Origin of the sequence: Pseudooceanicola sp., from assembly GCF_041987405.1 — a bacterium.
Taxonomy (GTDB): domain Bacteria; phylum Pseudomonadota; class Alphaproteobacteria; order Rhodobacterales; family Rhodobacteraceae; genus Pseudooceanicola.
Window position 1 is genome coordinate 111,476 of the sequence record NZ_JBHIWR010000005.1, and the last position, 55,324, is coordinate 166,799.

The following is a 55,324-nucleotide window of genomic DNA, read 5'->3' on the forward strand; positions in this document are numbered from 1 at the left end:
AGCCGCGCTTCTCGGCCCAACGGACATACATCCGCTGCAGCATGTTGGCCCAGTCGCAGGCCTCCGTCCCGCCCGCACCGGCGTTGATTTCAAGGAAGGTGTCGTTGCCGTCCGCCTCGCCGTTTAGCAGGGCTTCCAACTCCTTCTCCGCCGCCCGGTCCTTGAGCGCCTTCAGGGCGGCTTCGGCGTCGGCGACGACCTCGTCATCCTCTTCCATCTCGCCCAGTTCGATCAGTTCGACATTGTCCGACAGGTCCTGCTGGATCGCGTCATGCACGGCCATGGCATCGACCAGGGCTTGGCGGTCACGCATCAGCGCCTGCGCCTTGGCCGGATCATCCCAGAGGTTGGGGTCCTCGACCCGGGCGTTGAATTCCTCCAGCCGGTGCTGCGCCGTCTCCCAGTCCATGCGCTGGCGCAGAAGCTCCAGCGAGGTTTCGATGTCCGAGACGAGGTTCTGGGTCTCTGCGCGCATGATGGGTCCGTTCGGGTTGAGAGTGCCGCGTGATAACGTGGCGAGGGTTTGGGGGCAAGGTGGGGGGAGATGGGTGGGAACCACCCATCCTACGTAGGATGGGTGCTCTGCACCCATCTTCCGCCGGTGATCAATACAACCCGCCCGACGACATCGTCCCGAAGCTGGCCTTCGGCCCGACCACCGCCTTCTTGCCGGTGGAGGTGGTGACCTCACGTCCCCCCTGCCGGACTTCCTCGAACAGCGGCAGGTCCGATCCCATGCCGAAGCCGCCGTCGAAGCTGATACCGAAAATCGGCTCTTCGCCATCGCGGAAATACTCCGCAACCACGTATTCGCCGGTGGCATCGTCCGGCAGGCGGGCGCCGGTGAACCGGTCGATCTTGATGAAATGCCCGCCCGGAGGCAGCTTGAACTTGCCGCCGCCGAACTTCTGCACTGCCTCGCTCATGAAGCGCTGGAAAACCGGGCCGCAGAAGCCGCCGCCGGAGGCGCCACGGCCAAGCGGCTTGGGATCGTCGTAGCCGATATAGCAGCCCGCCACGACGTTGGAGGTGAAGCCGATGAACCAGACGTCCTTGGCATCGTTGGTCGTGCCGGTCTTGCCCGCCGTGGGCACCGGCAGGTTGACCGCGCGCGAGGCGGTGCCGCGCTGCACCACGCCCTGCAGCATGGAGGTCAGCTGATAGGCGGTGATCGCGTTCATCACCCGGTCCCGGTTGGACAGGATGCGCGGGCTGCGCGAACGGGGGATGCTGGGATCGGCGCAATCGGTACAGACCCGCTGGTCATGGCGATAGATCGTCTTGCCGTAGCGGTCCTGCACACGGTCGACCAGGGTCGGTTCCACGCGCTCGCCACCATTGGCGAACATCGCATAGGCCGACACCATCTTGTAAAGCGTCGTCTCCTCGGACCCGAGCGCATTGGCCAGGAACTGACCCATGTTGTCGTAGACCCCGAATTTCTCCGCATAGGCGGCCACCACATCCATGCCGACCTCCTGCGCGAGGCGGATGGTCATCAGGTTCCGCGACCGTTCGATCCCGGTGCGCAGGGGGGTGGGGCCGTAGAATTCGTGGCTCGCGTTCTGCGGCCGCCAGACACCCTGGGGCGTGTCGATCTCGATCGGGGCGTCGATGATGATCGTGGCCGGGGTATAGCCGCTGTCCAGCGCGGAGGCATAGACGAAGGGCTTGAAGCTGGACCCGGGCTGCCGCTTGGCCTGCGTCGCGCGGTTGAAGACCGAGGTCTGGTAGGAGAAACCGCCCTGCATCGCGATCACGCGGCCGGTGTTGACGTCCATCGCCATGAAGCCGCCCTGCACCTTGGGCACCTGCCGCAGGGTCCAGCGGATGAAACTGTCACCCTCGGTCATGCGGCGGACATGCACCACATCGCCGACGGCGAAGTTGTCCTGGAAGTTTCCGCGCAGCCAGCCGATGTCCTTGCGCGGGATCACGAAAGGCTCCGCCTCGGTCTCCTCGACGCCTTCGATGCCGACGCGCAGCTGCTGATCCTCCACGGCCAGGACAACGGCCGGATGCCAGGGCGCGTCCAGCGTGATATCGCGGGCCACGTTCACATCGGACAGGGCGGCGCGCCAGTCGGCCTCCGTGCTCAGCGCGGCGGGGTCGATCTTTTCACCGGTGCCGTGCCAGATTCCCAGGCCGCGATCATATTGTTCCAGCTGCGTCTGCAGCGAATGCGCCGCCACAACCTGCATTTCCGGGTCGATGGTCGCGCGGACGGTATAGCCGCCGGTGAAGAATTCCTCGTCACCGAAGTCACGCGACAGCTGGCGCCGGATTTCGTCGGTGAAATAGTCGCGCGGCGGGCGTTCATCGCGATAGCTGTCAAAGTCGCCGTTCTGCACGGTGCGCAGGGGCTTTTCGACCTCCTCCGCAAAGACGGCGGCGGTGATATAGCCGTTCTCCATCATCTCGCGCAGCACGTAGTTGCGGCGCTGCGTCACCCGCTCCTTGGCGTGGACGGGGTGATAGCGGCCCGGGGCCTGGGGCATGGCGGCCAGCATCGCCGCCTCGTGCGGCTCAAGCTCCGACAGGGCCTTGTTGAAGTAGGTCTGCGCGGCGGCGGCCACGCCATAGGAGTTCTGGCCCAGGAAAATCTCGTTCAGGTACAGCTCGAGGATCTTTTCCTTGGGCAGCGTCTCTTCCAGCCGGGCGGCAAGGATGATTTCCTTGATCTTGCGTTCAATGCGCCGCTCGCCACCCAGAAGGAAGTTCTTCATGACCTGCTGCGTGATGGTCGAGGCGCCGCGCACGTTCTGACCGCGCGACTGCACCGCCTCCACCGCGGCGGCGGCGATGCCGCGGGTGTCATATCCGGCATGGGTGTAGAAGTTCTTGTCCTCGGCCGAGATGAAGGCGTGCTTCACCATCTCCGGAATTTCATCCGCCGGGGCAAAGAGGCGGCGCTCCACGGCAAATTCGTCGATGATCCGGCCCTGGGCGGAATAGATCCGGCTGATCGTCTTGGGCTGGTAGGTGGCAAGGCTCTCGTGGCTGGGCAGGTCCTGGCCGTAGACCCAGAAGATCGCACCAATGCTGAGCGCCACGACACCGATGCCGAGCGTGACGAGGCTGAATATTGCCCCGAAGAACGAAAAAATGAATCTGAGCATGTCGGTCCCGTGTCGATCCCGCCTCATATAAGCGCGCAGAGGCGCGGGGTCAAAACACGTTCGCGCAAGGGGTGGCGGGAAATTGCGGGTTCCGAACAGCGGTTCGGCGTTCCGCCCGGTGGCCGTGCGGCCGCCCTACTGCCGCACCAGCGGTTTCAGCGCCGCATCGGCCTTGGCCCAGTCCAGGATCGCCTGCCGGATCGCCCCCGCCATGCGGGTCAGGAACTCCGGGTCGCGCAGGTTCTTGCGGTCGCGGTCGGAGGACAAGTACCCGACTTCAACCAGGACCGAAGGAATATCCGCCGCCTTCAGCACCGAGAAATCTCCGGCCCGCAGCGGGCGGGAGTTGAGCGGCACGCCCGCCTCGCCAATCGCCCGCGACAGAGCCCGGGAAAAGGCGGCGGTGCGTGGCGTCGTCTCCTGCCGTGCGAGGTCCAGCAGGACGCCAGCCACCACGTCATCCTTGCCGGTCAGGTCCACGCCCGACAGCAGGTCGTCGCGATCATGCCGCTCCGCCAGCTTTTCCGAGGCCGTGTCACTGGCCTTGTCCGACAGGGTGTAGATCGTCGCTCCATGCGCCCGGCCCGACAGCAGCACATCCGCATGGAGCGAGATGAAGAGGTCCGCCCCCACCTCGTGCGCGATGGAGACGCGGCGTTCCAGCGGAACGAAACGGTCGTCGTCGCGGGTCAGGATCACCCGGGTCTCGCCCTCGCGGATCAGCTCCTCTCGCAGGGTCCGGGCCAGGGTCAGCATCAGGGTCTTTTCCGTCAGCCCGTCCCGCACGGCCCCGGGGTCGATGCCGCCATGGCCAGGGTCGATCACCACGGTCAGCACGCCGTCATCGGGGGGCCGCGCGGCGGTCAGCGCCGGGGCGGGCAGATCCCAGCCGGGGGTGCGCGGGGCCCCGGCCCCGGCGGCAAAGGTAGCGGCATCGACCGGGGCGAACCGGGCGGTGATCCGGGCCGTGCCCCTCGTGTCGTCCACCCGCATGGCGGAGCGTGTCATCGCCATCGGCGCGGCCAGCGTCATCACCATGCGCGACCAGCCGGGACGATAGGCGCCATAGCGCAGTTCGGTCACCAGATCGGTCTGCACCAGGTCCTCGGGGCGCAGGCCGGTCCAGTCGATTTCGCGGAAATCCATGACGACGCGGGGCGGATCGGCCAGGGTGAAGACGCGCCAGGGCACCGGCTGCGACAGGGCCAGCTCCAACGCGAGCGCGCCGGAGGTTTCGGTCAGCGCGCTCTCCTCCGGCGCCACCCGTGCGAGGGCGACCAGGCCCTGGGCGCGCACCAGCGCAGGCAGGGTCAGCAGCGCGATCAGCGCCGCGATCAGGATGTGGGGTGCTCTGCTCATCTCTCGCCCCGGATTGATTGCGGATAATCTAGGCGAAGCCGGGCGGTTTGAAAATGCTCAGCCGGTCAGCCCGGCCTCATAGCGGATCGGTGTGCCATGGGGCGTGGCGCGGGCGGCGCGGCGCCAGGTTTCCGCCATCTCGCGGATCACCGCGGCCTCGGCCATGCCACGTTCGGTCAGCACCGCCTCCAACGTGTCAAGCCAAGTGAGGTAGTAATCCTCCGCATGGTCTTCGGGCGTGGCGGCATCCGGCAGTGGGGCGGCGCTGCCGATCCGGGCGGAAAAGGCCGTGACCCAGTCGCCCCAGGTGAAATGCCCCCCCTCGTTCAGGTGCACCGTCAGGGCAAAGAGCTTGGCCTGCCAGGGGGCGAAGAAATGCGGATTGTCGCCCTCAAGGCCAGGAATGTTGAGGCCGGGGATCATGTCAGCGGGCATCGAGATAGGGTTCCCACAGGTCGACGGAAACGGTGTCTTCGACCCCTGCCCCGTCGCCAAAGAGCTCGCGGGCGGCAAAGGTGACATTGTAGAGCCATTGTGCCGTGTCGTGATCGCCCGTGGCGGAGGTGTCGGGAAAGACGTGATAGCCATGCACGGCGCTGACAACCCCGGTGCGATCGCGGCAATAGGTCGGCATTCGAATATGGCCGCGCGGTTGCAGGTTGCGGGTATGGACCCGGTCGCCGGGGGCGAAGGCGGGGCGCTGGCCGCCGGGGTCACGATCATAGGGCGTGCCATTGGCCAGGCTGGCGGGCACACGGTCGGCGCTCAGCGCCCGCACGCCATCCGGCAGGGGTTGGGTCATCCGCCCGGTCGCGATCTCCTCCGCCGTGGCGAGGCCGTTGTTGCGCAACAGGTCTTCCAACCCGGCGATCCACAGGGCGTAATAGCTCAGCCGGTAATACTCCGCCGGATCGCGGTTTTCCCGGGCGTGGCGGGATTCGTCGATGGTCCACTGCCCTGCCCCGCCCGCAGCAATCGTCAGGGCCATGGCGCGGCGCTCCCATGCGGCGTGGAAGAGCGGCTCATCCACCTCGGGTCTGACCGGGCCGAAGCCGTGCCGCCCGCCTGCATCCTGCGGCCCGTTCATGAGGGCGCCCCGACCAGCGCCGTGCCGATCATCGCATCCCGCGACACCAGCGGCTCCAGCTGCGCGGCCGTCCATCCCTCTGTGCCCTCGGGGCGCATCGGGATGACCAGATACCGCATCTCCGCCGTGCTGTCCCAGACGCGAATGGCCGTGCCCTCGGGCAGGGTCACGCCGAACTCGGACAGAACCGCGCGCGGTTCCGACACAGCGCGGGAGCGGTAGGGCATGGATTTGTACCAGACCGGCGGCAGGCCCAACACCGACCACGGATAGCAGGAGCAAAGGGTGCAGACGACCATGTTGTGCTGTTCGGCCGTGTTGAAGACGGCGGTCAGATGCTCCCCCTGCCGCCCGGCAAACCCCATGCCGTGGATCGCGGCGGTGGCATCCTCTTCCAGCGCCCGGGCGAAGTCGGGATCGGTCCAGGCCCGGGCCACGACCTTGGCCCCGTTGCGCGGGCCGACATGGTTTTCATAGGTGTCGAGGATCACATCCAGCGCCGCCGGGTCGATCAACCCCTTGTCCGTCAACAGCTTTTCCAAGGCCATGACGCGCGAGGTCATGTCGTCCAGCTCGCTGTGGTCGTGATCGTGATGGTCGTGGGGCATGGCTTTCTCCGTCGTGTCAGAGGGAACCATGGGGGCGGCGGCAAGGCAAGGTGTGATGATGGGGCTCCATCCGGAGGACGGGACCCCCGGCCGTTTCCGGCCAACATCGGTTCGTGATTTGCGCTAAGGGCAGCGCCGACCCGAGGGGTGGCGCATAAGCGCCGCCCCATGGGGGCGGGTCGGCGCTGCCCGGCGGTGCCGCCGGGCGGGACGTAAATCATAGCGATGGCACTACAAAGACCAGGCTTGCAGACCGTTTCAAAGGCCCCTCAACCTCACTCCGCCGCGATGATCGCCGCGCCGTCGTCGGGCCGGTAGTTCAGGATCGGGGCCAGCCAGCGCTCCGCCTCGGCCATGTCCATGCCCTTGCGCGCCGCATAGTCCGCAACCTGGTCCCGCTCCACCTTGGCGACGCCAAAGTAATAGGCCTCCGGATGGCCGATATAGAGCCCGCTGACCGAAGAGCCTGGCCACATCGCCATGCTGTCCGTCAGCTCCACCCCGGTGGTCGCCTTGGCGTCGAGCAGGTCAAAGAGGGTCCGTTTCTCCGTATGGTCAGGCTGCGCGGGATACCCCGGCGCCGGGCGGATGCCGCGATAGGGCTCGCCGATCAGCTCCTGTGGCGAGAAGCCCTCCTCCGACGCATAGCCCCAGAAGTCGCGGCGCACGCGCTGGTGCAGCATCTCGGCCATGGCCTCGGCAAAGCGGTCGGCCAGGGCCTTGACCATGATCGCCGAATAATCGTCGCCCTCTACCTCGAAACGCTCGGCGACGGCGATCTCCTCCGGACCGGCGGTGACGACAAAGCCGCCGACCCAGTCCTTGACCCCCTCGGGCGCGACGAAATCGGCCAGGGCGAGGTTGGGGCGGTCCTTACGCTTGGAGGTCTGCTGACGCAGCGTGTGCAGCACCTGCAACGGCTGCGTCCGGCTGTCGTCGGCAAAGAGTTGAATATCGTCCTGCGCCCGATTGGCCGGCCAGAAGCCCACCACGGCACGCGGACCGAACCACTTTTCGCCGATGATCCGCTGCAGCATGGACTGCGCATCGGCAAAGAGATTGCGCGCCGCCTCGCCGTAGGTCTCATCCTCCAGAATGCGGGGATAGACGCCCTTCAGCTCCCAGGTCTGGAAAAACGGGGTCCAGTCGATGTAGCGCGCGATTTCCGCCAGGTCCCACTCCTCGACAACCCGCGGACCGGTGAAGCGCGGCGCGGGCACCTTGTAGTCCGTCCAGTCGATCTTCATCGCATTGGCGCGAGCGGCCTCCAGCGGCAGGCGCTGCTTGGCGCGTTCGGCGCGTTCGTGACGCTCCGCCACTTCGTTGTATTCGGCGCGGATGCCTTCGATATAGGGCTCTTTCTGCGTCTTGCTCAGCAGGGCCGACACCACACCGACCGCGCGGCTGGCGTCGGTGACATAGATCGCCTGGCTGCGGGCATAGCGCGGCGAGATCTTGACCGCCGTATGCACCTTGGAGGTCGTCGCCCCGCCGATCAGCAGCGGCACGTCGAACCCTTCGCGCTCCAGCTCGCTCGCCACATGGGCCATTTCGTCCAGCGAGGGGGTGATCAACCCCGAGAGGCCGATGATATCGACCTCCTGCGCCCGGGCCTCTTCCAGGATCTTCTGCGGCGAGACCATGACGCCCAGGTCGATGATCTCGTAATTGTTGCAGGCCAGGACGACGCCGACGATGTTCTTGCCGATGTCATGCACATCGCCCTTCACCGTCGCCATGAGGACACGTCCCGCGCTTTCGCGTTTGCCCTCCTTCTCGGCCTCCATATAGGGCAGCAGGACACCCACGGCCTGTTTCATCACGCGGGCGGATTTGACCACCTGGGGCAGGAACATCTTGCCCGCGCCAAAGAGATCGCCAACCACGTTCATCCCGGCCATCAGCGGCCCCTCGATCACGTCGAGCGGTTTTTCGGCGGCCTGGCGCGCGGCCTCGGTATCCTCTTCGACAAATTCGGTGATGCCGTTGACCAGCGCATGTTCCAGCCGCTTTTCCACCGGCCAGTCACGCCATTTCAGATCGCGTTTCTTCTCTTCGCGCTTGTCGCCCTTGTAGCGTTCGGCGATCTCCAGCAGGTTTTCCGTCGCATTGCCGCCATTGGCGGGGGTGCGGTTCAGGACCACGTCCTCGCAGGCTTCGCGCAGTTCCGCGTCGATCTGGTCGTAGACGGCCAGCTGACCGGCGTTGACGATCCCCATGTCCATGCCGACCTTGATGGCGTGGTAAAGGAAGACCGCATGCATTGCCTCGCGCACGGGTTCGTTGCCGCGGAAGCTGAAGGACAGGTTCGAAACCCCGCCGGAGATATGGCAGTGCGGCAGGTTTTCCCGGATCCACTTCGTCGCCTCGATGAAGTCGACGCCGTAGTTGTCGTGCTCCTCGATCCCGGTGGCGACGGCAAAGACGTTCGGATCAAAGATGATGTCCTCGGGCGGGAAACCGACCTTTTCGGTCAGCACCTTGTAGGCCCGTTCGCAGATCTCGATCTTGCGCTGGAAACTGTCGGCCTGCCCGTCCTCGTCAAAGGCCATGACCACGACGGCCGCCCCATAGGCGAGGCAGAGCGAGGCGTGGTGGATGAACGCCTCCTCACCTTCCTTCAGCGAGATGGAGTTCACCACCGGCTTGCCCTGCACGCATTTCAGCCCGGCCTCGATCACCTCCCATTTGGAGCTGTCGATCATGATGGGCACGCGCGCGATATCGGGCTCGGCGGCGACGAGGTTGAGGAAGTCGATCATCGCCTGTTTGCTGTCGATCAGACCCTCGTCCATGTTGACGTCGATGATCTGCGCACCGTTCTCCACCTGGTCGCGGGCGACCTCCAGCGCGGTGGCATAGTCCCGGTTGGTGATCAGTTTGCGGAACTTGGCGGAGCCGGTGACGTTCGTCCGCTCGCCCACGTTCACGAAGGGGATGTCCCTGGTCAGGACAAAGGGTTCCAGGCCGGAAAGGCGCAGCAGCGGATCAGACATGGGCCAGCCCCCGGGCCTTGCGCGGCGCGTAGCCCGCGACACGGTCGGCGATGGCGCGGATATGGTCGGGCGTCGTGCCGCAACAGCCGCCCGCGATATTGATCAGCCCCTCCTTGGCAAAGACCTCCACCAGCGCGGCGGTCTGGTCCGGCGTCTCGTCGTATTCGCCAAAGGCATTTGGCAGGCCGGCGTTCGGATAGGCGCAGATCATCGTCTCGGCCACGCCCGAAAGCTCGGTCAGATGCGGGCGCATCGCGTCCGCGCCCAGGGCACAGTTCAGCCCTACGGTGAAAGGCCGCGCATGGCGCACCGAATGCCAGAATGCGGTCGGCGTCTGGCCCGAGAGCGTCCGCCCCGAGGCATCGGTGATCGTGCCCGAGATCATGAGCGGCAGGCGCTTGCCCGCCCGGGCGAAACTTTCGAAGGCGGCAAAGATCGCCGCCTTGGCATTCAGCGTGTCAAAGATTGTCTCGATCAGGATCAGGTCCGACCCGCCTTCGATCAGCCCGTCGATCTGCTGCCCATAGGCGAGGCGCAGGTCATCGAAACTGACCGCGCGATAGCCGGGGTCGTTCACATCCGGGCTGATGGAGGCCGTCCGGTTTGTCGGCCCGACCGCGCCCGCGACATAGCGGGGCCTGCCGTCCTGCGCCTGCGCCCGATCCGCCGCGCGCCGCGCCACCCTGGCGCCCGCCACGTTCAGATCATGCACCGCGCTTTCCAGCCCGTAATCCGCCTGGGCGATGGTGGTGGAGGAAAAAGTGTTGGTCTCCAGAATATCCGCCCCGGCGAGGGCAAATTCCAGTTGCAGATCCTCCACCGCCTGGGGCTGGGTCAGCACCAGCAGGTCGTTGTTGCCCTTCTGCGGGTGGTCGGAATGATGCCGGCAGCCGGGGCCGTGGATATGGCCGTTCGCGGTGAAATCCTCCTCGCTCAGGTTCAGCGTCTGGATCATCGTCCCCATGGCGCCGTCGAGGATCAGGATCCTCTCGCGCGCGGCGCGGGTGATGTCGGCAAGGCTTTCGATGGCGGGCAGCTTGAAATTGATCATGACGGTCCTGTTTTGTCGGACCCTGCAGTAGAGGAGCTGCTTCCGGGTAGCAAATTCATATCCTGCGACAGGATTATGAATTTCGCTCATGTTGAGGAGGGGGGGCCGGTATTGCCCGAATGGCGATCCCTTGAGGACTCGAACCCCAAACCTGCTGATTAGAAGTCAGCTGCTCTATCCAGTTGAGCTAAGGGACCGCTGATCGGGGTTTTGTGGCATTTGCCGGGGTTTGGCAAGCGGCGCGGCCGACGGGGGCGCTGCCCCCGGACCCCCGAGGTATTGGTGACCAGACGAAGCGCCGCGCTCAGTGCGTCCAGACCTGGCGGCGGTTGGTGGCGAAGTTGTCGCCATAGCCGCCGGGGCGGACGTTGGGCTTGCGGCTCTGGGGGTCGATCACCACCGCGTCGATGCCGTGATCCTTGGCGTAGTCCAGCGCCGCTTCCTTGGTCGGAAAGCGCAGTCGGACCTGGGCCTGGGTGTCCTCGTTCGAGGTCCAGCCCATCAGCGGGTCGACCTCGCGCGCTGTCTCGGACACATAGTCCAGCACCCAGTCGCGCGTCTTGGCCGTGCCGGACTGCATGGCGTTGCGGGCGGGGCGGTAGATACGTGCGGACATGGGGTTCTCCGGTTCTGACGATCTGCTTATGGGATATCCGGCTTTTACAGGCAAGGGGGAAGGGCACAGCAGCGGCCGCGAGACCTTCTCCTGACAGGCTTTGTCAGCAGCCGGGGTTGAACGGGAACAAAATGAGATCAAATCTGTGGCAACCGGAGAATCGCCCATGACCCTCACCACAACCACCGCCATGCCCGAAACCATGGACCAGGTCCGTTCCCGCCCCAAGCTGGAGGGGGGACGGAAACTGGTCATGAAGACCGACTTTTCCCCCGCGGGCGACCAGCCCACGGCGATCACGGAACTGGCGGGCGGCATCAATGGCGGCGAACGGGATCAGGTGCTTCTGGGGGCCACGGGGACGGGCAAGACCTTTACCATGGCCAAGGTGATCGAGGAGACGCAGCGCCCCGCCATCATCCTCGCCCCGAACAAGACGCTGGCGGCGCAACTCTACGGTGAATTCAAGGGGTTCTTCCCGGACAACGCGGTTGAGTATTTCGTAAGCTATTACGATTACTACCAGCCCGAGGCCTATGTGCCGCGCTCTGACACCTATATCGAGAAGGAAAGCCAGATCAACGAACAGATCGACCGGATGCGCCACTCGGCCACCCGGGCGCTCTTGGAACGGGATGACGTGGTGATCGTCGCCTCGGTCTCCTGCATCTACGGCATCGGCTCGGTCGAGACCTACGGTGCGATGACGCAGGATCTGAAGGCCGGGGGCAGTTATGACCAGCGGCAGGTGATTGCGGACCTCGTGGCGCAGCAATACCGGCGCAATGACCAGGCGTTCCAGCGCGGGTCGTTCCGGGTGCGCGGGGATTCGCTGGAAATCTGGCCCGCCCACCTGGAGGACCGCGCCTGGCGGCTCTCGTTCTTCGGCGAGGAACTGGAGGGCATTCAGGAATTCGACCCGCTCACCGGGCAGAAGACCGACACCTTCGACCAGATCCGGGTCTATGCGAACAGCCACTATGTGACGCCCAAGCCGACGATGCAGCAGGCCGTGGTGAACATCAAAAAGGAGCTGAAGCAGCGCCTGGATCAGCTGGTCGGCGAGGGCAAGCTGCTGGAGGCGCAGCGGCTGGAGCAGCGCACCAACTTCGATCTGGAGATGTTGGAGGCCACCGGCGTCTGCAACGGGATCGAGAACTACTCGCGCTACCTCACGGGCCGCGCGCCCGGCGAACCGCCCCCCACCCTCTTCGAGTTCATCCCCGACAATGCCATTGTTTTCGCGGATGAATCCCATGTCAGCATCCCCCAGATCGGCGGCATGTACCGGGGCGACTACCGGCGCAAGTTCACCCTGGCCGAACATGGCTTCCGCCTGCCGTCCTGCATGGACAACCGCCCGCTCAAGTTCGAGGAATGGGACGCGATGCGGCCGCAGTCGATCTACGTCTCCGCCACCCCCGGCAATTGGGAGATGGAGCAGACCGGCGGCGTCTTCACCGAACAGGTCATCCGGCCCACGGGGCTGCTGGATCCGCAGGTCGAAATCCGGCCCGTCGAGATGCAGGTGGACGATCTGCTGGACGAGGTTCGCCGCGTCACGGAGCGTGGCTATCGCACCCTGGTCACCACGCTGACCAAACGGATGGCAGAGGATCTGACCGAATATCTGCATGAACAGGGGATCAAGGTCCGCTACATGCATTCCGACATCGACACGATCGAACGTATTGAAATCCTTCGGGATCTGCGGCTCGGGGCCTTTGATGTGCTGGTCGGGATCAACCTGCTGCGCGAGGGGCTGGATATTCCGGAATGCGGCCTCGTCGCGATCCTGGATGCGGACAAGGAGGGCTTCCTGCGCTCCGAAACCTCGCTGATCCAGACCATCGGCCGCGCCGCGCGGAACGCCGATGGGCGGGTCATCATGTATGCCGACCGGGTGACCGGCTCGATGGAGCGCGCCCTGGCCGAGACGGAGCGGCGGCGCGAAAAGCAGATCGCCTACAACGAAGAGCACGGGATCACGCCGGAGACGGTGAAGAAGAACGTCGATGACATCCTCGCCGGGCTCTACCAGGGCGACGTGGACATGAACCGCGTCACCGCCCAGGTCGAAAAACCCATGGCAGGCGCAAACCTGCAGGCCCATCTCGACGGACTGCGCGACCAGATGCGCAAGGCGGCGGAGAACCTCGAATTCGAAGAGGCCGCTCGCCTGCGCGACGAGATCAAGCGGCTGGAGGCCGTGGACCTCGCCGTCGCCGACGACCCGATGGCGCGGCAACAGGCGGTGGAGAAAGCGGCGGAGGCGGCCGTGGGGTCTCGCGGGCGGTCGACGGCGGGACGTCCGGGCCAGCGCGGGGGGAATGTGCAAAGGCGGAAGAAGGGGCGGTAGAGGGCATTTTCAATTCAACACAGAGTTTCCGGCACTTGCGCCTCGCTCTCTTGATTTAGTCGACACGGGCACGCATGTTAACTTCGGTTAATAAATCGTTAATGCGAGTCCGAAATGCGCCTCAGGTCTATTTGCGCCTTTTCATGTGCCATACTTGGCGCAATTGGGAGCGCCCCAGCCTTTGCGCAGACCGCGACTCCACCAATTCAGACTGTACAAGCCTGCGACCCAAATTACGCCGGAGCCTGCGTTCCGATCGCGTCCGACGTCGATTGCGCGGGCGGCTCCGGTAACGGCCCTGCTTATGTGCGTGGCCCTGTCAGGGTCGTAGGACGTGATATTTACGGCCTGGACAGAGACAAAAACGGGATTGGTTGCGAGTAAAGTTCTGCGGACCGGAGTGGAAATACCTCCAGTTCTGATCAACTACATTCCTCAACACGCCGCAACGGACCCGGGCCGGGACCCGGGACATAGATCTTTGCGACATGCTGGTGGACCACGGAAGAAGATAGGGTAATCCGCATCCTCTCGCGCGCGTGATTGCGGTTGACCCGCCAGCCCCGCCACCCCAACCCTCAATCGAAATCAAAGATCTCCGACAGGATCGACTTGCGCTTCTTGTACTTCGGACGCTTGTAGTAGCCGCCGTCCTGGTACTTGCGCCGCCCCTCCTCGCGGTAGCGCGGCTCTTCGTAATAGCTGTCCCGCGCCGGTTCGCGGACGGGGCGGTTCTGACGGGGGACGCTGGCTGTCTCGGCGTTCTGGCGGTCGATGATCTTGTCCAGTTCCCCCCGGTCCAGCCAGACGCCCCGGCATTTCGGGCAATAGTCGATCTCGACCCCCTGCCGCGCCGTCATCATCAGATCTGCTCCGTCCACAGGACATTTCATCAACCGTCTCCTTTTCTGTTTGGGACTATGTGGGGTCGCGGTCGGTGTGGGGCAAGTTCTGGCGAGGGCGTTGGCGTGGGTCGGTTTTCCGGGGCTCCTCTGCCATCGGCTGGCAGCGATCTGCGGCACGACGATCCTGAGTCCCGCCCTCAGCAAGTGGACCTGACCTGCAGGCGCGGCAAGACGTGAAAGAGTTAACTTCCCCGCACACCCCATTAACCAAACCCCTCGAAACACACCGCTTTTATCCTTTCGGCTAGGTCACAGCCCCGGGCCCTCGGGGTATATCCGGGCCATCGGCGGCAGAAGGTCGTCCCCTCCTCAACAATTCAGACAACGGTGTGGGCCGGCATGGCCCGCCCCGGTCCGCATTGCCCGCCCCTGCCTCAAGCAAAGGCCCGGCGCGATGCGACTTCTTTTGACCGACACCACCTGGAACATGGCCATTCTGGCGCGCGAACTGCGCGGCGCGGGCTTCTTCGTGACCGAGGCGCCGGATGCGGCGGATCTGATGGAATATGTCCTGAACGGGCAACAGGATGCGATCCTGATCGACCCGGATCTGCCCGATGGCGAGGCGCTGGAGCTGATCGGCCGGATCCGCGCGGTGAAGGGCCATATCCCGATCTGCCTCTTTGCCCGCAAGGTGGACAATGACCTGACCACCCGCGCCCTGGCGCGTGGCGCGGATGACGTGATCCGCTGGCCCGACCACGGTATCGGCGACATCATGGCGCGGCTGCGCGCCTATATCCGCCGCGCCGCAGGCTTTGCCACGTCGGAGGTCGAGTTCGGCGGGCTCTATGTGGATCTGGAGCGGCAGCAGGTGCGCTATGGCGACATGCCGGTGCATCTGACCCGCCTGGAATATGAGCTGGTGGAGACGATGGCACTGCGCCGGGGCGCGCTGATCACGCGGGAGGAGATCATGCTGCAGCTCTACGCCTGGCAGGACGAGCCGGATGTGAAGATCATCGACGTCTACATCTGCCGCATCCGCGCCAAGCTGGCGGCGGCCGGGGCGCTGGAGGATGTGATCGCCACCTCCTTTTCCCAGGGCTACCGCCTCTGCACCCTTCCCATGGACGTCCACAGCCTGGCCGCCTGAGCGGCCTCGCTGTCCCTCCGAAGACGCCCGCCGGTCTCTCTCTCCCGGCGGGCGTCTTTTTGGTGGGCGGATCGCAATCGCCGTAGGGCGGGGGTCCCCCGCCGGTGTCCAAACCCCGCAAACAGCGCCCGCCGCCCCGTCACCTTGTGATCCCCGACCGCCCCGACTAGCGTCACGCCATGACCGACCCGATCCGACCGACCGATGACGAGGCCCGCCGCCTGGCGCGTGACCTGCTGGATGCGGCGACCTTCGCCGCGCTTGGCGTGATTGATCCCGAAACCGGCGCGCCCTTTCTCAGCCGCGTCGCGCTGGCCTGCGATGCCGAGGGCACGCCGGTCAGTCTGATCTCCTCGCTTTCGGCCCATGCGACGGCGCTGCGCGCCAATCCCGAGGCCTCGCTTCTGGTCGGAGAGCCGGAGGACCGGGGTGATCCGCTGACCCATCCCCGGCTGACGGTGCAGGCCCGGGCGGTGAGTATCGCGCGCGACGATCCCGCCTTTGCCGCCCTGCGCGACCATTACCTGGCGCTGCGTCCGAAATCGAAGCTCTACATCGACTTCGGCGATTTCTACTTCATCCGGTTCGAGGTGCAGCGCGGCTTTCTCAACGGCGGCTTCGGCAAGGCCTTTCGCCTGACGCCCGGGGATCTGACCCGCTGATCATAGCGGGTTGTCCATCCGGACCTTGGCCTGAATGGTGCCCTTGACCTCGGTCTCCCATCTCAGGGTGATGCGGTCGCGCGCCGATCCCTGCTCCGTCCGGACATGCGGCATGCCGAATTTCTTGACGTTGCCTGCAGTGGTGACGCCGTTCTTCACGATCACCGACTCCACTGTCTGCGCCCAGCCGCCAAAGGGCAGTTGCGGGCCGCAGTCGACGGTCCAGGTCAGCGCCGGGCTGCTCTGGCCATGCTCCAGGAACACTGGGTTCACCGTCGTCTCGTCGACCTGGTTATAGGCATTGTCGGCAAAGGTGATGTTCTTCATCCGGCTCATGTCCATCGCGGCGAAGGAGGTGTCGATCCGCTCCACCCGGTCGGTATGGCCGCCGACGATACGGAAGAGGTTCCCGGTCACCGAGAGGCCATTGACGAAGTGACCCGGCCCATGGGGGCGCAGCGTCAGGAAGGTGAACCAGGGCGCAACATGGCTGGCCAGGAAGATATTGCCGGAGATATTCATGGCGGAGAAGGACAGTTCCGACCCGAATTCCGGCGCGGGGTCGTGTTCATTGGCCCATTCGATATGGCAGTTGTCGACGTAATTGCCGGTGAATGTCATGCGGGCCGAGATCTCCGTCAGGATCACCCCGGCGGTGCGGATCGCATTGGTCGCCCCGTCGCCCTGGAAGAAATGGTTACCGGTGAACAGCGAATTGGCCCCGCCGACCACGGCGAAATGGCGCAGATGCTGGGCGCGGTTGTCGCGGATCTTGATGTCGTTGGCATTGGTGTTGAACCCGATGGAGACCCGGTCCTGCCCCAGCTTGGCGGCCTCATCCGACAGAAACTGACAACGGTCGATCAGCAGGCCCTGACAGCCCGTCCCGTGCGAGGTGATGCCGCGATCCCGGGGCCGGGTGATGAAGCAGTCACGCAGGTGAAAGACCACACCGGTCGGGGGCAGCAGGATGGCGGAACAATCGCCCCAGCACTGGAACTCGATATTCGACAGGGCCATCTTGTCGACCCGGGAAAAGCCGCTGAAATCCAACAGATATTTAAACCTCTGAAAGGTGAAATTCTGCGTCCCCGCCGCATCGTAGAGCGGCTTGGAGAGCGTCACCTCCTGCGCGCCGATATTGGTGTCGCGGACATAGACCTCGCGCCCCACCCCATGGGCGGTGACCAGGGAGCCGACGGGAATATTGGCGACATTGGTGACATTGGTCAGCTTGTAGGCATTGCCCGGCGTATAGGTCGCCTGGGAGGTGACGGTGGTCGTGTCCCAGGCCGGGCCGTCGATGCATTCAAACTGGCCGTTATGGATCAGGCGCCGGGTCTGATAGCTCTGCTTGTTGGCCACCGCGGCCTGCATGTCGATCGGGGCGGTCACCCCGATGCGCCGCCCGCCCAGGTCGAGGCTTTCGTGATCGGTGTTGTTCAGCAGCGCCTGAAAGGCCTTGCGAAAGGCCAGCTCCTCGTCCCCGAAGGCGTCGATATAGGCGGGCAGGTCGAAATCCTTGGTCAGCGAGAGGATCTTGTCCGTCGGCATGGTCACCGTACCCTCGAACCGGATGCGGTTGCGGATCACGATGCTCTCGGCCAGGTGATAGACCCCGCCCGGCACCATGACCATCCGCCCGTTGGCGGCGTCATCGGCGGCGGCAAAGGCAGCGTGGTCATCAGTGACACCGTCGCCTCGGGCACCGAAATCGCGCACGTCGACCCAGGACATCATGTCCCGCAGGAAGACCGATGTGATGTCCTCGATCACGATGTCGTCGATGCGCACCGTGCCGCCATTGGCCCCGGTCAGGTCCAGCCCGAAATAGCCGTACTCCGGCGCCTGCCCCCAGGGCATGTCCACGCCGGGGCGGTACCCGGTGCCGACGATGGCCTGGATCTCCACCACCTCGCCATAGCTCTGCAGGGTCACCGAGGGCCCGGTTTCGGTCAGCCCGCCGACATGGGTGTCATTGTCCCTCCCGGCCCAGCCCGCGATCCGGACCGAGGGCAGCGCGCCGCTGACCGCCTTGACCCGCGCGGTCACGCGCAGGTAGCAGCCGGGCAGGATCGGCGTCTGCCCCATATAGCGCAGTTTCTGTGTCGTCGATGATTTCAGGATTTCCAGACATCCCGAAAAATCCTGATCCGCCGGGACATAGGCCGCATTGGCGGAGCCGTCGTAGGTGTCCGATCCGGCCGTCCCGTCGCCGCTGGACCAGACCTCCAGCCCCTCCGAAAATGCCGTCGGCATGAACTGGATGCCCTCGGTGATCGCCTTGTTCATCGTCTTCCCCTTCTGTCCCGGTTGCTGGCGGGGGCCATGGCCCGCGCGGGTTGGGGAGAAAGCTATGAACAGATGATTAACGAAGCCTTTGGCCACCGCGCGGTGGCCTGCGCCGCGTCGGATCAGACCGACATGGGCGGCCCTTTGACATAGCGCACGCCGTTGATCTTCCAGCCGTTTTCGGTCCGGATCACCTCGTAGTCAAAGAGATGCGGCAGGCCGTTGCCGTCAAAGACCGTCAGCCGCTGGATCAGCCGCCCGCCCTCCTCTCGCAGCTCCTGCAGGGTCACCTCGCCGGGCTCGCGGATCTGCGGATACCCCTGTTCGACCATGCGGCCGAACCGATCGGGCGTCTGGAAATAGCCCTGAATCATCGGGCTGGCATGGGAAAAGGCGCGGGGCAGGTCATCGGCGCGGAAGGCCTGGAACTGGTCGCGGATCACCGATCCGGGGCCGTCCTGGGCCTGCAGCGGGCCCGCCAACAGGATGGTCAGGACAAGTAGCAAGATTGCACGCATGGCGCCCTCCTCTGGTCATGATACCAGAGATACGGGCGAGGACGCCCTTCAGTTTCTTTTTGCCACAAATATCTCCGCCGGAGGCCACGGCCCGCAGGGGCGTCCCCTAGCGCAGCAACTGGCGAAAGGCGTGGCGCAGCCGCGGGACGGCATCCTCTTCGTAGGGTCTGCCATGGGCCATGATGACCTTCTCCGGCCCCTGCCCGATCATCCACTCGATATGCGCGCGCACCTCGGGCTTCGCCTTGCGAAAGGTCGCTGCGATATCCGGGGGCGTGCGCCCGTCTGGTGTCACGATGCCGGCCAGCCGGGTGACCGCCGACATCCACCAAGGCAGGTGTTCGGGGGCGAAATTCTCGATCAGGTCAGTGAGGATCAGGGTCCGGCTCGCCCCGTGAAAGAAGACGACCTCGGAATGCACCGGGCTGCCGGTGACATGGCGGAAGGGGATCTCGTCCGACCAGTCCGGGGCGGCGTCGTTGGTCACCTCCGTATCGATGCGGATCGGGACGTCATGCTTTTTGGCCCGCGCGGCGACGCCGGGGGCGGCCCATGTCGGCGCCTCCGGCCAGCCCTCCTGCCACTGGTACACGCTGGCGTAATGGATCCAGTTCGGCGCGACGAGGTGGCGGACGGGGCCGAGCGCGGCGATCTCCGCCTGCAGGGCCTCGTCCAGCGCGATCGGGGAATGCAGCCAGAGCCCGCCGTCGCGCAGGCGCACCACGGTCATACGGGTCGGAAAGGGCATGCCGTAGAAGCGGATGTTCGGACCGTCGACGATCCAGATGTCCGGACCGAAGGGTTTCAGCTGGCCGAGCGGTTCATATCCCGTCCGGCCCGCCATCTCAGCCCAACTCGCCCGCGAGGCCCTTGTCGATCAGGGCCACGGTGTTTTCCACCCCGTAAAGCGCGATGAACCCGCCAAAGCGCGGCCCCTGCGAGGCGCCCAGAAGCACCTCGTAGAGCGCCTTGAACCAGTTGCGCATCGGGTCGAACCGGTCGCGGCCCACGTCGAAGACCACCTGTTGCAGGGCGTCGCCATCGACCGCGCCGTCATAGGCCTTCAGCGCGTCGCGCAGCGCCTCCAGAGCCTCGCGTTCCTGATCGGTCGGGGCGCGGAAGACCTTCTCCGGCTTCACGAAGTCGTTGTAATAGCGCACCGCGTAACCGGCTGCGGCGTCCAGCTGCGGGTTCGCCTCCGGTGTCGCTTCGGGCGCGTAGCGGCGGATGAAGCCCCAGAGGGTTTCGGTGTCTTCGGCCCCGGCCACGGAGGCGAGGTTAAGCAGCATCGAGAAGGGCACGACCATGTCCGACGCGGGCACATCGCCGTTGTGGATGTGGAAGACCGGGTTCGCCACCTGCTGTTCCACCGTCTGGTCCGGGTAGGCGCGCAGTTGCTGGTGGTATTCGTCCATCGCCTTGGGGATGACGTCGAAATACAGCCGCTTGGCCGTCTTGGGCTTGGCGAACATGAAGTAGGACAGGCTCTCGGTCGAGGCGTAGGTCAGCCATTCGTCGATGGAGATGCCGTTGCCCGAAGACTTGGAGATCTTCTGCCCCTTGTCGTCCAGGAACAGCTCATAGGTGAAATGCTCGGGCTTTTGCCCGCCGAGGATCTCGCAGATGCGGTCGTAGATCGGCGTGTTGGTGGAATGGTCCTTGCCGTACATCTCGAAATCGACATCCAGCGCGGCCCAACGGGCGCCGAAATCCGGCTTCCACTGCAGCTTCACGTTGCCCCCGGTGACGGGCAGCGTCCACTCGCGGCCGTCCTCGTCGTCGAAGGTGATGGTGTAGTCGTCCTTGTTCACCGATTTCATCGGGACATAGAGCACCCGCCCCGTTTCCGGGTGGATCGGCAGGAAGATGGAATAGGTCTGCTGGCGCTCCTCACGCAGCGACTTGAGCATGACCTTCATGACGTCGTCATAGCGCTCGACTGCCCGCTTCAACACCTCGTCGAACTGGCCGGACTTGTAGAATTCGGTGGCCGAATAGAACTCATACTCGAACCCGAAGGTGTCGAGGAACCGGCGCAGCATGGCGTTGTTGTGGTGGCCAAAGCTCTCGTGCGTTTCGAACGGGTCGTAGACGGAGGTCAGCGGCTTCTGGATGTCTTCGCGCAGCCGCTCCTGGTTCGGCACGTTGCCGGGGATCTTGCGCATGCCGTCCATGTCGTCGGAAAAACAGATTAGACGGGTCGGGATGTCGGAGATCACTTCGAAGGCGCGGCGGATCATGGTGGTCCGCAGCACCTCGCCGAAGGTGCCGATATGGGGCAGGCCCGACGGCCCATAGCCGGTTTCGAACAGCACATAGCCCTTTTCGGGCGGCTTATTCTCGTACCGTTTGAGCAGCACGCGCGCCTCTTCGAAGGGCCAGGCCTTGGACGTCATCCCCGCGTCGCGCAGATCGCTCATCTTGCTCTCCATCTCCATCATGCCGGAATGCTGTCCGGTCAAGGTCACCTCCTTATTGCCCAGCCTGCCAAGGGTCAATATTCTGCACCGCAACACTCACACCCGGAGGATCGTGATGAGCGACTCAATTCCGCACCCGCTGACACCGCAGGATTGCCTTGTCATGCTGATGATCGCCGTGTCCGCCTCGGACCAGACCATCCGCACATCGGAGCTGATCAAGATCGAGAACCAGGTGAACACCCTGCCGATCTTCGGCGCCTTCGACATCGACCGGATCACGGTGCTGTCCAAGACGGTCTATGACCTGTTCGCGGTGGAGGACGGACTGGATGCGCTGTTTGGCCTGGTGCGGGACAACATGCCGGACAAGCTGAATGAAACCGCCTATGCGCTGGCCTGCGATGTGGCGGCGGCGGACGGGGCGATCCGCGAGGGCGAGCTGCGCCTGCTGGAGGAGATCCGGGACGAGTTGAACATCGACCGCCTGCATGCCGGCGCGATCGAACGCGGCGCCCGGGCGCGGCACATGACGATCTGAGGGGGACTGGGTAGAAATTCTTCTGCTCGACACCGATCATTGGTTCGGCCCGGCGGCACGCCGGGCTGCGCCGACCCGCCCCCGTCGCACCTGAGGTGCGCCAACAATGCTGGCACGCCTTTGGCGTGACGGGCGGCGCATTTGCGCCACCCCGCGGGTCAGCGCTGCCCTCCACAAGGACCAGCTACCCTCGCATGCAGATCAGAACTGCCCCCTACCCCCCACGCGAAAACCCGCCGCCCCGCGCCGCTACACGCGCCTGTGAATTGTGCGGCGCAACGCCACCCGCCACCTTGGCCTCAATCAAAAACAAAAGGATGAGGCCAATGTCGAAATCGCTGTTTATCGCCCTGGGCGTGGCGCTGCTTTGCGCGCTGCCAATCGTCGGGACGGTCCAATCCACGGACACGCCGGGGCACAGGACCGCCCGTCAGGAGGCGCCGAAGGGATCAATCGGCGTGTATAAGGCTCCACCGTTGCAACAGCGCGTGCTGCAGAAGCTTTGACCGGCGGTTCCAGGTCCGTCCCCCCGAGGGGCGTTCGCGTTCCGCCTTGCTCAGCGCGTCGCGCCGGTCGGTGTCGGCGGTGAGGATGGCAAAGGCCAGATCCGTACCGTCCGGCATCCGCGCATAGCCCGCAAGGGTGCTGACGAAATTCAGGGTGCCGGTCTTGGCGACCACCTCCAGCGGGTGGCTGCGCATCACCGTGTACTCCTCGTTCCGCATCGGGATGGATTTCAGCAGCGGGCGCAACCCGTTGCGGGCCAGCGGGTTGTTCATTGCGCGGATCAGATCGCCGGCGGAGGTGCGCGAGGCATCGCCCAGACCGGAGTGATCGACCATGGCGGTGTCACGCAGGCCGAATCGCTCGCGTGCCCAGTCGCTCATCGAGCGGGCGGAGCGGGCCAGGGTCTGGGGGCTGCCCAGGCGGCGGACGGTGGCGGCCATGCCGACCATCTCGGCCGTGATGTTGGTGGAGTAGAGGAGCATGTCCTCCAGGATGCCCGACAACGGCGGGCTGTTCCGGGCGGCGATCAGCGTGGCGCCGGGCATTTGGGCGGTGATCTGCGGGTCCTTCAGCACGATGCCATGGGCGCGCATCATCGTGTGAAAGACCTCGCCCGCGTACAGTTCGGGCTTGCGCACGGGCAGCCAGCGCGAGCCCCCCTTGCCCAGCGCCGACAGCGCCACGGTCCAGTCATCGCGCCCGCCCTGATCGGCATAGGTATAGACCGGTGCCGCCCGGTTCACGATCTGCATCCGCGCCATCGACACGGCGGGCCGGTAGCGGTCCGACCTTGCATCCATGGTGACGCCCCAATTGCCGCCCTCGCGCTTCCATTCGAAATGGACGCGGTTGTAGTTCAGCGCGAGGCCCGAGATCGCCGGATTGTAACCGACGTGATCCGGTTGCAGCCGGTCGATGACCGGCTCGTATTGCAGCGCCCCGCCCCAGACCAGGAACTTGCCGCGCACCTCCCGCAGGCCGGTGTCCTTCACCTTGCTCGCCAGATCGGCGAGATCGTTCGTCTGCAACGTCGGATCGCCGCCCCCGGCGAGGATCAGATCGCCCTTGAGCACACCGTTCTCCACCGGCCCGGTGCCGAAAACGCGGGTTTCGAACCGGTGATCGGGCCCAAGAATATCCAGCGCATAAAGGGCCGTCAGGCTTTTGGCGACGCTGGCGGGCGGCAGAGCGCGGGTCGGATCGCGCGCCTCCAGCGGGCGGCCGGAGTTGAGGTCGAATACGGAAAAGCTGATCTCGCCGCTCAGATTGGCGCGCTCCAGCAGCGTGTCGGAGGTGACCGCCAGGGGCTTCGCCGATCCGGGGCGGGCCTGGGGGCGCAGGGATGTCCGGGGAATATCCGCCAGACCGGCGGATGGCAGGGCCAGGGCCGCGGCGGCCAGGGTCAGAAATCTGCGTCGCTCGAAATGCCGTGTCATGGCGCAAGGTTAAGCAGGCTTGCGCCGCGCCCTCAAGTGGGATCAGGCGTCTTTGTCCCGCGTCGGCGCGCTCTGGCCCCAGTCGCCCCGTTTGCGCAGCATTGTTGACGAGAGCGAGACCATGGGAACGTTGACGAAGCACCAGGCCGGCGGCGTGCTGCGCCCCAGCAGGCGCGAGGCCCCGGCGGGCAGGCGGGCATGGGCGTAGACCCGCGCCGCGCGCGACACCCGGGCCGAAATCCGGTCGCCCGGGCGGGCCAGAACGCCCACCGGCACGTTGTCCATGATCCAGCGCCAGTCCTGCCATTGATCGAACTGCGCCAGGTTGTCCGCCCCCATCAGCCAGACAAAGCGCACCCCGGGATAGCGGCGGCGCAGCGCGCGCAGGGTTTCGGCGGTATAGCGGGTGCCCAGCTGCGCCTCGATCCCGGTGATTGTCACGCGGGGGTGCTGCATCTCGGCCCTGGCGCGGGCGATGCGGGTGGCCAGGGGGGCCGGCGGATTGGGTTTGAGCGGATTTCCCGGGCTGACCAGCCACCAGACGTGGGTCAGGCCGAAACGGCGCATTGCCTCAAGGGTGATATGGACATGGCCATCGTGGGCGGGGTCGAAGGACCCCCCCAGAAGACCGATCACCATGCCGGGCGTGCCCATGGGAAAGTCGTGACGCATTCCATGGCCTTACCCGAGTTTTCAGCCGGACCCAAGAGGGGGCGCCTGCCCCCCGCGGCGCCCCGTGCGATCCGGCTCCGGCCCGCTGAGGAACATACCCGCAGCGGTCAGCGCCGGAACATGGTCGCAGACCACCTTGACCATGACGAGGAACGGCACCGCCATCAGCGCCCCCGCCACGCCCCAGAGCCAGGCCCAGAAGATCACCGCGACAAAGACCGCGGCGGCATTCAGGCTCAGGTGTCGCCCGACCAGCACCGGCGTCACCACCTGCCCCTCCAGCGAGGTCAGCAGAAGGTAGACCAGGGGCGGGACGATCATCTGCCCGGTCGTGTCGAAGGTGATGAGGGAGGTCGCCGTGATCGCCGCCACGCCGATCATCGCCCCGAGATAGGGCATGAAGTTCAGCGCGAAGGCCGCCACGCCCCAGACATAGGGATAGGGCATGCCCAGCAGCCAGAGCGCCGCCGCCACCGACACGCCAAGCCCCGCGTTGATCACCGTGATCGCGCCCAGGTAGCGCGAGATCTGCCGTTCGACATCCCGGCTGATCCGCAGGGCGCGTTTCTTGTCCTGGAACCTTGGGAAACTGCGCACCAGCTTCTGCTGGAACATATCGCCCGAGGCCAGCAGGAACATCGCGAGGATCAGCGCGATGACCAGCGTCGTTCCCACACCGGCCAACGAGGACAGCGCCGTTTCGACGATGTTCGGGCCGTCGATGAGGATACGTTCCTTTTCCTCGCCGTCACCCCCGCTGGCAAGCTCCTGCACCTGCTCTTCGGCCTCCTGCATCTGCGCCATCCTGTGCCGCAGATGGACCAGTTTGCTCTCTGCCGCCGCGCGCATTTCGGGGACGGACTCGACGAGGGAGGAGGCCGGCCCGCTCATCAGGTAGAGACCCGTGGCCGAGCCGCCCCCGATCGTGACGATCACGGCGACGGCGGCAATGCTGGTCGGCAGGCCGGACCGGGTCAGCCAGCGCACCAGCGGCGACAGCGTCAGCGTGAAGAGAACACCCAGAACGAGCGGGAAGATCACGACCTTCGCCGCCCATATCGACCAGAAGACCATCAGGATCAGGATCGCCAGCAGAAGGTACTGGATCCGGTCCAGCACCTCAATCCCGGGCAGGGTGGCCCGGGGGGCGTCATCCGGTCCGTCGCCGGGTCGGGTCACCTGTCGCTCCACGATGTCTGATCCGATCACTTCGTCTGTCGTCGAAAGGACAAACGACCCGGCCCGCCCCGTGGTTCCCCGGCCCGTCGCGCAGGGCTGCGGATTTTTTATGCCGACCCGATTGTCCCCGCGGGTCCGGACGCGTATCTGAGGGCAAGTCTGCAAGCGGAGGAACGCAATGGCCGCCTATCAATACGTCTACCACATGTCCGGAGTGTCCAAGACCTATCCGGGCGGCAAGAAGTGTTTCGAGAACATCAACCTGAACTTCCTGCCCGGCGTGAAGATCGGTGTCGTCGGGGTCAACGGCGCGGGTAAATCCACGCTGCTCAAGATCATGGCGGGATGGGACAAGGATTTCTCCGGCGAGGCCTGGCATGCCGAGGGCGCCAGGGTCGGCTATCTGCCGCAGGAGCCGGAGCTGGACCCCGCACTGGACGTGCGCGGCAACGTCATGCTGGGCGTGGCCGCGAAGAAGGCCAAGCTGGACCGGTTCAACGAGCTGGCGATGAACTATTCCGACGAAACTGCGGACGAGATGGCGCAGCTGCAGGACGAGATCGACAGCCAGAACCTCTGGGACCTCGACGCGCAGATCGACATCTCGATGGAGGCGCTGCGCTGCCCGCCGGACGATGCCGATGTCTCCACCCTGTCGGGCGGTGAAAAGCGCCGGGTCGCGCTGTGCAAGCTGCTGCTGGAACAGCCGGAGATGCTGCTGCTCGACGAACCGACCAACCACCTGGACGCGGAGACGATCGCCTGGCTGCAGCAGCACCTGATCGACTACAAGGGCACGATCCTGATCGTCACCCACGACCGCTATTTCCTGGACGACATCACCGGCTGGATCCTCGAATTGGACCGCGGCCGCGGCATCCCCTACGAGGGCAACTATTCGTCGTGGCTGGAGCAGAAGGCCAAGCGGCTGGAGCATGAGGCCAAGGAAGACAAGGCCAAGCAGAAGACGCTGGCACGCGAACTGGAATGGATGCGGCAGGGCGCCAAGGCCCGGCAGGCGAAATCCAAGGCGCGTATCCAGGCCTATGAGGATCTGGCGAACCAGTCCGAGCGCGAGAAGATCACCCGGGCACAGATCGTCATTCCGGCGGGCCAGCGGCTGGGCGGCAAGGTGATCGAGGTCGAGGGCCTGAAGAAGCACATGGGCGACAAGCTGTTGATCGAGGATCTGTCGTTCTCGCTGCCGCCGGGCGGCATCGTGGGCGTGATTGGGCCGAACGGCGCGGGCAAATCGACGCTCTTCAAGATGCTGACGGGGCAGGAAAAACCCGACGAAGGCTCGATCGAGCTGGGCGATACGGTGGAGCTGAGCTACGTCGACCAATCGCGCGACGACCTGGCCGATGGCGACACTGTCTGGGAGGCGATCACCGGCGGGGCGGAGATCATCCAGCTGGGCGACGCCCAGGTGAACTCCCGCGCCTATTGCTCGTCCTTCAACTTCAAGGGCGGCGATCAGCAGAAGAAGGTGAACCTGCTGTCGGGTGGTGAGCGGAACCGGGTCCATATGGCACGGCTGCTGAAATCGGGGGGCAATGTCCTGCTGCTCGACGAACCAACGAACGACCTGGATGTGGAGACGCTGCGGGCACTGGAAGACGCGCTGACCGAGTTCGCGGGCTGTGCCGTGGTGATCTCCCACGACCGCTTCTTCCTCGACCGGATCTGTACACATATCCTGGCGTTCGAAGGCGACGCGCATGTGGAGTGGTTCGAGGGGAACTTCGAGGATTACGAAGAAGACAAGAAGCGGCGGCTGGGGCCGGATGCCGTCGAACCAAAACGGTTGAAACACAAGAAATTCGTCCGCTAGGACGGGTTTCTTGGGGTTCGCGGCGCGGTTCGACGCGTGCGCGGCAGCGGTTTGCGGATGCAGACCGCGGGAGCGGCACCCGGTTGAGCATCGCGATGGTGCGTCGGCGTAAAAGATGGGTCGGGACGACCCATCCTACGCACAAGCGCATCATGTGCCTCACGCGTAGGATGGGTGCTCCGCACCCATCATGAGCCGTCGTCGCCCCCCTATTCCCCAAACTGCCCGTCCGGCACATGCCCCGCCCATTCCGGCGCAACCCAGCCCTCCCTGATGTCCCGATGAATCGAAGAATACGGCCAGTCGCAGGCCCGCGCCGCGAGCCCGTGTTTGACCGGATTTCCCCAACAGTATCTTATGTGGGCGTCGTAATCCGCATCATCCCGGATCGCGTGTTCCCAGAAGCGCCGCTGCCAGAGGCCCCGTTCCCCCTTGCGCTGGAGCGAGGCACGACGCTGCCCCCGGGGCAAAGCGGCGCTGAAACGGGCCTTGATTAGGCGCCATCGGGTTGAGAAATCCGTGTCCCCCTCCGGCAGTGTCCAGATACAGTGGAGGTGGTCCGGAAGAATGACGATGGCGTCCACATGGGCGGGACGCTCCGACAAAGTCTGGAAGAAGGCGTGGCGCAACTGGTCGACCCGCGACGTGAGGGCGGTCGATCTCCTGTCCTGCAGGGCAAGCGTGAAAAAGTAGGTCCCGCCCGGATGGCGCAGGCGTCGATAGGCTGTCATGCCGGATCGTGGCCTGATCACGGTTAACATCCCGTTGACGGTGGATTTGGGGAGATGGGTGCAGAGCACCCATCCTACGGGTCAACGAAACACCTGAACAACCCGGTGTCACCCCTCCCCGCACCCCCCTCCCGCGCCCCGGGCAGAGGGGCCACAGGGTGGCGCGAACTTGCCGCCTTTCCGCGAATCACCTTCACGGATGACGCGAAATATGCGACACAGAAAGAGCTATACGACCTCTACCGACTACCTGTTTCCCTACCCGGTAACAGTCCTCGCTAGATTTAGGACAGCCGGGCCGTCGCACTTCCGCGGGCGGCAACAGAAACAGGAGACCACGGATATGGCCACTGGCACCGTGAAATGGTTCAACACCACCAAAGGCTACGGCTTCATCGAGCCCGAAGGCGGCAGCAAGGACGTTTTCGTCCATATCTCCGCTGTCGAGCGTTCGGGCCTGACCGGCCTGCAGGACGGCGCGAAGGTCAGCTTTGACCTCGAAGCCGGGCGCGACGGCCGCGAAAGCGCGACCAACCTCGCCCTGCTCTAAGCCCAGGCTTAGCGAATTCGGACGCCCGCGGACCCCCGCGGGCGTTTTTCTTGCGCGCCTCACCGGAAAGTGAACGGATAGCGTGACCCGGGCGACACAAGCGGGGGTCGGGCGGGAAAAGGTCAGGGTTTCCTGCCGTTACAATTCCTTCGGCGCGTGGCAAGATTTTCGCAACATCGCAATACGAGGTTGCCCGCATGATCACCCGCCGCTCCTTCCTGACAACCGCCGCAGCGGCGACCGCCCTGCCCCTGCCCGCGCTGGCTTATACGCCGCCGAAACACCTGCTGCCGACGCGGGTCCGGATCGCCGCGCGGTTCCAGCCGGGGGAGATCGTGATCCTGCCGCGCAGCTTCTTCCTCTATCACGTCACCGGCCCGAAAGAGGCGCTGCGCTATGGTATCGCGGTCGCGCGCCCGGGGCTGGGCTACACCGGCACCGCGACGATCAAGCGCAAGGTGGAATGGCCGACCTGGCGCCCGACGGACGAGATGATCGCGCGGGACCCGGGGGCCTATGGCAAGTACAAGGACAACCAGGACCGGATGCCGGGCGGGCCGGGCAATCCGCTCGGGGCGCGGGCGATGTACCTCTACGAGGGGAACAAGGACACCTATGTCCGCATCCACGGCACGATCGAACCGCGGTCCATCGGGCACATGGCCTCTTCGGGCTGCTTCCGGATGTTGAACGACCATGTGATCGACCTCTATAAAAAGGTGCCGATCGGAACGAAGGTCACAGTCCTGCAGACGTGACCCTTAGAGATCCTGCGCCCAGTCGATGATCGCGGTCGAGGGCATGGCGCCGGACTTGCGCTTTTTCTCCTGACCGCCGGCGAAGGCGATCATCGTTGGGATGCCGCGGATGCCGTAGGTCTGGACGGACTTCGGATTGTCCTGCGTGTTCAGCTTGACCAGCCGTGCCTTGCCCGCAAGCGCCTGTGCCGCCTTGGAAAACTCCGGCGCCATACTCCGGCAGGGGCCGCACCAGGGGGCCCAGAAATCCACCACAACGGGGAGGTCATCGGTGCGGGCGGCTTTCTGCAGGGTCTTCAGATCGACCTCCGCCGCCTTGCCGCCGATCAGCCTTGCGCCGCAGGTACCGCATTTCGGCCCCGACATGAGCTTGTCTTCGGGGACGCGGTTCACCTGTCCGCAGTTAAAACACGTCAGTTTCTTGCCGCTCATGACGGGTCCTCCATTCACATTCGGCAAAGTATATATGTTCGCGACACAGCCCTGTGAAGGGGGCAATGCGGGCTGGCGAATCCCGTGTCGCGGCCTATGCTCGGCCCCGCTGCCCCGGTCGGATATTCATGCGTAACCTCTTCATCCTGGTATTTCTGGCGCTCGCCGCCTGTTCCACACTTCCGCCGCCCCAGAAGGTCGAGGGCGTCAACCCGGTGGTGCACGACGGCAAGGCCGAGCGCGGGGTGGGCACGGCCATCGTTCTGATCCCCGGCGCGATGGCCTCGATCGAGCTTTTTGCGCCAGTGCTGGAGTGGGACATTCCCGACAGCGCGGTCATGGCCTACCGGTTTCCGGGTGTGGACGGGCTGGAGCTGAACCACCGGGTGGACATCGTGGATTCCGGCGCGCTGATCGCAGGGCATCTGAACGACATCGGGGCGGAGCGGGTCTATCTGATCGGCTATTCCACCGGCGGGCCGATCGCACTGGAAGCCGCGCGACGGGTCACCGGGGCGGAGGTGCAGGTGGCGCTGCTGTCGTCTGCCAGCGACAGCCCCGCGGCGCTGATCGCCTCCGCCCGGGGGGCGGTGGATGTGGTCAAGGCGCTGTTCCGCAGCAAAGAGGGGCTGGATGAGGCCCTGTTGGAGAACTACCGCACGCTGCTTTACGGGCGGCGGCATTTCTCGGAAGCGGAACTGGCGGAGCAGAGCCGCCGCCTGGCCGCGCTGCAGCGGGGCTATATCACCACGCCGCCGCGCAAGATGACGCTGGCCCATACGACGGACCTGATGACCTGGTACCTCGACGCGCCGGAGGATGTGCACGATCTGCGCATCGGGGTCTTCCATGGCTCGGAGGATTCGGTTTTTTCCGAGAGGCTGACCTGGCGCTACGCCAAACGGTTGCAGGCGGAGACCTTCCGAAGCTATCAGGGCCAAGGTCATCTGCTGTTCGTCACCGAACCGCGGATCTGGGACGACATCCGCGCCTTTTTCGGGCTGTAGCCGGGGATTTTATGGAACACTACGACGTGATCGTGATCGGCGGCGGCCCTGCCGGTGGATCGGCGGCCCATGTGGCCGCGCAGGCGGGTCTGCGGGTGGCGCTGGTGGATCGCCATGCCTTCCCGCGCGAAAAGCTTTGCGGCGGCGGGTTCACCGGGCGCAGCTATCGCTATTACGAGGAGATCTTCGGCGCACCGATTCCGGCGGACATCATCCTGACCAAGACCTCGGTCGAATTTCATGCCCACGGGCAGGAGCTGGCTCGGATCGACGATATCCCGCCCATTCACATGACAATGCGGCGCGACATGGACAACTCCATCGTTGCTCATGCGCTGGCCAGCGGGGCGGAGGATTACTGCGGCGCCGGGGTCGATGAGATCGACCTGGAGACGCGGCGCGTGGTGCTGAAGGACGGGCGGGAGCTGGGCTATGCCGTGCTGATCGGGGCGGATGGCGCGAATTCCGGCGTGGCGCGGGCGCTTTATGGGCAGGCCTTCGATCACGACCGCATCGGCTTTGGTCTGGAGATCGAGGCCCCGACCCCGGCGGCGGATGCCCCGGTGCGGATCGACTTTGGCGCGGCGGAATGGGGCTATGGCTGGAACTTTCCCAAGGCCGGATCGGCGACCATCGGGATCGGCGGTGTGCATTCGAAGAACCCCGAGATGAAGGCCGCGATGGAGCGGTATTGCGAGATCTTCGAGGTCGCCGGACAGCACAAGGTCAAGGGCGCCTTCCTGCCCTTCGGCGACGTGCGGCGCTGGCCCGGGCGGCGCGAGGTGCTGCTGGCGGGCGATGCGGCGGGTCTGGTCGACCCGATCACCGGCGAGGGGATCGCCTATGCGATGCAATCGGGCGCCATGGCCGGCGCGGCAGCGGTGGAGGCCGTGCGGGCCAACCATCCGGCCCGTGCGCTGACGCTCTACAAGATGAAGCTCCGGCCCATTCACCGGGCGATGTTCCATGCCCGATGGATCCGGCAGATCATCTTTGGGCGGGCGTTCCGCAATACCTTTGTCCGGGCGTTCCGGGGGTCGGGCACGGTGCGGTATCAGTACCTGCGGCTCATGGCCGGGGAGATCGAATACCCGGCGCTGGCCTGGGCGACCTTCAAGAAGGTGCCGGGGTTTGTCGTGCGGAGCGTGACCGGGCGGTGAGATTTGTTCGGTTCCGGGGGATGACCCCCTCTCCCTAGCCCTCTCCCCCGAGGGGAGAGGGGACCTGTTGTGCTGGTGGCATCGGGAGCGACCAGTCGGCAGAGCAGCCGTCAGCCTCGGGCTTGACCCGAGGACCTCCGGTCGTCGTGTGTCGTTGGGGGTGCCTGTAGGGACACGAGGCGCTGCCCCCTCTCCCTAACCCTCTCCCCCGGGGGGAGAGGGGACTTGTCGCGCCAAGGCTTGCAACCGCGTAGGGCGGGGTTCACCCCGCCACCGGCCCTAATCCCCGACCCGCTCGATCAGTTCCTCGACCCTCGGGCCAACCTGCTCGACGATGCGCGCGACGCCCTCCGCGGCGGGGTGGATCCCGTCGGGCTGCATGAACCTGAGGGATTCCGACGGATCGCCGTTCTCCCCCATCAGACCCGCGAAGAAGTTCGGCTCATACAGCGCGCCATAGCTCTCCGCCAGCTCGGGGTACATGGCGTCAAAGGCCTGTTTGTAGTCGGCGCCGTAATTCTGCGCGGCGGAGAGGCCGATCACCAGCATCTCGACCCCCTTGGCCTGACCGGCGGCGAGAATGCCGTCGAGGTTGCGGCGGCTCTCCACCGGGTCGAGGCCGCGCAGCACGTCATTGCCGCCCAGGGCGACGATCATCGCGTCGATCTCGGGCCTCAGGGACCAGTCGACGCGCGCCAGGCCGCCGCGGGTGGTGTCGCCGGAGACACCGCCGTTGACCAGGGTGACCTCATGGCCACGATCCCGCAGCCACGCCTCCAGTTGCGGCACGAAGCCTTCCTCAGCGGGCAGGCCGTAGCCCTGGGTCAGGCTGTCGCCGAAGGCGAGGATCGTGGTCTCCGCCTGCACCGGCAGGGCAACCAGACCGGCAACAATCACCGAAACCGCCTTGCCCCTGAGGGCGCGGCCCCCATATGTCACCAGACGCCGCAATGCAGAGAGTTTGCCCATGACCGATCCCGTCCTCACCCTAGACGACACGCGGCTGACGCTGGACGGCAATGCCGGTCCGGTGGAGATCCTGCGGGGCATCACGCTGAAGGTGAAACGGGGCGAAACGCTCGGGCTGATCGGGCCTTCGGGGTCGGGCAAGTCATCTCTCCTCATGCTCATGGGCGGTCTGGAACGCGCCACGGGGGGCCGGATCAGCGCCTTGGGTCAGGATCTGACCACGATGGACGAAGACGCGCTGGCCCGGTTCCGCAGGGATCATATGGGGGTGGTGTTCCAATCCTTCCACCTTATTCCGACGATGACGGCGCTGGAAAACGTCGCGACCCCGCTGGAGCTGGCCGGGGTGGCGGACGCCTTTGACCGCGCGGCGGAGGAGCTGAAGGCCGTCGGGCTGGCCTCCCGCGCGGATCACTACCCGGCGCAGATGTCGGGCGGGGAACAGCAGCGGGTGGCGCTGGCCCGGGCCTCGGCGCCCAGGCCGGATATCCTGCTGGCGGATGAGCCGACGGGCAACCTGGACGGGCCGAACGGTCAGGCGATCATGGATCTGCTCTTCGGTCTGCGTGACCGGCACGGGGCGACGCTGGTGCTGGTGACCCATGCGCCGGACCTGGCGGCGCGGTGTGACCGGGTGGTGCGGCTGCGCGACGGGTCGCTGGATCTGGACGAGGCCGCAGCGTGAGCCTGTCAACTGATGCACGGCTGGCGGCCCGGTTTGCCGCCCGGGAGCTGCGCGGCGGTCTGGCGGGGTTCCGTATCCTGCTGGCCTGTCTGGCGCTTGGCGTGGCGGCGATTGCCGGGGTCGGATCGGTGCGGTCGGCCATCGAGGCGGGGCTGGCGGAGGAAGGCACCGCGCTGCTTGGCGGCGATGCGGAGGTCTCCTTCACCTACCGCTTTGCCAATGAGGACGAACGCGCCTGGATGGAGGACACTGCCCTCGCGGTGTCGGAGATCGCCGATTTCCGGTCGATGGCCGTGGTGGAGCGGGACGGGGTAACCGAACGCGCCCTCACCCAGATCAAGGCGGTCGACGCGGCCTATCCGCTGGTCGGCACGGTTGATCTGGCGGGGGGCATGACGCTCTCGGAGGCCTTTGCCTGCACGCCCGCGCCCTGTCTGGTGGCCGAGGCGCTGCTGACCGACCGTCTGGGGCTGGAGCCGGGCGATCGGGTCAAGCTGGGCGCCAAGGACTACACCCTCGCCGCCGTGCTGGAGCGCGAACCGGACAGCGCCACGGCGGGCTTTGCCTTCGGGCCCCGGATCATCGTGCAGCGCGCGGATCTGGAGGGGTCAGAGCTGCTGCAACCGGGCACGCTGTTCGACAGCCATTACCGGATGCTGCTGCCCGAGGATGTGCCGCTGGATCAGGTCAAGGCGGAGGCCGAGGCGCAGTTTGCCGACAGCGGGCTGCGCTGGCGGGACGCCCGCAATGGCGCGCCGGGGGTGGCGCGGTTTGTCGACCGTCTGGGCGCCTTTTTGATCCTCGTGGGGCTGTCGGGGCTGGCCGTGGGCGGCGTGGGCGTTTCCGCAGCCGTGCGGGCCTATCTGGCGCGCAAGACCTCTGTCATCGCGACGCTCAGGACTCTCGGGGCGACACGCCGGGTGATCTTCCTGACCTATTTCATCCAGATCGGGGTTCTGGCCGTGCTGGGCATCACCATCGGGCTGATGCTGGGGGCACTGGTGCCCATGGCGTTCGGCCCGCTGATCTCGGCGCAGCTGCCGGTGCCCGCGCGCTTCGGCATCTTCCCCGGCACGCTGGCGGAGGCGGCGCTCTATGGCGTGCTGACGGCGCTGATCTTCACCCTCTGGCCGCTTGCGCGGACGGGGGAGATCCGGGCCGCGACGCTTTTCCGTGATGCGCTGTCGGCGGGGCGGGTGTTGCCCTCCTTGCCCTATCTGGTGGTGATTGTCGCTCTGCTGGCGCTGCTGGTGGCGGTGGCGGCGCTGTTCAGCGGGACCTGGGCGCTGACCCTCTGGACGGCGGGCGGCATCCTCTTTGCGCTGGTCCTGCTGGCCTTGGCGGGGGTCGGATTGCGAGCCCTGGCACGACGCGGGCAGCGGGCAGCGCGCGGGGCGGCGGCGCTGAGGTGGGCGCTGTCGGCCATCGGCGGGCCGCGCAGCGAGGTGTTGCCGGTGGTGCTGTCGCTTGGCCTCGGCCTGTCGGTGCTGGCGGCGGTCGGGCAGATCGACGGCAACCTGCGCGGCGCGATCACCCGGCAGTTGCCGGAGCGGGCGCCGTCGTTTTTCTTCGTCGACATCCAGAAGGACCAGATCGACGGGTTCCTGGAGCGTGTCGAGGGCGACGCAGCCGTCAGCCGGATCGAATACGCCCCGATGCTGCGCGGGATCATCACCCAGATAAACGGCCGCCCGGCGAGGGAGGTCGCGGGCGAGCACTGGGTCATCCGGGGCGACCGGGGGATCACCTATGCGGGCGCCATGCCGGAGACGACGAAGGTCACCGCCGGGGAGTGGTGGCCGGAGGATTATTCCGGCGAACCGCTGATCTCCTTCGCCGCCGAAGAGGGTGCGGAAATGGGGCTGTCGCTTGGCGACACGATGACGATCAACGTGCTGGGGCGCGACATCACCGGGACGATCGCGTCCTTCCGGGAGGTCGATTTCTCCACCGCCGGGATGGGGTTCATCCTGGCGATGAACGAGGCCGCGCTGGCCGGAGCCCCGCATAGTTTCATCGCCACGGTCTATGCCGAGGAAGAGGCGGAGGCGGCCATCCTGCGCGACATCGGACGCGACGCGCCGAACGTGACGGCGATCCGGGTGCGGGATGCGATCGACCAGGTCGCGCTGCTGTTGTCGGGGATTGCCTCGGCCACCTCCTGGGGCGCGGCGGCAACCTTGCTGACCGGGTTCCTCGTGCTGATCGGCGCGGCGCTCTCGGGTGAGCGGGAGCGGATCTACGAGGCGGCGGTGCTGAAGACGCTCGGTGCCTCGCGACGGCGGATATTGCAGAGCCTTGCGCTGCGCTCGGCGCTCATGGGCGCGGGGGCGGGCACCGTGGCGCTGGCGGCGGGGATCGCCGGGGGCTGGGCGGTCTGTTTCTTCGTGCTGGAGACGGAGTTTTCGGTGATCTGGGGCAATGCCCTGGCGGTGGTGCTGGGCGGGTTGCTGGCCAACCTGCTGGCGGGGCTGGCCTTTGCCTGGCGGCCGCTGTCGGCACGGCCGGGACGGGTGCTCAGGGCGCAGGAATAAGCGGGGGGTAGATGGGTGCGGAGCACCCATCCTACGGCTGGGGGCCTTTGGCTCGGTGCAGGCGTCGGTCGTATCGCCGGGCGCGACAGTTACCACCGTTCCTCTATCCCGCCGCAACGTAGGATGGGTGCTCCGCACCCATCACACCAAGCCCGTCCCGCCTACTCTGCCGCCTCCGCGTAATCGCTCATCGGCGGACAAGTGCAGGTCAGGTTGCGGTCGCCCCAGACATTGTCGACCCTGTTGACCGGGGGCCAGTATTTGTCCACCCGGAAGGCGCCCGGGGGGAAACAGCCCTCTTCGCGGGAATAGGCGCGGTCCCAGTCGCCGACCAGATCCTCGACCGTATGCGGCGCATGGGCCAGCGGCGAGGCCTCGTGGCTGATCTTGCCCGCCTCGATATCCGTGATCTCCTCGCGGATGGCGAGCATGGCGTCGCAGAAACGGTCCAGCTCGGCCTTGGTCTCGCTCTCCGTCGGTTCGACCATCAGCGTGCCGGCAATCGGCCAGCTCATCGTGGGGGCGTGGAAGCCGCAATCCATCAGGCGCTTGGCGATGTCATCCACGGTCACCCCGACCTCGGCAAAGGGGCGGGTGTCGAGGATGCATTCATGCGCCACATGGCCCAGGGGCCCCTTGTAGAGGATCGGGTAGGCGTCCTTGAGCCGCGCGGCGATGTAGTTGGCGTTCAGGATCGCCACGCGGGTCGCCTGTGTCAGCCCCTCGCCGCCCATCATCAGGCAGTAGGCCCAGGAAATCGGCAGGATCGAGGGCGAGCCGAAGGGTGCGGCCGAAACCGCGTGGTCGGTGCCATGCGCCACGTGGCCCGGCAGATGCGGCACCAGATGCGCCTGCACGCCGATCGGGCCCATACCGGGGCCACCGCCGCCATGCGGGATGCAGAAGGTCTTGTGCAGGTTGAGGTGGCTGACATCGCCGCCCAGATCGCCGGGGCGCGAGAGGCCGACCATGGCGTTGAGGTTGGCGCCGTCGATATAGACCTGCCCGCCGTGCTGATGGGCGATCTTGCAGACCTCGGTCACGGTTTCCTCGAACACCCCGTGGGTGGAGGGATAGGTGATCATCACCGCCGCCAGTTTCGCGCTGTGCTCCTGTGCCTTGGCCTCGAAATCCTGAAGGTCGATGTCGCCGTTGGCCGCTGATTTGATCGGCACGACCTTCCAGCCGACCATCTGAGCGGAGGCGGGGTTGGTGCCATGGGCGGACATGGGGATGAGGCAGACGTCGCGGTCCCCTTCGCCATTGGCGATATGGTAGTTCCGGATCGTCAGGAGGCCCGCATATTCGCCCTGCGCGCCGGAGTTCGGCTGCATCGAGAAGGCGTTGTAGCCGGTGATGGCGCAGAGCTTGGCCGAGAGGTCGGTGATGATCTCCGCATAGCCCTGGGCCTGATCGGCGGGGACGAAGGGATGCAGGCTGCTGATCTCGTCCCAGCTGACGGGGATCATCTCCGCCGCGGCGTTCAGCTTCATCGTGCAGGAGCCAAGCGGGATCATCGCCCGGTCCAGCGCAAGATCGCGGTCGGCGAGGCGGCGCATATAGCGCATCATCTCGGTCTCCGCCCGGTTCATGTGGAAGATCTCGTGGGTGAGGTAGGGGGTGTCGCGCACCAGCTTTTCGGGCAGGTCGAAGGTGGTGCTGTCGGGCACGGCGTCCTTGATGCCGAAGGCCCGCCAGACGGCGGCGATGGTCTCGGGCGTCGTGACTTCGTCCAGCGTGATGCCGATGCGGGTGGTGCCGACCTTGCGCAGGTTCAGCCCCTCCTCCACCGCCGACTTGAGGATCGCGCCCTGGAACGGGCCGACATCGACTGTGATCGTGTCGAAGACCTTTTTCGGAAAAACGTCAAAGCCCGCGTCGCGCAGCCCCTCGGCCATGGTGACGGTGCGGGCGTGGATGCCCTGGGCGATGGCCTTGAGGCCCGCAGGCCCGTGAAAGACCGCGTACATCGAGGCCATGACCGCCAGCAGGGCCTGGGCGGTGCAGACGTTCGACGTCGCCTTTTCGCGGCGGATGTGCTGTTCGCGGGTCTGCAGCGACAGGCGGTAGGCGCGGTTGCCGCGCGCGTCGATGGAGACGCCGACGATCCGGCCGGGCATCGACCGTTTCAGCGCATCCTTGCAGGCCATGTAGGCGGCGTGGGGGCCACCATAGCCAAGCGGCACGCCGAAGCGCTGTGTCGAGCCGACGGCGATGTCGGCACCCATGGCCCCCGGCTCCTTCAGCAGGCAGAGCGCCATGGGGTCGGCGATGACGATGCCGACGGCCTTGTTGGCGTGCAGCGCCTCCATCTGTTCGGTGAAGTCGCGCAGCACGCCGTTGGTGCCGGGGTACTGGAAGATCGCGCCAAAGACCTCATCCGCTTTCAGGTCCGACGGGCGGCCCAGCACGACCTCGATCCCGAGGGGTTCGGCGCGGGTGCGGATGACGTCGATGTTCTGGGGATGGCAGGCCTCGTCCACGAAGAAGGTCATGGATTTCGACTTGGCCGAGCGCTGCGCCATGGTCATCGCCTCGGCCGCCGCCGTCGCCTCGTCCAGCAGGGAGGCATTGGCGATGTCGAGGCCGGTAAGGTCGCAGATCATCGTCTGGTAGTTCAGCAGCGCCTCCAGACGGCCCTGGCTGATCTCGGGCTGGTAGGGGGTGTAGGCAGTGTACCAGGCGGGGTTTTCAAAGATGTTCCGCTTGATCGCCGGGGGTGTGATCGTATTGTGGTAGCCCTGCCCGATCAGGCTGGTCAGGACTTTGTTCTTCTCCGCCGTCTCCCGCATCTTCTGCAGCAGTTCGGATTCCGACAGGGGCGCCCCGAAATCCAGCGGTTCGGCCTGGCGGATCGCCTTGGGGACCGTCTGGTCGATCAGCTGATCGAGGGATGTGACGCCGATGGTCGCCAGCATCTCCTCCATCTCGGCCGGAGAGGGGCCGATGTGGCGGCGGTTGGCGAAGTCATAGGCGTCGTAGTCGGTCGGGGTGAAGGTCATGTGGGGTCCTTCCGGTCAGGCATCGGGGCGGAGCGGTGGCGGGGCGGTGGCATACTCGGGCGCGGCCCGAGGGCCTGTCTGTCCCGCCCCGGTGGTCGACCCGTCTTCCCCGGGGTTGATACGGGGATGACGCGGGGCCGGGCGGCAGAAGCGGAGACAGGCGCCCGTTCAGGAGATCAGGTCGTTGTATTCCGCCTCGGAGAGGTAGTCGTCCATCTGCGAGGGATCGGCGGGCTTGATCTTGAAGAACCAGGCGTCACCCATGGGGTCCTCGTTGATCTTGCCGGGGTCGTCCACCAGGGCTTCGTTCACCTCGGTGATCTCGCCATCCAGCGGGGCCAGGATGTCGGAGGCAGCCTTGACGCTCTCGATTACCACGCATTCGTCGTCCTTGGACACTTCGGTCCCGGCCTCGGGCAGCTCGACAAAGACGATGTCGCCCAGTTGTTCGGCGGCGTGTTCTGTGATGCCGACGACGATCTCATCGCCTTCGGGGCGCAGCCATTCGTGTTCTTCGGTGAATTTCATGTGGTCCTCGTCAGCTCTCAGCGTTTGAAATTGGCAGGGGTGAAGGGCAGCGGGGCGACCTCTACGGGCGCGCGTTTGCCGCGCAGTTCGGCGGATATGATGGTCCCAGGCGCGGCCATGTCAATCGGGACATACCCCATGGAGACAGGCGCCTGCACGGTCGGGCCGAAAGCGCCGGAGGTGATGGTGCCGATCTGGTAGGTCACCTCGTCGGAGGCGAATAGCGGGACCCCCTCCCGCATCGGGGCGCGGCCCTGCGGCGCAAGGCCGACACGCTTGCGGGGCGCGCCCTCGGCCAGTTCGCGCAGGATACGGTCGGCGCCAGGGAAGCCCCCTTCGCGGTCACCGCCGGTGCGGCGGACCTTCTGGATGGCCCATTGCAGCCCGGCCTCGACCGGCGAGGTCGTGGTGTCGATGTCGTGGCCATAGAGGCAGAGCCCGGCTTCCAGCCGCAGGCTGTCGCGCGCGCCGAGGCCGATCGGCAGGGTGTCCTCGTGATCCAGCAGGGCGCGGGCGAGCGTGTCGGCGGCGCCTTCAGGGACGGAGATTTCATAGCCATCCTCGCCGGTGTAGCCGGAACGGGAGACCCAGCATTCCGCCCCGCAGAGAGTGACGGTGCGGACGTCCATGAATTTCATGTCGGCGACTTCGGGGGAAAGCGTCGCCAGCACGGCCTCGGCTTTCGGCCCCTGCAGGGCGAGCAGGCAGCGGTCGGTGATTTCTTCCACCTCCACGCCCGTCAGGTTGGCGCGCATATGGGCAAGGTCCGCGGTCTTGCAGGCGGCATTGACAACGACAAAGAGGTGGTCGCCACGGTTGGCGAACATCAGGTCATCGAGGATGCCGCCCTCGTCATTCGTAAAGACCCCGTAGCGCTGGCGACCTTCCTTGAGGCCCAGCACATCGACCGGCACCAGCGCCTCGAAGGCGCGGGCCACATCGTCGCCGCGCAGGATCACCTGGCCCATATGGGAGACATCGAAAAGACCGGCAGCGGCGCGGGTGTGGAGGTGTTCCTTCATCACCCCGGCGGCATATTGCACGGGCATCTCGTACCCGGCGAAGGGCACCATCTTGGCGCCCAGTTCCACGTGAAGATCATGCAGCGGCAGGCTGTGCAGGTCGTTCATCCCGGTCCTTCCCGACCCGGAGAGCGCCGGGCATCGCGAGGCGCGTCACGCGCCACGATGCCCCCTCTGTCCTTGCGCCTGAGATCGCTATCCCTTCGGCGGGCGCCTTTCGCGCCACTCTCCAGAGTTCGTCAACGGCAGGTCCCTTGGGCCTGAGAGTTTCCGGGGCGGTTGCTCCTTCGGCACCGGTGGATGACCGGTTCTCCCTGTCCGTGGGGTCTGGTTAGCGCGGCGGCGCGGCCCGCGCAAGGGGTCAGGCGTGCAGGCTGCGCTGCGGACAGGTGACAGGCAGGGTCAGGATCGCATCCAGCTGATTATTGTCGCAGACCAGATCGGCCAGGGTCACATCATCCATCGAGGCATAGAAGGCCTCCGTCGCCCGGGCGATGACATGGCGCAGGCGGCATGCGTCGATCAGCGGGCAGGTGTTGTCCTCAGCGTCGAAGCATTCGGTGATCGGCACGGAGGCCTCGGTGGCGCGCATGACCTCCCCGACGCGGATATCCTCCATCGCGCGGGACAGCCGCATCCCCCCGTTGCGGCCGCGCTGCGTGTGCAGGAAACCAAGCTGGGCCAGGCGGTTGATGACCTGGGCGAGGTGGTTTTCGGAGGTATTGCAGGCTTCGGCGATTTCCGCTTTCGTGACCAGGGTGTGTCTGTTCACGCCGCAATGCATCAGAACCCGCATCGAGATGTTGGAACGCTTGGTCATTCGCATGGTGGTTCTCCCCCCTTGCTCCGGCCGGGCAGGCCGGGCTGCCGGGCCCGTCGACCGCGGCTTTCCTAAGATGTGACTTGCATGCATCATCAGGGATCGCGGAAAACGCGTATATGACATGGATCAAACAGGAGCCGGAATTGCCCCACGACCCTTTTTTCTTTGGATATGGCAGCCTCGTGAACACCGCGACCCATGTTTATGACCGCCATCACCGGGCGCGTCTGGACGGCTGGCGGCGGGTCTGGCGGCATACGCCGTTCCGGGAAATGGCGTTCCTGACGGCGGAGCCTTTCGAGGGCAGCTATATCGACGGGCTGATCGCCGCCGTGCCCGGGGCAGACTGGGCGGCGCTGGACCTGCGCGAGACCGGCTATGACCGGGTGCCGCTGGACCGCGGGATCAGCCATGAGGCCGTGCAGGCGGGCGAGATCGCGGTCTATCATATCCCGGAGGGCAAACATGGCCCCGCCGACGGGGACCGGCCCATCCTGATGAGTTATCTCGACGTGGTGGTGCAGGGCTATCTGCAGGTCTTCGGCGCGGAGGGCGGGCAGCATTTCTTTGACACGACCGCCGGATGGGACGGGCCGATCCTGAACGACCGGGCCCAACCGCTCTACCCCCGCGCGCAGTTGCTGCGGGAGGAGGAGACGAGCTTTGTCGACCGGGCGCTGGCGAAGATGGGCGCGAGGATTGTGGAGGCGGAGGGTTAGGGGGCGAGGCAGATCTGAATTAGTTCCTATAGGTCGATCTTCATAATCGAGGGCTGCGCCGACCCGCGGGGTGGCGCAATTGCGCCGCCCCAGGGGGGCGGGTCGGCGCAGCCCGGCGTTGCCGCCGGGCGGGACATTTGATCAAAGCTCCAAGGCAATGCACGGATGTACATCCCGGCTGCTGCAGGCCGACCCAAGCTTAAACCCCGCCGACAGCCCGCCTCACCACACCACCAACCAACCCATCCTCAAAACCACTGCCCCGGCTCCATCAGCCCCAGCTTCAGCAACTGACTGGAGGTCCAGTCGAAGGGGGCGGAGTTGTGCCAGCGGAAGGTGTCGATCTCGTAGGTTGATCCCGGGTTCCGCTTCAGCGCCTTGGCCGCCCGGAAGGAGCAGACCGTCGCCGTCAGGTTGTTGTGCCATTTGCAGGCGTAGGTGTTGTACTCTTCGTCGTTGAAGGTGAAATCCGGGTTCATCCGCAGCCCCTGACGGGCGCGGAAGAGGGAAATCCGGTCGATGCGGCGGCGATCCGGGGGCACGTGTTCCTCGAACCGCCATTTCAGCCCGCCGTAGAAATCCAGCTGCCGTTCCTTGGGGTACCCGTGGTTGCCCGGGTCCTTGCGGGCGAGCGCGTAGTAGCCGGACTTGTCCAGCCAGGCGTCGTCCAGTGCCACCGCATTCGGCGCTTGGTCGAGATCGCCGGCGTAGAGGTCGACGACATAGGTCAGCATGGCGTCGCGCCGCTCTTCGCCGTGGAAGGTCAGCATTTCGCCAACCGTGCGGTGTTCGCAGAAGGGATGCAGCAGGTATTCGGCGTTGTAGCAGTAGTAGAGCCAGGCGCCGACGGCGATATTGGCGGCGCGGGTCACCGCCTCTTCGATCCGGTCGCCGCGGTTGAGGTCGTAGTCCACGCGGGTGGTCCAGGGCTGGACGTCGCGGGCGATGCGAAAACTCGGCGGGGCCAGCAGGATGACGGATTTGAACCCGGCCTTGTGGTGGTGGCGCAGGGTGCTGTCGATCTCCACCTCGTCCTCGGCAAAGATCATCGCCGAGGGGCCCTTGGTGAACTCTGGCGGCCGGGCGTTCAGAAACGCGTCGAGGCTATTGAACTGCATCCCCTGTCCCGTCCGATCTGCATTGTGCCTGTGGCCCGAAGGTCCAGCCTTTTGGCCCGCATTGCAAGACCCGGTGGTTTGGGCTAGTCAGACGCCCTGATCCCCTGCCCTATTCGAGATCCGCGATGACCCAGCCCAAGAAGCTTTTCATCAAGACCTACGGCTGCCAGATGAACGTCTATGACAGCGAACGCATGGCCGAGGCCCTGGGCGGCAATGGCTATGTCGAGGTCGGCTCGCCGGACGAGGCGGACATGATCCTGCTGAATACCTGTCACATCCGGGAAAAGGCAGCGGAGAAGGTCTATTCGGAACTGGGCCGGTTCAAGGGGCTGAAGTCGGAAAAGCCGGACTTGAAGATCGGCGTGGCGGGCTGTGTCGCGCAGGCCGAGGGCGAGGAGATCATGCGCCGCCAGCCCATGGTCGATCTGGTTGTCGGCCCGCAGAGCTACCATCGCCTGCCGGAGATGGAGGCCAAGGCGGGCGCGGAGAAGGTGATCGACACCGACTTCCCCGAGGAAGACAAGTTCGAGAAGTTGAAAAGCCGCCCCAAGGCAAAACGCGGGCCGACCGCGTTCCTGACCGTTCAGGAGGGCTGCGACAAGTTCTGCGCCTTCTGCGTCGTGCCCTATACCCGGGGGGCGGAGGTATCGCGCCCGGTGGAGCGGGTGCTGGCCGAGGCACGCGATCTGGTGGACCGCGGGGTGCGGGAGATCACCTTGCTGGGCCAGAACGTCAACGCCTACCACGGCGCAGGGCCGGATGGCGGGGACTGGTCGCTGGCCCGGCTGATCCGGGAGTTGGCGGAGATCGACGATCTGGCGCGCATCCGGTTCACCACGTCGCATCCCAACGACATGGACGACGATCTGATCGCGGCGCATGGCGATTGCGAGAAACTGATGCCCTATCTGCATCTGCCGGTGCAGTCGGGGTCGGACAAGATCCTCAAGCGGATGAACCGCAGCCATGATCGCGACAGTTACCTGCGCCTGATCGAGCGGATCCGAACGGCGCGGCCCGATATCCTGATCTCCGGCGACTTCATCGTCGGCTTCCCGGAGGAGACGGACGAGGATTTCCGCGACACGATGCGGCTGATCGAAGAGGTGAATTACGGTCAGGCCTTTTCGTTCAAGTATTCGACCCGACCCGGCACGCCCGCGGCGGAACGGTCGCAGGTGCCGGAGGATGTGAAATCCGACCGGCTGCAGGAGCTGCAGGCACTGATCACCCGCCAGCAACGCGCGGTGCAGGATGCCATGGTCGGCCGCGAGGTCGGCGTGCTGATCGAACGGCCGGGGCGGATGCCGGGGCAGATGGTCGGCAAGTCCGACCATCTGCATGCGGTGCATATCCAGTGCGATCTGGCCCCCGGGTCGCTGGCGCGCGTCCGGATCGTCGAAAGCGGGCCGAATTCCCTGGGCGGCGAGCTGCTCTGACGCGAGCTTGACCCGGGGTGATTCCCGGCACCGCTGCAGGGTGCACCCGTAGCCGACGACAGCGCCAACAACCGGGGCACGACCGCTATAATTCGTGCTGCCCGTCGCCGGAATAGCTATATTTCGGTATCATTTCCTCGGATTGAATCTTCACAAGTGCCCGCAAACCGCTAAAGTGTGGGCAGATAAAATGCTTGGGTCTCACCTGCTGCCAATCCGGGGGACCCTTGGGGGATGCAGAGGGAAATAAGTGGTGAAGCTGGATATCAGATCAGCCGGAACGATGCTGAAGGGGCTGTTTGCAGCCGCCCTCTGCGTCGTGACGGTTTCCGCCGGTCCGGCCCTGGCACAGGGCAAGGGCTACAACGAAAGATACGTCCCGACGATCTGGGTCGATCCAGATGGCTGCGAACACTGGGCCATGGATGACGGCTTGGAAGGCTACATGAGCCCGCATCTGACGCGTCAGGGCCTGCCGGTCTGCCACCGCAAGAACGTTTGCGGCGTGATGCAGACGGACCAGTTCTTCGCGACGGACAAATACTACATCAGCCCCAGCAACCAGAAGCGTCTGGCGGAGTTCTTCCAGAAATCCACCGCGACGGCCTTCATTATCGCGGGTCACACCGACAGCCGCGCCTCGGACGAATACAACATGCGCCTGTCCTACAACCGCGCCAATTCCGTGGCCAAGGTCGGCGCCGCTGTCGGGGCCAATATCGTGGACGTGCGCGGATATGGCGAACGGATGCCGGTCGCGGCGAACAATTCCGCTGCGGGCATGGCCCAGAACCGCCGCGTCGAAATCATCTGCATTCAATGAGCGGAAGGACTGTCATGACACTCAAGAAGCTCATTCTCGGATGCGCCATGATCGGGGGCGTTGCCGCCTGTGGCCACCCCAGCCCGACACCGGATTTCAAGGGTGTGGACCGTGGCTTCGGCCGCAAGCACCTGAGCCAGCTGCAGGCGGGGATCTGGATCGACCCGAATGGCTGTGACCACTGGATCATCGACGATGGCGCCGAAGGCTACCTGTCCACGCGCCTCGATCCCTACGGCAAACCGGTCTGTTCCGGCACCGCGCCGCCGAACACGGCGACGGGCGGGTTCAAACGCGGCGGGCAAATCGGTGACCCGCGCACCGCGACAGTCTCGGGATAAGCGGCGGACCGGGATGCACATCGGACCCGCATATCAAGCAAAGAGATGCCGCAGGTTCACGCCTGCGGCATTTTTGATTTCCGGCCCGGCCCGGACTGCCCTACCCTATGGATACCAACATTAGGAGATCTGCTTGGCTGCCACATTGCTGCCCCCCCGCGAGACCAACGCCGACACCCTGGCCGAGGTCGCTGTCGAATTCCCCGACAACTTCCTGCTGATCGAACTGTGTGGTGAGTTCGATCGCAACCTGGCCGAGATCGAACAGAAGCTGTCCGTTCAAATCCTGCGCCGTGGAAACCACCTGGTGGCCATGGGCGAAAAACCCGCGGCGGAGGAAGCGGTGCAGGTCCTGCGCAAGCTGTATGCGCGGCTGGAGGCCGGACGGCCCGTCGGCCCCGGCGATATCGACCGCGAGCTGCGGATGCCCGATGCAAACCTTGACCGGGGCAAGAGCCGGGACGGCAAGCAGATCGAGATGTTCAAGGGCGGCCCGGTGGAGATCAAGACCCGCAAGAAGGTGGTGGAGCCGCGGACGGAGGCGCAAAAGGCCTATGTCCAGAACCTGTTCCAGCACGAGATGGCGTTTGGCATCGGGCCTGCGGGCACCGGCAAGACCTATCTCGCCGTGGCGGTTGGCGTGTCGATGTTCATCGACGGGCTGGTAGACAAGATCATCCTGTCGCGTCCGGCCGTGGAGGCGGGCGAGAAGCTGGGTTATCTGCCCGGCGACATGAAGGACAAGGTCGATCCCTACATGCAGCCGCTCTATGACGCGCTGAACGATTTCCTTCCCGGCAAGCAACTCGCCAAGATGATGGAGGAAAAGGTGATCGAGATCGCGCCGCTGGCCTTCATGCGGGGACGGACGCTGTCAAACGCCTTTGTCGTGCTGGACGAGGCGCAGAACGCCACGACCATGCAGATGAAGATGTTCCTGACCCGCCTGGGCGAAGGGTCGCGCATGGTGATCACCGGCGACCGCAGCCAGGTGGACCTGCCGCGCGGGATGCCGTCGGGGCTGAAGGATGCGGAGGGTTTGCTGAAGGGGATCGACAAGATCAGCTTTAACTACTTTACCGCCAAGGACGTGGTGCGGCATCCGCTGGTCGCCAGGATCATCGAGGCCTACGAGGCGGCAGAGGGTAAGAGTTGAGAAACGGGGGTGAGGCGCGAGGCCAATCAGGCCTCGGACGCCTCGTCCTTTTTCGCCGGTCTGAACGCGCCTGTGTCCAGATCGTCGACGTTCAGCGGTTTCATGTACCAGGCGGTGCCGCAGGGCAGCCATGGGACTGTATCCCGATCGAAGGTGGACAGGACGATGATCGGCAACTGCGCCACCTTCAGTCCGCTGGCCAGATGTTCGCAGACCGCTTCCGGCTTGTGAATGTCGAGAATCACGCCTGAAAATCGCCCATGACCGGCCTGGATCGCCGAGGACACCCCCGAATAGCCAGTGAATTGCGTCGAATATCCCTGCGCATTCAAGCTCATCTCGAGATCAAGTGACAGCAGCGGGTCGTCGCTGACGATCAGCACATCCTTCGCCTCAGAGGCGAGCGCGCCGTTTGATTTCAATTGTCCGATGATTCTTTCCATGCACCGGACATAGGCGCGTTAACTAGTTTTTTCAATGTTTTTCAGATACTTAGTTTGTAATTTTGCACCCTATACTAGAGATTGTCACTTTACTTATTTTGCTCATAATACATATGGGTCAACTGACGGTTATTGCAAAAAGAAACGCCAAACACAGATAGAACGCTACAGATCGAGACGGATCATCGAGATGAAACAGGACCCATCAAAAAGGCTTGAACGGCTCCAGATCATGTTGACGGATGATGAACTGCGCGCGGTGGATGACTGGCGGTTCAAGTTGCATATGCCCAGTCGGTCCGCAGCGGTCCGCGAACTACTGCGGCGCGGTCTTGCGGCCGAAGGGTATTACGGGCAGGCGGAAAGCGGCTCCCCCTCCTCGAAGTTCGGCGTTCTGGATGATCCTGACAAGAACGTGCCCTGACGAAGGGGCGCCACCCCTCCATCACAGCCTGCGCGCCGCCTGTTCGAGTTTGGCCAGCGTCTCGTAGCCCTTCTCCAGCGCCCCGAATTGCATGGCCTCCGCAGCTGCCATGTCGGCCAGGGTCATGCGCATGGTCACGCGGGTGCCCCCCGCCTCCTCCGTGAACTCCACCACCACGTCCGCATGATGCCGCATGTCGTCGAAGCCGCTCAGTCGGTAGGTCAGGCGGCGCTCCTTCTCCATCTCGCCGAAGTCGTGCAGGTTGGGATGGCGTTGCCCCTCGCCGATCATGGTGAACCGCCAGTGGCCGCCAGGACGCAGGTCGATGCTCTCGGTCTCGCAGTGATACCCCTCCGGCCCCCACCATTTCGGCAGCAATTCGGGATCGGTCCAGGCCTTCCAGGCGAGGGCCACAGGCGCGTCTATCCGGCGGGTCAGCAGGAGTTCACGGTCAGGCGCAGGGCCGGCCATGGCGGAGGCGGCGACGCCGAGCTGATCGGCCACGGTGCCCCAGCCCTCGAAGAAGCCCATCTTCTCGTGATTGTCCCGCGCCTCGGTCGAGGCATGACGGACCAGCACGTCATAGGTCGTGCCCCCGCCTTCGGCGTCCGAGAATGTCAGGATTGCAGTCATGAAGGGGCTGGGATTCATGATCCAGCCGGGGGAATAGGCATCGGTGAAGACCAGGCGGCGGGTTGGGTCGGCCTCCAGAATGACGCCGGGGCTGTCCATGATGTTGCCGTCCACATTCATCTTCGTGCGGAAGATGCCGCCGGGGCGCAGGTCGATCTCGGCCTCTTCGACCGTGTGGGGGGCGGGCATGAACCATTTGGGCAGCAGCGCCGGGTCGGTCCAGCAGGCCCAGACTAGATCGCGCGGGGCGTTGAGGGTCCGGGTGAAGGCGAGGTCGGTGTCGGGGTTCGGTGACAGGGTCATTCGGTCTGATCCTTGGCAAGTTGGGTAACAAAGGCGTCGAAACGATCGAGGCGGGCCTCCCACAGGTCACGCTGCGCGGTCAGCCAGTCCTTTGCCGGGGCAAAGGCACCGGGCACCAGGGCGCAGGTGCGGACACGCCCATCCTTTTCGGAGGAGATCATCCCCGCCGCCTCCAGTTTCTTCAGGTGGCCCATGAAGGAGGGCATGGCCATGTCGAAGGGCGCCGCAAGCTCGGAGACCGAGGCGGGCCCACGTGAGAGCCGTTCAAGGATCGCGCGCCGGGTCGGATCGCCGAGGGCGGTGAAAACGGTATCGAGGGAGAGATCATACTTAGCCATGACCCTAACTATTCACGGATGTGGAGTCGGCGCAAGTGAAAACTTAGGCCTATCCCTAAGTTTCTGTCATCTTGCCGGGCGGGCGCGCAGGCATTAGCTGGACTGGATGAGCGTGGACATCATCTATGAGGACGACCGCTGGCAGTCAGCGGGGCTGGAGCCGCTTGCCGAGGCCGCCACTGCGGCAGCGCTGTCCCATCTTGGGCTGGATGCGGAGGAATGGGAAGTGTCCCTTCTGGCCTGCGACGACGCGCGGATTGCCACGCTGAACGCGGAGTTTCGCGGCAAACCGGTGCCGACCAATGTGCTGTCCTGGCCGTCCGAGGAACGGGGGGCGGAGACACCCGGCGCGCGGCCCGATCTGCCCGAGCCTGGCTTCGATCCGGAGCTGGGGGATATCGCCATCGCCTATGACACCTGCGCGCGTGAGGCCGCGGAAGGCGGCAAACCGCTGGCGGACTATGTGACGCATCTGATCGTTCACGCAGTGTTGCATCTTCTCGGCTATGATCACGAAAATGACCCGGATGCGGCCCTGATGGAGGGATTGGAGACGGAAATACTTGGCAAAATGGGTCTGCCGGACCCATATGGGGCATGATAGGGGGTGTTCCCCGGCACCGGACCGATTCGGCTAGCGGATCGGACAGGCGCATTATGGTAAGGATAGATGGGCGACAAAACCGACGGGTCTTCTAACGCAGCGCAGGGCGCGCTGCCTGAGGGCAAGACGACATCCAAGGACGCAGAGAGTGCCCCGAGGCGGGGTTTCTGGGCGCGTCTGTTTGGTGGGGGACCGACCCCGCAAGTTTCCACTCCGCAACCTCCGAGGGCCGAGGGCACGCCACAGCGGCAGACCCATGGCATGATCAACCTGCGCCGGATGCGGGTTGAGGATGTTGCGATTCCCAAGGCTGAAATCGTTGCCGTGCCGGTGACGATCACGCGCGAGGATCTGGTGAAGGTCTTTCGCGACAGCGGCATGACGCGCCTGCCGGTGTTCCAGGACACGCTGGATACGCCGGTCGGGCTGGTGCACCTCAAGGACTTTGCTCTGCGCCACGGGTTCAACGGCAAGCAGACGCGCTTTTCGATGAAGGCGATGCTGCGGCCGCTGCTGTTCGTCCCGCCCTCGATGCCGATTGGCGTGCTGCTGCAGAAGATGCAGACCGAACGGCGGCACATGGCGCTGGTGATCGACGAATACGGCGGCGTGGACGGGCTGGTGACGATCGAGGACCTGATCGAACAGGTGATCGGCCAGATCGAGGACGAGCATGATGTCGAGGAGGGCAAGCTCTGGACGCGGGAGGCCGACGACAGCTATCTCGCCCTGGCCAAGACCCCGCTGGCAGAATTCGGCAATGAGACGGGCGTCGACCTGACGGCAGACGACAGCGTCGACGAAGAAGAGATCGACACGCTTGGTGGGCTGGTCTTCATGCTGTCGGGCCGTGTGCCCGCGCGGGGGGAGGTCGTGCCCCACCCCGCCGGCCATGAGTTCGAGGTGGTCGATGCGGACCCCCGCCGGATCAAGCGGCTGCGGGTGCGGCTGCGCCCCGAGGGCGCCCCGGCCCTGAGCGACCCCGAAGAGACCCCTGCGGAGATGGCCGCCCAATGAGCGACCGGCCGTCGGTCGGCGCGCACCTGGCCCGGCTGGATCGTCTGACGCCACGGCGGCGGCTGCTCTGGGCCTTTGTCGCCGGGGGCGGTGCCGCATTCGGCCACGCCCCCTGGAGCCTCTGGCCCCTGACGATATTCGGCCTGGCCCTGGTCTTTGCCCTGTCACGCCCGCTGGTGCGGTCGCGCGAAGTGGCGAAGGTATGGTGGGCCGCGGGCACCGGCTATTTCGGCGTCGCGCTCAGCTGGATCATCGAACCTTTTCTGGTGGACATCGAGGTGCATGGGTGGATGGCCCCCTTCGCTCTGGTCTTTATGGCCGGGGGGCTGGCGCTCTTCTGGGGTCTGGCAGGCGGGGCGGTGCGGCGGATCAGCCGGGGCCATGGCGCCGGGCTGGCGGTGGCGACCGGGCTGGCGCTTGTGCTCGCGGGATGGGCGCGCGGGCTGGTCTTCACGGGCTTTCCCTGGGCCCTGCCCGGTCATGTGCTGATCGCCTCTCCGGCGCTGCAACTCGCACAATTGGGCGGGGCGATGCTGCTGTCGCTGGTGGTGGTGGGGCTGGCCCTGTCGCTCTTCTTCGCGCTCGCCCGTCCCTGGCCCGGGCTGGTGATCTGGGGTGCGGCGGCAGCACTGCCATTTGCCCTTGGCGCGGCCCTTATGCCGCCGCCGGGAGAGACACAGGGCAGGCCGATTGTCCGGCTGGTGCAGCCGAACATCCCGCAGGCGGAGAAATGGGACCCGGTCAAGGCGCCGCAGCATTTCGACCGGCTGCTGGCGCTGAGCGCGGAACCGGGGGAACCGGACCTCGTGGTCTGGCCCGAAACCGCCGTGCCCGCCTGGCTGGAGGAGGTGCCGCATCTGCTGCCCGTCTTGTCGGAGGCTGCGGGGCAGAGGCCCCTGGTCTTCGGCATCAACCGTGTCGAGGGGCAGCGGATCTATAACGCACTGGTGCTGCTTTCGCCCGGTGGCGAGGTCGCGGAGGTCTATGACAAGCACCACCTGGTTCCCTTTGGCGAATACATCCCCTTAGGCGATCTCCTGGGCCGGTTCGGGCTGCGCGGGCTGGCGCAGCGCGACGGCGGCGGGTTTTCCCCCGGGCCGGGTGCGCGGCTGATTGATCTGCCGGGGATCGGGCCGACCCTGCCGCTGATCTGCTACGAGGGGATCTTTCCCGGCGATATCGCGGCCAGCCCGGCGCGGCCGGAGGTGCTGCTGCTGATCACCAATGACGCCTGGTTCGGCACGGTCTCCGGCCCCTATCAGCATCTGGCGCAGGCGCGCTTGCGATCGGTGGAACAGGGGCTGCCGATGGTGCGGGTGGCCAATACGGGCGTGTCGGCCGTGATCGACCCGGCCGGGCGGCTCAGCGGCGAGATGCCGCTTGGCACGGCAGGGATCCGGGATGTGCCCCTGCCCCCGCCCCTTGGTCCGACGCTTTACTCCCGCAGTGGCGACTGGCCCTGGGCGTTGCTGATGATGCTGGGGCTGGTGGTGCTGGCCCTCCGCAGCCGGAAAAATCCTACCGATAAGGGCGTTGACGCCCCCGGCGGCGGGGTCTAATGCGATAGGACTGCTGCTCCAACGGCTTCCTGACGGAGCGGTCTAACACCTATCGGAGCACTTTTCATGACCCGCAAGAACTATATCTTCACCTCGGAATCCGTTTCCGAGGGGCATCCGGACAAGGTTTGTGACCGGATTTCCGATGCCGTCCTCGATGCGCTTCTGTCGGAAGAGCCGCAGGCGCGCGTCGCCTGTGAAACCTTTGCCACCACCAACCGCGTCGTGATCGGTGGCGAAGTGGGCCTCGCGGATCAGGAAAAGCTGCAGGATTACATGGGCCGGATCGACCAGATCGCCCGCGCCTGCATCAAGGACATCGGCTACGAGCAGGACAAGTTCCACCACGAGACGGTGGAGGTGACCAACCTGCTGCACGAGCAATCCGCCCATATCGCCCAGGGCGTCGATGCCGGCGACAACAAGGACGAAGGCGCCGGCGATCAGGGCATCATGTTCGGCTATGCCACGACCGAGACCGATGATCTGATGCCCGCGCCGATCCAGTTCGCGCACCGGATCCTCCGCCGTCTGGCCGAGGTGCGCAAGGATGGAACCGAACCGACCCTGGGGCCGGATGCGAAATCCCAGGTCTCCTTGCGGTATGAAGACGGTCGCCCGGTGGAGGTCACGCAGCTGGTTCTTTCGACCCAGCACAATGACGCGAACCAGACCTCGGAGGATATCCGCGAAATCGTCATGCCCTACATCCGCGAGGTCATCCCGACCGAGTGGCTGACCGCCAATACCGAATACTGGATCAACCCGACCGGCAAGTTCGTCATCGGCGGTCCCGATGGCGACGCGGGTCTGACCGGGCGCAAGATCATCGTGGATACCTACGGCGGCGCGGCGCCGCACGGTGGCGGCGCGTTTTCGGGCAAGGATCCGACCAAGGTCGACCGCTCTGCCGCCTATGCGGCGCGCTATCTGGCGAAGAACGTCGTTGCGGCGGGCATGGCCGAGAAGTGCACCATCCAGCTGTCCTATGCGATCGGGATTTCCCGGCCGCTGTCGATCTACGCCGACACCTACGGCACCGGCCAGGTCGACGAGGCCGAGATTGAACGCGCCGTGGCGCAGGTAATGGACCTGACCCCCCGCGGCATTCGCGAGCATCTGGAGCTGAACAAACCGATCTACCAGCGCACCGCGGCCTACGGGCATTTCGGCCGCAAGCCGGAGGCAGACGGCGGGTTCTCCTGGGAGAAGACGGATCTGGTCGAGGCGCTGAAAAAAGCGGTCTGAGCGCGACCGGACAGTGAAACGGATGTGCCCCGGCCTTGCGCCGGGGCCTTCTTGTTTGCGACCCGATACTGCCGCGGCCAGGTCCAGGCACCACCCACGCCCCGGCCTCGTGCCGGGGCCGTTCAGTATCATGACGTCAGCACGAGCGAGGCCCCGGCGCGGGGGCAGGGGCATGTTTCTCACTCCGCCGGAGAGGCAGCACCACGGCTGGCTTATCGAGCCGTGTACCCGCCATCGAGTGGATAAACCCCGCCGGTCGCAAACCCCGCATCCTCGGACAGGAGAAAGGCCACAAGGGCCGCGACTTCCTGCCTGCGCGCCATCCGTCCGAGGGGGTGCATGGCGGCCAGGGCAGCGTGCTCTTCTTCGGGCATGGCCTTCATTGCGGGTGTATCCACGAAGCCGGGCGCGACGGCGTTCACCCGGATACCTCTCTTGGCGCAGTCCAACGCAGCTTCGCGGGTCAGCCCGATCACCCCGTGTTTCGCGGCCGTGTAATCCGCCATGCCTCCAAAGCCGACCAACCCGTTTGCCGCGGCCATGTTGACGATCGCCCCGCCCCCGCTCGCCTCGATGGCGGGTATCTCGTGCTTGAGGCAGAGGAAACAGCCGGTCAGGTTTGTCGCAATCACCGCACTCCATGTATCGGCTGATTTATCTGTCAGCGGGATCGGGCCTTCCGCAGGCCCGCCCGCATTGTTGACCGCAAGATGCAGGCCGCCAAAGCGGTCGCAGACCGCCTTGACCATCCACATCACGGCATCTTCGTCAGTCACATCACAGGCCATGCCGAAAGACCGCGCCCCTGTCGGGTCCAACCGGTCTGCGGTGGTCCGGGCGTCGTCTTCGTCCCTGCTGCACAGGGCCACGTTGGCGCCGAGGTTGAACAGATGCGCCGCGATCGCTTCGCCATTTCCGCGCGTACCGCCGGTGACCAGCGCCGTTTTCCCTGTCAGCTTCATACCCTGTTCTCCGCCTGCTCCGTGATTGCGGAATGGTCAGTCGAAGCACAGTCGAGATCAAGTCTGTGGCGAGCAGGCTGTTGACAGCGTGGTGTCAGGAGGCGTGCTATTTCGGAGCGCAGAGACACACGTCCGCCCCGCCTCAGGGCGGGACGGAGCGAGCGAGGGCGCAGGGCCTTCGGATGTAGAAAGTGCGGGTGCTATTCCGCCGGGACAGCGGCACCGCGCTTGTCGACGGACAGGGCGCCGGGGCCGAAGGCGACGACCATCAGCATGCCGCCCGCGATGGTGACGTTCTTCATGAAGCTAATCACTTCGCCCTGTGCGGCCATTCCTTCCATGCCGAAGGAGGGCACGAGGTGGAACAGCAGGCCGGAGACGAGCGAGAAGCCCGCCAGGAGGAAGGCCGCGGGGCGGGCCTGCCAGCCGATGAGCAGGGCGATGCCGCCGACGACCTCGACCAGGATGACGATCGGCAGAAGTGCGCCGGGGACGCCCATCATCTCCATGTAGCCCTGGGTCCCGGAATAGCCGGAGATCTTTTGCAGACCGGAGAGGATGAACATGAAGGAAAGAAGAAGACGGCCAAGCGGCGCGGCATAGTTGAGCATTTGAGACATGGTAGGTTCCTTGGGTTTCACTGCCCTTGCGGGTATGGCGGGTGTATGCCAGTTGCGCGTGATCGCCGATATTCCAATAAATTCGACAGCCCTTGTGCGCAGATGCGCAGAGACGC

Annotated in this window: 51 protein-coding genes, 1 tRNA gene and 2 riboswitches (1 of these 54 only partly in view); of the genes, 21 read left to right on the plus strand and 31 right to left on the minus strand. The window is 65.3% G+C overall.

Going from position 1 to position 55,324, the window contains the following annotated elements:
- From prfB to ACFC2Y_RS13945, 10 genes are all read right to left on the minus strand, one after another.
- Positions 1-475: the start of a peptide chain release factor 2 gene (gene prfB, locus ACFC2Y_RS13900; RefSeq protein WP_375175607.1), read on the minus strand. Its footprint begins 650 nt before the window's first position; 475 of the gene's 1,125 nt are visible here — the first part of the coding sequence; it begins with the start codon at positions 473-475; its stop codon lies beyond the left edge, outside the window.
- A gap of 130 nt (positions 476-605) precedes the next feature.
- Entirely contained in the window at positions 606-3,119 is a 2,514-nt protein-coding gene (locus ACFC2Y_RS13905) for a penicillin-binding protein 1A (RefSeq protein ID WP_375175606.1), read from the minus strand.
- Positions 3,120-3,254: 135 nt separating this feature from the next.
- Positions 3,255-4,478 (minus strand): N-acetylmuramoyl-L-alanine amidase, encoded by a 1,224-nt coding sequence (locus ACFC2Y_RS13910; RefSeq protein ID WP_375175605.1) that lies wholly within the window; start codon positions 4,476-4,478, stop codon positions 3,255-3,257.
- Between the two features lie 57 nt (positions 4,479-4,535).
- Positions 4,536-4,913 (minus strand): nitrile hydratase accessory protein, encoded by a 378-nt coding sequence (locus ACFC2Y_RS13915; protein WP_375175604.1) that lies wholly within the window; start codon positions 4,911-4,913, stop codon positions 4,536-4,538.
- Complete coding sequence (gene nthB, locus ACFC2Y_RS13920; RefSeq protein WP_375175603.1) at positions 4,903-5,565, minus strand: nitrile hydratase subunit beta; 663 nt, start codon at positions 5,563-5,565, stop codon at positions 4,903-4,905. The genes ACFC2Y_RS13915 and nthB overlap by 11 nt, the downstream gene beginning before the upstream one ends.
- Complete coding sequence (gene nthA / locus ACFC2Y_RS13925) at positions 5,562-6,173, minus strand: nitrile hydratase subunit alpha (protein ID WP_375175602.1); 612 nt, start codon at positions 6,171-6,173, stop codon at positions 5,562-5,564. The genes nthB and nthA overlap by 4 nt, the downstream gene beginning before the upstream one ends.
- Positions 6,174-6,448: 275 nt before the next feature.
- Entirely contained in the window at positions 6,449-9,169 is a 2,721-nt protein-coding gene (gene metH, locus ACFC2Y_RS13930) for a methionine synthase (protein WP_375175601.1), read from the minus strand.
- Positions 9,162-10,220: a homocysteine S-methyltransferase family protein gene (locus ACFC2Y_RS13935; RefSeq protein WP_375175600.1), complete on the minus strand. Its 1,059-nt coding sequence runs from the start codon at positions 10,218-10,220 to the stop codon at positions 9,162-9,164. The genes metH and ACFC2Y_RS13935 overlap by 8 nt, the downstream gene beginning before the upstream one ends.
- Before the next feature lie 120 nt (positions 10,221-10,340).
- A tRNA-Arg gene (locus tag ACFC2Y_RS13940) sits at positions 10,341-10,417 on the minus strand.
- 107 nt (positions 10,418-10,524) lie between these two features.
- Positions 10,525-10,836: an ETC complex I subunit gene (locus ACFC2Y_RS13945; RefSeq protein WP_375175599.1), complete on the minus strand. Its 312-nt coding sequence runs from the start codon at positions 10,834-10,836 to the stop codon at positions 10,525-10,527.
- 166 nt (positions 10,837-11,002) lie between these two features.
- On the opposite strand from ACFC2Y_RS13945, the gene uvrB reads away from it, so the two are divergent.
- Positions 11,003-13,195, plus strand: a complete 2,193-nt coding sequence (uvrB, locus tag ACFC2Y_RS13950) for an excinuclease ABC subunit UvrB (RefSeq protein ID WP_375175598.1) — start codon at positions 11,003-11,005, stop codon at positions 13,193-13,195.
- Positions 13,196-13,773: 578 nt separating this feature from the next.
- Here uvrB and ACFC2Y_RS13955 read toward each other — a convergent pair.
- A complete protein-coding gene (locus tag ACFC2Y_RS13955) occupies positions 13,774-14,088 on the minus strand; it encodes a zf-TFIIB domain-containing protein (protein ID WP_375175597.1) in 315 nt (104 codons plus the stop codon).
- A gap of 406 nt (positions 14,089-14,494) precedes the next feature.
- Between ACFC2Y_RS13955 and ACFC2Y_RS13960 the strand changes: the two genes are divergently transcribed.
- Together ACFC2Y_RS13960 and ACFC2Y_RS13965 are read left to right on the plus strand one after the other, a co-directional pair.
- Positions 14,495-15,196: a response regulator transcription factor gene (locus ACFC2Y_RS13960; protein ID WP_375175596.1), complete on the plus strand. Its 702-nt coding sequence runs from the start codon at positions 14,495-14,497 to the stop codon at positions 15,194-15,196.
- A gap of 179 nt (positions 15,197-15,375) precedes the next feature.
- Entirely contained in the window at positions 15,376-15,858 is a 483-nt protein-coding gene (locus ACFC2Y_RS13965) for a HugZ family protein (protein ID WP_375175595.1), read from the plus strand.
- Here ACFC2Y_RS13965 and ACFC2Y_RS13970 read toward each other — a convergent pair whose 3' ends face one another.
- From ACFC2Y_RS13970 to ACFC2Y_RS13985, 4 genes are all read right to left on the minus strand, one after another.
- Entirely contained in the window at positions 15,859-18,150 is a 2,292-nt protein-coding gene (locus ACFC2Y_RS13970; RefSeq protein WP_375175594.1) for a glycosyl hydrolase family 28-related protein, read from the minus strand.
- Positions 18,151-18,272: 122 nt separating this feature from the next.
- A complete protein-coding gene (locus tag ACFC2Y_RS13975) occupies positions 18,273-18,668 on the minus strand; it encodes a DUF4864 domain-containing protein (protein WP_375175593.1) in 396 nt (131 codons plus the stop codon).
- A 106-nt stretch (positions 18,669-18,774) separates the two neighbouring features.
- Positions 18,775-19,512, minus strand: a complete 738-nt coding sequence (locus ACFC2Y_RS13980; RefSeq protein WP_375175592.1) for a DUF4336 domain-containing protein — start codon at positions 19,510-19,512, stop codon at positions 18,775-18,777.
- Position 19,513: 1 nt separating this feature from the next.
- Complete coding sequence (locus ACFC2Y_RS13985; RefSeq protein ID WP_375175707.1) at positions 19,514-21,088, minus strand: lysine--tRNA ligase; 1,575 nt, start codon at positions 21,086-21,088, stop codon at positions 19,514-19,516.
- 115 nt (positions 21,089-21,203) lie between these two features.
- On the opposite strand from ACFC2Y_RS13985, the gene ACFC2Y_RS13990 reads away from it, so the two are divergent.
- Positions 21,204-21,629 carry a tellurite resistance TerB family protein gene (locus ACFC2Y_RS13990; protein WP_375175591.1) on the plus strand — a complete coding sequence of 142 codons (426 nt, stop codon included), beginning with the start codon at positions 21,204-21,206 and terminating at the stop codon, positions 21,627-21,629.
- 449 nt (positions 21,630-22,078) lie between these two features.
- On the opposite strand, the gene dacB is transcribed toward ACFC2Y_RS13990, so the two are convergent.
- Genes dacB through ACFC2Y_RS14005 form a run of 3 tightly spaced genes read right to left on the minus strand, consistent with a single transcriptional unit; the run spans position 22,079 to position 25,423 of the window.
- Entirely contained in the window at positions 22,079-23,572 is a 1,494-nt protein-coding gene (dacB, locus tag ACFC2Y_RS13995) for a D-alanyl-D-alanine carboxypeptidase/D-alanyl-D-alanine-endopeptidase (RefSeq protein WP_375175590.1), read from the minus strand.
- 42 nt (positions 23,573-23,614) lie between these two features.
- A complete protein-coding gene (locus ACFC2Y_RS14000) occupies positions 23,615-24,244 on the minus strand; it encodes a nicotinate-nucleotide adenylyltransferase (protein ID WP_375175589.1) in 630 nt (209 codons plus the stop codon).
- 21 nt (positions 24,245-24,265) lie between these two features.
- Positions 24,266-25,423, minus strand: a complete 1,158-nt coding sequence (locus ACFC2Y_RS14005; protein ID WP_375175588.1) for an AI-2E family transporter — start codon at positions 25,421-25,423, stop codon at positions 24,266-24,268.
- 178 nt (positions 25,424-25,601) lie between these two features.
- Here ACFC2Y_RS14005 and ettA point away from each other — a divergent pair, with 178 nt between their 5' ends.
- A complete protein-coding gene (gene ettA, locus ACFC2Y_RS14010) occupies positions 25,602-27,257 on the plus strand; it encodes an energy-dependent translational throttle protein EttA (RefSeq protein ID WP_375175587.1) in 1,656 nt (551 codons plus the stop codon).
- A gap of 209 nt (positions 27,258-27,466) precedes the next feature.
- Here ettA and ACFC2Y_RS14015 read toward each other — a convergent pair whose 3' ends face one another.
- Positions 27,467-27,988: a transposase gene (locus ACFC2Y_RS14015; RefSeq protein WP_375175586.1), complete on the minus strand. Its 522-nt coding sequence runs from the start codon at positions 27,986-27,988 to the stop codon at positions 27,467-27,469.
- Between the two features lie 343 nt (positions 27,989-28,331).
- Between ACFC2Y_RS14015 and ACFC2Y_RS14020 the strand changes: the two genes are divergently transcribed.
- Both ACFC2Y_RS14020 and ACFC2Y_RS14025 read left to right on the plus strand, forming a co-directional pair.
- Positions 28,332-28,538, plus strand: coding sequence for a cold-shock protein (locus ACFC2Y_RS14020; RefSeq protein ID WP_375175585.1), 207 nt, complete (start codon positions 28,332-28,334; stop codon positions 28,536-28,538).
- A gap of 197 nt (positions 28,539-28,735) precedes the next feature.
- Positions 28,736-29,296, plus strand: coding sequence for a L,D-transpeptidase (locus tag ACFC2Y_RS14025; RefSeq protein ID WP_375175584.1), 561 nt, complete (start codon positions 28,736-28,738; stop codon positions 29,294-29,296).
- Positions 29,297-29,299: 3 nt separating this feature from the next.
- Here ACFC2Y_RS14025 and trxC read toward each other — a convergent pair whose 3' ends face one another.
- Positions 29,300-29,728, minus strand: coding sequence for a thioredoxin TrxC (trxC, locus tag ACFC2Y_RS14030; protein WP_375175583.1), 429 nt, complete (start codon positions 29,726-29,728; stop codon positions 29,300-29,302).
- Between the two features lie 128 nt (positions 29,729-29,856).
- Here trxC and ACFC2Y_RS14035 point away from each other — a divergent pair, with 128 nt between their 5' ends.
- Both ACFC2Y_RS14035 and ACFC2Y_RS14040 read left to right on the plus strand, forming a co-directional pair.
- Positions 29,857-30,735 (plus strand): alpha/beta fold hydrolase, encoded by an 879-nt coding sequence (locus ACFC2Y_RS14035; protein WP_375175582.1) that lies wholly within the window; start codon positions 29,857-29,859, stop codon positions 30,733-30,735.
- An 11-nt stretch (positions 30,736-30,746) separates the two neighbouring features.
- Positions 30,747-31,895 (plus strand): geranylgeranyl reductase family protein, encoded by a 1,149-nt coding sequence (locus ACFC2Y_RS14040; RefSeq protein WP_375175581.1) that lies wholly within the window; start codon positions 30,747-30,749, stop codon positions 31,893-31,895.
- A 279-nt stretch (positions 31,896-32,174) separates the two neighbouring features.
- On the opposite strand, the gene ACFC2Y_RS14045 is transcribed toward ACFC2Y_RS14040, so the two are convergent.
- Entirely contained in the window at positions 32,175-32,864 is a 690-nt protein-coding gene (locus tag ACFC2Y_RS14045; RefSeq protein ID WP_375175963.1) for an arylesterase, read from the minus strand.
- Between ACFC2Y_RS14045 and ACFC2Y_RS14050 the strand changes: the two genes are divergently transcribed.
- Both ACFC2Y_RS14050 and ACFC2Y_RS14055 read left to right on the plus strand, forming a co-directional pair.
- Entirely contained in the window at positions 32,863-33,549 is a 687-nt protein-coding gene (locus ACFC2Y_RS14050) for an ABC transporter ATP-binding protein (RefSeq protein WP_375175962.1), read from the plus strand. The two genes, ACFC2Y_RS14045 and ACFC2Y_RS14050, sit on opposite strands and share 2 nt — an antisense overlap.
- Positions 33,546-36,083, plus strand: coding sequence for an ABC transporter permease (locus ACFC2Y_RS14055; RefSeq protein WP_375175961.1), 2,538 nt, complete (start codon positions 33,546-33,548; stop codon positions 36,081-36,083). Before ACFC2Y_RS14050 ends, ACFC2Y_RS14055 begins: the two co-directional genes overlap by 4 nt.
- A gap of 161 nt (positions 36,084-36,244) precedes the next feature.
- On the opposite strand, the gene gcvP is transcribed toward ACFC2Y_RS14055, so the two are convergent.
- From gcvP to ACFC2Y_RS14075, 4 genes are all read right to left on the minus strand, one after another.
- On the minus strand, positions 36,245-39,085 hold the full coding sequence (gene gcvP / locus ACFC2Y_RS14060; RefSeq protein WP_375175960.1) for an aminomethyl-transferring glycine dehydrogenase: 2,841 nt from the start codon (positions 39,083-39,085) through the stop codon (positions 36,245-36,247).
- A gap of 168 nt (positions 39,086-39,253) precedes the next feature.
- On the minus strand, positions 39,254-39,613 hold the full coding sequence (gcvH, locus tag ACFC2Y_RS14065) for a glycine cleavage system protein GcvH (protein ID WP_375175959.1): 360 nt from the start codon (positions 39,611-39,613) through the stop codon (positions 39,254-39,256).
- Between the two features lie 17 nt (positions 39,614-39,630).
- Entirely contained in the window at positions 39,631-40,743 is a 1,113-nt protein-coding gene (gene gcvT / locus ACFC2Y_RS14070) for a glycine cleavage system aminomethyltransferase GcvT (protein WP_375175958.1), read from the minus strand.
- 129 nt (positions 40,744-40,872) lie between these two features.
- Positions 40,873-40,961: riboswitch (glycine riboswitch) on the minus strand.
- Positions 40,962-40,996: 35 nt separating this feature from the next.
- Entirely contained in the window at positions 40,997-41,461 is a 465-nt protein-coding gene (locus ACFC2Y_RS14075) for an RrF2 family transcriptional regulator (RefSeq protein ID WP_375175957.1), read from the minus strand.
- A 113-nt stretch (positions 41,462-41,574) separates the two neighbouring features.
- On the opposite strand from ACFC2Y_RS14075, the gene ACFC2Y_RS14080 reads away from it, so the two are divergent.
- Positions 41,575-42,177 (plus strand): gamma-glutamylcyclotransferase family protein, encoded by a 603-nt coding sequence (locus ACFC2Y_RS14080; protein WP_375175956.1) that lies wholly within the window; start codon positions 41,575-41,577, stop codon positions 42,175-42,177.
- A gap of 248 nt (positions 42,178-42,425) precedes the next feature.
- On the opposite strand, the gene ACFC2Y_RS14085 is transcribed toward ACFC2Y_RS14080, so the two are convergent.
- A complete protein-coding gene (locus ACFC2Y_RS14085) occupies positions 42,426-43,295 on the minus strand; it encodes a hypothetical protein (RefSeq protein ID WP_375175955.1) in 870 nt (289 codons plus the stop codon).
- 125 nt (positions 43,296-43,420) lie between these two features.
- Here ACFC2Y_RS14085 and miaB point away from each other — a divergent pair, with 125 nt between their 5' ends.
- The 4 genes from miaB to ACFC2Y_RS14105 all read left to right on the plus strand — a co-directional run bounded on the left by miaB (position 43,421) and on the right by ACFC2Y_RS14105 (position 47,057).
- On the plus strand, positions 43,421-44,737 hold the full coding sequence (gene miaB, locus ACFC2Y_RS14090) for a tRNA (N6-isopentenyl adenosine(37)-C2)-methylthiotransferase MiaB (protein ID WP_375175954.1): 1,317 nt from the start codon (positions 43,421-43,423) through the stop codon (positions 44,735-44,737).
- 283 nt (positions 44,738-45,020) lie between these two features.
- Positions 45,021-45,560: an OmpA family protein gene (locus ACFC2Y_RS14095; RefSeq protein WP_375175969.1), complete on the plus strand. Its 540-nt coding sequence runs from the start codon at positions 45,021-45,023 to the stop codon at positions 45,558-45,560.
- Between the two features lie 14 nt (positions 45,561-45,574).
- On the plus strand, positions 45,575-45,901 hold the full coding sequence (locus ACFC2Y_RS14100; protein WP_375175953.1) for a hypothetical protein: 327 nt from the start codon (positions 45,575-45,577) through the stop codon (positions 45,899-45,901).
- 133 nt (positions 45,902-46,034) lie between these two features.
- The gene (locus ACFC2Y_RS14105) at positions 46,035-47,057 is read left to right on the plus strand and encodes a PhoH family protein (protein WP_375175952.1); all 1,023 of its coding nucleotides are present in this window, start codon (positions 46,035-46,037) and stop codon (positions 47,055-47,057) included.
- Between the two features lie 26 nt (positions 47,058-47,083).
- Here the strand turns inward: ACFC2Y_RS14105 and ACFC2Y_RS14110 are convergent, their stop codons facing one another.
- Positions 47,084-47,440, minus strand: coding sequence for a hypothetical protein (locus tag ACFC2Y_RS14110; RefSeq protein ID WP_375186450.1), 357 nt, complete (start codon positions 47,438-47,440; stop codon positions 47,084-47,086).
- A 292-nt stretch (positions 47,441-47,732) separates the two neighbouring features.
- On the opposite strand from ACFC2Y_RS14110, the gene ACFC2Y_RS14115 reads away from it, so the two are divergent.
- On the plus strand, positions 47,733-47,924 hold the full coding sequence (locus ACFC2Y_RS14115; protein ID WP_375175950.1) for a hypothetical protein: 192 nt from the start codon (positions 47,733-47,735) through the stop codon (positions 47,922-47,924).
- Positions 47,925-47,945: 21 nt separating this feature from the next.
- Here ACFC2Y_RS14115 and ACFC2Y_RS14120 read toward each other — a convergent pair whose 3' ends face one another.
- Both ACFC2Y_RS14120 and ACFC2Y_RS14125 read right to left on the minus strand, forming a co-directional pair.
- Positions 47,946-48,860, minus strand: coding sequence for an SRPBCC domain-containing protein (locus ACFC2Y_RS14120; RefSeq protein WP_375175949.1), 915 nt, complete (start codon positions 48,858-48,860; stop codon positions 47,946-47,948).
- Positions 48,857-49,198: an ArsR/SmtB family transcription factor gene (locus ACFC2Y_RS14125; protein ID WP_375175948.1), complete on the minus strand. Its 342-nt coding sequence runs from the start codon at positions 49,196-49,198 to the stop codon at positions 48,857-48,859. The genes ACFC2Y_RS14120 and ACFC2Y_RS14125 overlap by 4 nt, the downstream gene beginning before the upstream one ends.
- Positions 49,199-49,304: 106 nt before the next feature.
- Here ACFC2Y_RS14125 and ybeY point away from each other — a divergent pair, with 106 nt between their 5' ends.
- The 4 genes from ybeY to metK all read left to right on the plus strand — a co-directional run bounded on the left by ybeY (position 49,305) and on the right by metK (position 53,626).
- Positions 49,305-49,799 carry an rRNA maturation RNase YbeY gene (gene ybeY, locus ACFC2Y_RS14130; protein ID WP_375175947.1) on the plus strand — a complete coding sequence of 165 codons (495 nt, stop codon included), beginning with the start codon at positions 49,305-49,307 and terminating at the stop codon, positions 49,797-49,799.
- Between the two features lie 69 nt (positions 49,800-49,868).
- Positions 49,869-50,819 (plus strand): hemolysin family protein, encoded by a 951-nt coding sequence (locus tag ACFC2Y_RS14135; protein ID WP_375175946.1) that lies wholly within the window; start codon positions 49,869-49,871, stop codon positions 50,817-50,819.
- Positions 50,816-52,378: an apolipoprotein N-acyltransferase gene (gene lnt, locus ACFC2Y_RS14140; RefSeq protein ID WP_375175945.1), complete on the plus strand. Its 1,563-nt coding sequence runs from the start codon at positions 50,816-50,818 to the stop codon at positions 52,376-52,378. The genes ACFC2Y_RS14135 and lnt overlap by 4 nt, the downstream gene beginning before the upstream one ends.
- 10 nt (positions 52,379-52,388) lie before the next feature.
- A riboswitch (SAM-SAH riboswitch) is annotated at positions 52,389-52,438 on the plus strand.
- A gap of 6 nt (positions 52,439-52,444) precedes the next feature.
- Complete coding sequence (gene metK / locus ACFC2Y_RS14145; RefSeq protein WP_375175944.1) at positions 52,445-53,626, plus strand: methionine adenosyltransferase; 1,182 nt, start codon at positions 52,445-52,447, stop codon at positions 53,624-53,626.
- 212 nt (positions 53,627-53,838) lie between these two features.
- Here the strand turns inward: metK and ACFC2Y_RS14150 are convergent, their stop codons facing one another.
- Positions 53,839-54,588, minus strand: coding sequence for an SDR family NAD(P)-dependent oxidoreductase (locus ACFC2Y_RS14150; protein ID WP_375175943.1), 750 nt, complete (start codon positions 54,586-54,588; stop codon positions 53,839-53,841).
- 200 nt (positions 54,589-54,788) lie between these two features.
- On the minus strand, positions 54,789-55,208 hold the full coding sequence (locus tag ACFC2Y_RS14155; protein WP_375175942.1) for a DoxX family protein: 420 nt from the start codon (positions 55,206-55,208) through the stop codon (positions 54,789-54,791).
- Positions 55,209-55,324 lie beyond the last annotated feature (116 nt).

Bases quoted from the DNA above. Each gene is read 5' to 3' on its own strand.
- ACFC2Y_RS13905 (WP_375175606.1), bottom strand. From the start codon at position 3,119: ATGCTCAGATTCATTTTTTCGTTCTTCGGGGCAATATTCAGCCTCGTC.
- ACFC2Y_RS13910 (WP_375175605.1), bottom strand. From the start codon at position 4,478: ATGAGCAGAGCACCCCACATCCTGATCGCGGCGCTGATCGCGCTGCTG.
- ACFC2Y_RS13915 (WP_375175604.1), bottom strand. From the start codon at position 4,913: ATGCCCGCTGACATGATCCCCGGCCTCAACATTCCTGGCCTTGAGGGC.
- nthB (WP_375175603.1), bottom strand. From the start codon at position 5,565: ATGAACGGGCCGCAGGATGCAGGCGGGCGGCACGGCTTCGGCCCGGTC.
- nthA (WP_375175602.1), bottom strand. From the start codon at position 6,173: ATGCCCCACGACCATCACGATCACGACCACAGCGAGCTGGACGACATG.
- metH (WP_375175601.1), bottom strand. From the start codon at position 9,169: ATGTCTGATCCGCTGCTGCGCCTTTCCGGCCTGGAACCCTTTGTCCTG.
- ACFC2Y_RS13935 (WP_375175600.1), bottom strand. From the start codon at position 10,220: ATGATCAATTTCAAGCTGCCCGCCATCGAAAGCCTTGCCGACATCACC.
- ACFC2Y_RS13945 (WP_375175599.1), bottom strand. From the start codon at position 10,836: ATGTCCGCACGTATCTACCGCCCCGCCCGCAACGCCATGCAGTCCGGC.
- uvrB (WP_375175598.1), top strand. From the start codon at position 11,003: ATGACCCTCACCACAACCACCGCCATGCCCGAAACCATGGACCAGGTC.
- ACFC2Y_RS13955 (WP_375175597.1), bottom strand. From the start codon at position 14,088: ATGAAATGTCCTGTGGACGGAGCAGATCTGATGATGACGGCGCGGCAG.
- ACFC2Y_RS13960 (WP_375175596.1), top strand. From the start codon at position 14,495: ATGCGACTTCTTTTGACCGACACCACCTGGAACATGGCCATTCTGGCG.
- ACFC2Y_RS13965 (WP_375175595.1), top strand. From the start codon at position 15,376: ATGACCGACCCGATCCGACCGACCGATGACGAGGCCCGCCGCCTGGCG.
- ACFC2Y_RS13970 (WP_375175594.1), bottom strand. From the start codon at position 18,150: ATGAACAAGGCGATCACCGAGGGCATCCAGTTCATGCCGACGGCATTT.
- ACFC2Y_RS13975 (WP_375175593.1), bottom strand. From the start codon at position 18,668: ATGCGTGCAATCTTGCTACTTGTCCTGACCATCCTGTTGGCGGGCCCG.
- ACFC2Y_RS13980 (WP_375175592.1), bottom strand. From the start codon at position 19,512: ATGGCGGGCCGGACGGGATATGAACCGCTCGGCCAGCTGAAACCCTTC.
- ACFC2Y_RS13985 (WP_375175707.1), bottom strand. From the start codon at position 21,088: ATGAGCGATCTGCGCGACGCGGGGATGACGTCCAAGGCCTGGCCCTTC.
- ACFC2Y_RS13990 (WP_375175591.1), top strand. From the start codon at position 21,204: ATGAGCGACTCAATTCCGCACCCGCTGACACCGCAGGATTGCCTTGTC.
- dacB (WP_375175590.1), bottom strand. From the start codon at position 23,572: ATGACACGGCATTTCGAGCGACGCAGATTTCTGACCCTGGCCGCCGCG.
- ACFC2Y_RS14000 (WP_375175589.1), bottom strand. From the start codon at position 24,244: ATGCGTCACGACTTTCCCATGGGCACGCCCGGCATGGTGATCGGTCTT.
- ettA (WP_375175587.1), top strand. From the start codon at position 25,602: ATGGCCGCCTATCAATACGTCTACCACATGTCCGGAGTGTCCAAGACC.
- ACFC2Y_RS14015 (WP_375175586.1), bottom strand. From the start codon at position 27,988: ATGACAGCCTATCGACGCCTGCGCCATCCGGGCGGGACCTACTTTTTC.
- ACFC2Y_RS14020 (WP_375175585.1), top strand. From the start codon at position 28,332: ATGGCCACTGGCACCGTGAAATGGTTCAACACCACCAAAGGCTACGGC.
- ACFC2Y_RS14025 (WP_375175584.1), top strand. From the start codon at position 28,736: ATGATCACCCGCCGCTCCTTCCTGACAACCGCCGCAGCGGCGACCGCC.
- trxC (WP_375175583.1), bottom strand. From the start codon at position 29,728: ATGAGCGGCAAGAAACTGACGTGTTTTAACTGCGGACAGGTGAACCGC.
- ACFC2Y_RS14035 (WP_375175582.1), top strand. From the start codon at position 29,857: ATGCGTAACCTCTTCATCCTGGTATTTCTGGCGCTCGCCGCCTGTTCC.
- ACFC2Y_RS14040 (WP_375175581.1), top strand. From the start codon at position 30,747: ATGGAACACTACGACGTGATCGTGATCGGCGGCGGCCCTGCCGGTGGA.
- ACFC2Y_RS14050 (WP_375175962.1), top strand. From the start codon at position 32,863: ATGACCGATCCCGTCCTCACCCTAGACGACACGCGGCTGACGCTGGAC.
- ACFC2Y_RS14045 (WP_375175963.1), bottom strand. From the start codon at position 32,864: ATGGGCAAACTCTCTGCATTGCGGCGTCTGGTGACATATGGGGGCCGC.
- gcvP (WP_375175960.1), bottom strand. From the start codon at position 39,085: ATGACCTTCACCCCGACCGACTACGACGCCTATGACTTCGCCAACCGC.
- gcvH (WP_375175959.1), bottom strand. From the start codon at position 39,613: ATGAAATTCACCGAAGAACACGAATGGCTGCGCCCCGAAGGCGATGAG.
- gcvT (WP_375175958.1), bottom strand. From the start codon at position 40,743: ATGAACGACCTGCACAGCCTGCCGCTGCATGATCTTCACGTGGAACTG.
- ACFC2Y_RS14075 (WP_375175957.1), bottom strand. From the start codon at position 41,461: ATGCGAATGACCAAGCGTTCCAACATCTCGATGCGGGTTCTGATGCAT.
- ACFC2Y_RS14080 (WP_375175956.1), top strand. From the start codon at position 41,575: ATGACATGGATCAAACAGGAGCCGGAATTGCCCCACGACCCTTTTTTC.
- ACFC2Y_RS14085 (WP_375175955.1), bottom strand. From the start codon at position 43,295: ATGCAGTTCAATAGCCTCGACGCGTTTCTGAACGCCCGGCCGCCAGAG.
- miaB (WP_375175954.1), top strand. From the start codon at position 43,421: ATGACCCAGCCCAAGAAGCTTTTCATCAAGACCTACGGCTGCCAGATG.
- ACFC2Y_RS14095 (WP_375175969.1), top strand. From the start codon at position 45,021: ATGCTGAAGGGGCTGTTTGCAGCCGCCCTCTGCGTCGTGACGGTTTCC.
- ACFC2Y_RS14100 (WP_375175953.1), top strand. From the start codon at position 45,575: ATGACACTCAAGAAGCTCATTCTCGGATGCGCCATGATCGGGGGCGTT.
- ACFC2Y_RS14115 (WP_375175950.1), top strand. From the start codon at position 47,733: ATGTTGACGGATGATGAACTGCGCGCGGTGGATGACTGGCGGTTCAAG.
- ACFC2Y_RS14120 (WP_375175949.1), bottom strand. From the start codon at position 48,860: ATGACCCTGTCACCGAACCCCGACACCGACCTCGCCTTCACCCGGACC.
- ACFC2Y_RS14125 (WP_375175948.1), bottom strand. From the start codon at position 49,198: ATGGCTAAGTATGATCTCTCCCTCGATACCGTTTTCACCGCCCTCGGC.
- ybeY (WP_375175947.1), top strand. From the start codon at position 49,305: ATGAGCGTGGACATCATCTATGAGGACGACCGCTGGCAGTCAGCGGGG.
- ACFC2Y_RS14135 (WP_375175946.1), top strand. From the start codon at position 49,869: ATGGGCGACAAAACCGACGGGTCTTCTAACGCAGCGCAGGGCGCGCTG.
- lnt (WP_375175945.1), top strand. From the start codon at position 50,816: ATGAGCGACCGGCCGTCGGTCGGCGCGCACCTGGCCCGGCTGGATCGT.
- metK (WP_375175944.1), top strand. From the start codon at position 52,445: ATGACCCGCAAGAACTATATCTTCACCTCGGAATCCGTTTCCGAGGGG.
- ACFC2Y_RS14150 (WP_375175943.1), bottom strand. From the start codon at position 54,588: ATGAAGCTGACAGGGAAAACGGCGCTGGTCACCGGCGGTACGCGCGGA.
- ACFC2Y_RS14155 (WP_375175942.1), bottom strand. From the start codon at position 55,208: ATGTCTCAAATGCTCAACTATGCCGCGCCGCTTGGCCGTCTTCTTCTT.